At 59.8% G+C, this 57,671-nt stretch carries 50 protein-coding genes and 1 riboswitch (1 of these 51 running past the window's edge); of the genes, 23 read left to right on the top strand and 27 right to left on the bottom strand.

Annotated features, from left to right (window positions below; genetic code table 11):
- The 3 genes in view from AACR93_RS08815 to AACR93_RS08805 are tightly spaced (at most 7 nt apart) and all read left to right on the top strand, a layout consistent with a single transcriptional unit that may run on beyond the window.
- On the top strand, window positions 1-52 hold the end of the coding sequence (locus AACR93_RS08815; RefSeq protein WP_033112852.1) for a response regulator. Its footprint begins 671 nt before the window's first position; only the last 52 of its 723 coding nucleotides appear in the window; its start codon lies beyond the left edge, outside the window; its stop codon occupies window positions 50-52.
- The gene (locus AACR93_RS08810; RefSeq protein WP_041210601.1) at window positions 49-1,491 is read left to right on the top strand and encodes an ATP-binding protein; all 1,443 of its coding nucleotides are present in this window, start codon (window positions 49-51) and stop codon (window positions 1,489-1,491) included. Before AACR93_RS08815 ends, AACR93_RS08810 begins: the two co-directional genes overlap by 4 nt.
- Before the next feature lie 7 nt (window positions 1,492-1,498).
- Complete coding sequence (locus AACR93_RS08805) at window positions 1,499-2,737, top strand: ABC transporter substrate-binding protein (protein ID WP_043850521.1); 1,239 nt, start codon at window positions 1,499-1,501, stop codon at window positions 2,735-2,737.
- A gap of 73 nt (window positions 2,738-2,810) precedes the next feature.
- Here AACR93_RS08805 and AACR93_RS08800 read toward each other — a convergent pair whose 3' ends face one another.
- Window positions 2,811-3,002, bottom strand: coding sequence for a hypothetical protein (locus AACR93_RS08800; protein WP_005339471.1), 192 nt, complete (start codon window positions 3,000-3,002; stop codon window positions 2,811-2,813).
- A 169-nt stretch (window positions 3,003-3,171) separates the two neighbouring features.
- Here AACR93_RS08800 and tusA point away from each other — a divergent pair, with 169 nt between their 5' ends.
- Both tusA and AACR93_RS08790 read left to right on the top strand, forming a co-directional pair.
- Window positions 3,172-3,417, top strand: coding sequence for a sulfurtransferase TusA (gene tusA, locus AACR93_RS08795; RefSeq protein ID WP_005342448.1), 246 nt, complete (start codon window positions 3,172-3,174; stop codon window positions 3,415-3,417).
- Between the two features lie 22 nt (window positions 3,418-3,439).
- Complete coding sequence (locus AACR93_RS08790) at window positions 3,440-3,787, top strand: RidA family protein (RefSeq protein WP_033112855.1); 348 nt, start codon at window positions 3,440-3,442, stop codon at window positions 3,785-3,787.
- Window positions 3,788-3,931: 144 nt separating this feature from the next.
- Here AACR93_RS08790 and AACR93_RS08785 read toward each other — a convergent pair whose 3' ends face one another.
- On the bottom strand, window positions 3,932-4,588 hold the full coding sequence (locus AACR93_RS08785; protein ID WP_043850520.1) for an OmpA family lipoprotein: 657 nt from the start codon (window positions 4,586-4,588) through the stop codon (window positions 3,932-3,934).
- Window positions 4,589-4,840: 252 nt separating this feature from the next.
- Between AACR93_RS08785 and AACR93_RS08780 the strand changes: the two genes are divergently transcribed.
- Entirely contained in the window at window positions 4,841-6,877 is a 2,037-nt protein-coding gene (locus AACR93_RS08780; protein WP_043850519.1) for a bacteriohemerythrin, read from the top strand.
- An 81-nt stretch (window positions 6,878-6,958) separates the two neighbouring features.
- Here AACR93_RS08780 and AACR93_RS08775 read toward each other — a convergent pair whose 3' ends face one another.
- Window positions 6,959-7,546 carry a DNA-3-methyladenine glycosylase I gene (locus AACR93_RS08775; RefSeq protein WP_043850518.1) on the bottom strand — a complete coding sequence of 196 codons (588 nt, stop codon included), beginning with the start codon at window positions 7,544-7,546 and terminating at the stop codon, window positions 6,959-6,961.
- A 222-nt stretch (window positions 7,547-7,768) separates the two neighbouring features.
- Here AACR93_RS08775 and glyQ point away from each other — a divergent pair, with 222 nt between their 5' ends.
- On the top strand, window positions 7,769-8,692 hold the full coding sequence (gene glyQ / locus AACR93_RS08770; RefSeq protein ID WP_005339464.1) for a glycine--tRNA ligase subunit alpha: 924 nt from the start codon (window positions 7,769-7,771) through the stop codon (window positions 8,690-8,692).
- 9 nt (window positions 8,693-8,701) lie between these two features.
- Complete coding sequence (gene glyS, locus AACR93_RS08765) at window positions 8,702-10,771, top strand: glycine--tRNA ligase subunit beta (protein ID WP_043850517.1); 2,070 nt, start codon at window positions 8,702-8,704, stop codon at window positions 10,769-10,771.
- 125 nt (window positions 10,772-10,896) lie between these two features.
- Here glyS and AACR93_RS08760 read toward each other — a convergent pair whose 3' ends face one another.
- On the bottom strand, window positions 10,897-11,370 hold the full coding sequence (locus tag AACR93_RS08760; RefSeq protein WP_043850516.1) for a DUF2846 domain-containing protein: 474 nt from the start codon (window positions 11,368-11,370) through the stop codon (window positions 10,897-10,899).
- A 798-nt stretch (window positions 11,371-12,168) separates the two neighbouring features.
- Here AACR93_RS08760 and AACR93_RS08755 point away from each other — a divergent pair.
- Window positions 12,169-12,933 carry an EAL domain-containing protein gene (locus AACR93_RS08755; RefSeq protein WP_043850515.1) on the top strand — a complete coding sequence of 255 codons (765 nt, stop codon included), beginning with the start codon at window positions 12,169-12,171 and terminating at the stop codon, window positions 12,931-12,933.
- Window positions 12,934-13,039: 106 nt separating this feature from the next.
- Here the strand turns inward: AACR93_RS08755 and AACR93_RS08750 are convergent, their stop codons facing one another.
- The gene (locus AACR93_RS08750; protein ID WP_052497064.1) at window positions 13,040-15,079 is read right to left on the bottom strand and encodes a bacteriohemerythrin; all 2,040 of its coding nucleotides are present in this window, start codon (window positions 15,077-15,079) and stop codon (window positions 13,040-13,042) included.
- 320 nt (window positions 15,080-15,399) lie between these two features.
- Here AACR93_RS08750 and AACR93_RS08745 point away from each other — a divergent pair, with 320 nt between their 5' ends.
- Window positions 15,400-15,804 (top strand): hypothetical protein, encoded by a 405-nt coding sequence (locus AACR93_RS08745; RefSeq protein ID WP_043850514.1) that lies wholly within the window; start codon window positions 15,400-15,402, stop codon window positions 15,802-15,804.
- Between the two features lie 85 nt (window positions 15,805-15,889).
- Here the strand turns inward: AACR93_RS08745 and AACR93_RS08740 are convergent, their stop codons facing one another.
- Together AACR93_RS08740 and AACR93_RS08735 are read right to left on the bottom strand one after the other, a co-directional pair.
- The gene (locus AACR93_RS08740; RefSeq protein ID WP_043850513.1) at window positions 15,890-18,154 is read right to left on the bottom strand and encodes a methyl-accepting chemotaxis protein; all 2,265 of its coding nucleotides are present in this window, start codon (window positions 18,152-18,154) and stop codon (window positions 15,890-15,892) included.
- Between the two features lie 240 nt (window positions 18,155-18,394).
- A complete protein-coding gene (locus AACR93_RS08735; protein ID WP_033112863.1) occupies window positions 18,395-19,399 on the bottom strand; it encodes a substrate-binding domain-containing protein in 1,005 nt (334 codons plus the stop codon).
- Between the two features lie 434 nt (window positions 19,400-19,833).
- Between AACR93_RS08735 and AACR93_RS08730 the strand changes: the two genes are divergently transcribed.
- From AACR93_RS08730 to glpG, 7 genes are all read left to right on the top strand, one after another.
- Entirely contained in the window at window positions 19,834-20,955 is a 1,122-nt protein-coding gene (locus AACR93_RS08730; protein WP_033112864.1) for a branched-chain amino acid ABC transporter substrate-binding protein, read from the top strand.
- Window positions 20,956-21,021: 66 nt separating this feature from the next.
- Window positions 21,022-21,948 carry a high-affinity branched-chain amino acid ABC transporter permease LivH gene (gene livH, locus AACR93_RS08725; protein WP_033112865.1) on the top strand — a complete coding sequence of 309 codons (927 nt, stop codon included), beginning with the start codon at window positions 21,022-21,024 and terminating at the stop codon, window positions 21,946-21,948.
- Entirely contained in the window at window positions 21,948-23,216 is a 1,269-nt protein-coding gene (locus AACR93_RS08720; RefSeq protein ID WP_033112866.1) for a high-affinity branched-chain amino acid ABC transporter permease LivM, read from the top strand. The genes livH and AACR93_RS08720 overlap by 1 nt, the downstream gene beginning before the upstream one ends.
- A complete protein-coding gene (gene livG / locus AACR93_RS08715) occupies window positions 23,213-23,986 on the top strand; it encodes a high-affinity branched-chain amino acid ABC transporter ATP-binding protein LivG (protein ID WP_041210591.1) in 774 nt (257 codons plus the stop codon). The genes AACR93_RS08720 and livG overlap by 4 nt, the downstream gene beginning before the upstream one ends.
- Window positions 23,987-23,996: 10 nt before the next feature.
- A complete protein-coding gene (locus AACR93_RS08710; protein ID WP_041210590.1) occupies window positions 23,997-24,698 on the top strand; it encodes an ABC transporter ATP-binding protein in 702 nt (233 codons plus the stop codon).
- A gap of 122 nt (window positions 24,699-24,820) precedes the next feature.
- The gene (gene glpE / locus AACR93_RS08705; RefSeq protein ID WP_043850512.1) at window positions 24,821-25,144 is read left to right on the top strand and encodes a thiosulfate sulfurtransferase GlpE; all 324 of its coding nucleotides are present in this window, start codon (window positions 24,821-24,823) and stop codon (window positions 25,142-25,144) included.
- Window positions 25,141-25,974: a rhomboid family intramembrane serine protease GlpG gene (gene glpG, locus AACR93_RS08700; protein ID WP_043850511.1), complete on the top strand. Its 834-nt coding sequence runs from the start codon at window positions 25,141-25,143 to the stop codon at window positions 25,972-25,974. Before glpE ends, glpG begins: the two co-directional genes overlap by 4 nt.
- A 67-nt stretch (window positions 25,975-26,041) precedes the next feature.
- Here the strand turns inward: glpG and AACR93_RS08695 are convergent, their stop codons facing one another.
- Window positions 26,042-28,468: a VolA/Pla-1 family phospholipase gene (locus AACR93_RS08695; protein WP_043850510.1), complete on the bottom strand. Its 2,427-nt coding sequence runs from the start codon at window positions 28,466-28,468 to the stop codon at window positions 26,042-26,044.
- A gap of 297 nt (window positions 28,469-28,765) precedes the next feature.
- On the opposite strand from AACR93_RS08695, the gene ubiK reads away from it, so the two are divergent.
- Complete coding sequence (gene ubiK / locus AACR93_RS08690) at window positions 28,766-29,023, top strand: ubiquinone biosynthesis accessory factor UbiK (RefSeq protein WP_033112871.1); 258 nt, start codon at window positions 28,766-28,768, stop codon at window positions 29,021-29,023.
- A 51-nt stretch (window positions 29,024-29,074) separates the two neighbouring features.
- Here the strand turns inward: ubiK and AACR93_RS08685 are convergent, their stop codons facing one another.
- The 6 genes from AACR93_RS08685 to trxA form a co-directional block, all read right to left on the bottom strand.
- On the bottom strand, window positions 29,075-30,088 hold the full coding sequence (locus AACR93_RS08685; RefSeq protein ID WP_052497063.1) for a GGDEF domain-containing protein: 1,014 nt from the start codon (window positions 30,086-30,088) through the stop codon (window positions 29,075-29,077).
- 214 nt (window positions 30,089-30,302) lie between these two features.
- Complete coding sequence (fre, locus tag AACR93_RS08680; RefSeq protein ID WP_041210586.1) at window positions 30,303-31,001, bottom strand: NAD(P)H-flavin reductase; 699 nt, start codon at window positions 30,999-31,001, stop codon at window positions 30,303-30,305.
- A gap of 146 nt (window positions 31,002-31,147) precedes the next feature.
- The gene (ubiD, locus tag AACR93_RS08675) at window positions 31,148-32,617 is read right to left on the bottom strand and encodes a 4-hydroxy-3-polyprenylbenzoate decarboxylase (RefSeq protein WP_043850509.1); all 1,470 of its coding nucleotides are present in this window, start codon (window positions 32,615-32,617) and stop codon (window positions 31,148-31,150) included.
- A gap of 33 nt (window positions 32,618-32,650) precedes the next feature.
- On the bottom strand, window positions 32,651-33,649 hold the full coding sequence (locus AACR93_RS08670; RefSeq protein ID WP_043850508.1) for a hypothetical protein: 999 nt from the start codon (window positions 33,647-33,649) through the stop codon (window positions 32,651-32,653).
- 108 nt (window positions 33,650-33,757) lie between these two features.
- Window positions 33,758-35,023 (bottom strand): transcription termination factor Rho, encoded by a 1,266-nt coding sequence (gene rho, locus AACR93_RS08665; protein WP_005339417.1) that lies wholly within the window; start codon window positions 35,021-35,023, stop codon window positions 33,758-33,760.
- Window positions 35,024-35,223: 200 nt separating this feature from the next.
- Window positions 35,224-35,550: a thioredoxin TrxA gene (trxA, locus tag AACR93_RS08660; protein WP_005339416.1), complete on the bottom strand. Its 327-nt coding sequence runs from the start codon at window positions 35,548-35,550 to the stop codon at window positions 35,224-35,226.
- Window positions 35,551-35,663: 113 nt separating this feature from the next.
- Here trxA and rhlB point away from each other — a divergent pair, with 113 nt between their 5' ends.
- The 3 genes from rhlB to AACR93_RS08645 are packed head-to-tail and all read left to right on the top strand — an operon-like array spanning window position 35,664 to window position 38,753.
- Window positions 35,664-36,953 (top strand): ATP-dependent RNA helicase RhlB, encoded by a 1,290-nt coding sequence (gene rhlB / locus AACR93_RS08655; RefSeq protein ID WP_041210583.1) that lies wholly within the window; start codon window positions 35,664-35,666, stop codon window positions 36,951-36,953.
- Between the two features lie 12 nt (window positions 36,954-36,965).
- Entirely contained in the window at window positions 36,966-38,456 is a 1,491-nt protein-coding gene (gene gppA, locus AACR93_RS08650; protein ID WP_043850507.1) for a guanosine-5'-triphosphate,3'-diphosphate diphosphatase, read from the top strand.
- 27 nt (window positions 38,457-38,483) lie between these two features.
- Window positions 38,484-38,753, top strand: a complete 270-nt coding sequence (locus AACR93_RS08645; protein WP_043850506.1) for a Rho-binding antiterminator — start codon at window positions 38,484-38,486, stop codon at window positions 38,751-38,753.
- A 74-nt stretch (window positions 38,754-38,827) separates the two neighbouring features.
- On the opposite strand, the gene AACR93_RS08640 is transcribed toward AACR93_RS08645, so the two are convergent.
- The gene (locus tag AACR93_RS08640; RefSeq protein ID WP_043850505.1) at window positions 38,828-39,574 is read right to left on the bottom strand and encodes a class I SAM-dependent methyltransferase; all 747 of its coding nucleotides are present in this window, start codon (window positions 39,572-39,574) and stop codon (window positions 38,828-38,830) included.
- A gap of 76 nt (window positions 39,575-39,650) precedes the next feature.
- On the opposite strand from AACR93_RS08640, the gene AACR93_RS08635 reads away from it, so the two are divergent.
- Window positions 39,651-40,391: a substrate-binding periplasmic protein gene (locus tag AACR93_RS08635; RefSeq protein WP_041210579.1), complete on the top strand. Its 741-nt coding sequence runs from the start codon at window positions 39,651-39,653 to the stop codon at window positions 40,389-40,391.
- A 3-nt stretch (window positions 40,392-40,394) separates the two neighbouring features.
- Here AACR93_RS08635 and AACR93_RS08630 read toward each other — a convergent pair whose 3' ends face one another.
- Together AACR93_RS08630 and prlC are read right to left on the bottom strand one after the other, a co-directional pair.
- On the bottom strand, window positions 40,395-42,944 hold the full coding sequence (locus AACR93_RS08630; RefSeq protein WP_043850504.1) for a putative bifunctional diguanylate cyclase/phosphodiesterase: 2,550 nt from the start codon (window positions 42,942-42,944) through the stop codon (window positions 40,395-40,397).
- Between the two features lie 205 nt (window positions 42,945-43,149).
- On the bottom strand, window positions 43,150-45,192 hold the full coding sequence (gene prlC / locus AACR93_RS08625; RefSeq protein WP_043850503.1) for an oligopeptidase A: 2,043 nt from the start codon (window positions 45,190-45,192) through the stop codon (window positions 43,150-43,152).
- Between the two features lie 424 nt (window positions 45,193-45,616).
- Window positions 45,617-45,702: riboswitch (cyclic di-GMP riboswitch) on the top strand.
- Window positions 45,703-45,757: 55 nt separating this feature from the next.
- Here prlC and AACR93_RS08620 point away from each other — a divergent pair.
- A complete protein-coding gene (locus AACR93_RS08620; protein ID WP_043850502.1) occupies window positions 45,758-47,950 on the top strand; it encodes an immunoglobulin-like domain-containing protein in 2,193 nt (730 codons plus the stop codon).
- Between the two features lie 172 nt (window positions 47,951-48,122).
- On the opposite strand, the gene hemB is transcribed toward AACR93_RS08620, so the two are convergent.
- From hemB to codB, 10 genes are all read right to left on the bottom strand, one after another.
- Entirely contained in the window at window positions 48,123-49,139 is a 1,017-nt protein-coding gene (gene hemB, locus AACR93_RS08615) for a porphobilinogen synthase (RefSeq protein ID WP_005355877.1), read from the bottom strand.
- Window positions 49,140-49,142: 3 nt separating this feature from the next.
- The gene (locus tag AACR93_RS08610) at window positions 49,143-49,928 is read right to left on the bottom strand and encodes a TatD family hydrolase (protein ID WP_043850501.1); all 786 of its coding nucleotides are present in this window, start codon (window positions 49,926-49,928) and stop codon (window positions 49,143-49,145) included.
- Between the two features lie 111 nt (window positions 49,929-50,039).
- A complete protein-coding gene (tatC, locus tag AACR93_RS08605) occupies window positions 50,040-50,795 on the bottom strand; it encodes a twin-arginine translocase subunit TatC (protein ID WP_033112884.1) in 756 nt (251 codons plus the stop codon).
- Complete coding sequence (gene tatB / locus AACR93_RS08600) at window positions 50,792-51,241, bottom strand: Sec-independent protein translocase protein TatB (RefSeq protein ID WP_043850500.1); 450 nt, start codon at window positions 51,239-51,241, stop codon at window positions 50,792-50,794. Before tatB ends, tatC begins: the two co-directional genes overlap by 4 nt.
- Before the next feature lie 3 nt (window positions 51,242-51,244).
- A complete protein-coding gene (gene tatA / locus AACR93_RS08595) occupies window positions 51,245-51,493 on the bottom strand; it encodes a Sec-independent protein translocase subunit TatA (RefSeq protein WP_041210572.1) in 249 nt (82 codons plus the stop codon).
- A gap of 42 nt (window positions 51,494-51,535) precedes the next feature.
- Window positions 51,536-53,176, bottom strand: coding sequence for a ubiquinone biosynthesis regulatory protein kinase UbiB (ubiB, locus tag AACR93_RS08590; RefSeq protein ID WP_041210571.1), 1,641 nt, complete (start codon window positions 53,174-53,176; stop codon window positions 51,536-51,538).
- Window positions 53,176-53,784, bottom strand: a complete 609-nt coding sequence (locus AACR93_RS08585; protein ID WP_042032730.1) for a ubiquinone biosynthesis accessory factor UbiJ — start codon at window positions 53,782-53,784, stop codon at window positions 53,176-53,178. Before AACR93_RS08585 ends, ubiB begins: the two co-directional genes overlap by 1 nt.
- Before the next feature lie 8 nt (window positions 53,785-53,792).
- Window positions 53,793-54,545, bottom strand: a complete 753-nt coding sequence (ubiE, locus tag AACR93_RS08580) for a bifunctional demethylmenaquinone methyltransferase/2-methoxy-6-polyprenyl-1,4-benzoquinol methylase UbiE (protein ID WP_043850499.1) — start codon at window positions 54,543-54,545, stop codon at window positions 53,793-53,795.
- A 350-nt stretch (window positions 54,546-54,895) separates the two neighbouring features.
- Window positions 54,896-56,161, bottom strand: a complete 1,266-nt coding sequence (locus tag AACR93_RS08575) for a cytosine deaminase (protein WP_043850498.1) — start codon at window positions 56,159-56,161, stop codon at window positions 54,896-54,898.
- Window positions 56,155-57,399, bottom strand: a complete 1,245-nt coding sequence (codB, locus tag AACR93_RS08570; RefSeq protein WP_043850497.1) for a cytosine permease — start codon at window positions 57,397-57,399, stop codon at window positions 56,155-56,157. The genes AACR93_RS08575 and codB overlap by 7 nt, the downstream gene beginning before the upstream one ends.
- Window positions 57,400-57,671 lie beyond the last annotated feature (272 nt).

The following is a 57,671-nucleotide window of genomic DNA, read 5'->3' as shown; positions in this document are numbered from 1 at the left end:
CATCCGCGGCAGCGGCTACATGCTGATCGCCGAGGTGCACGAACTGCCATGAGCAACAAATGGTCCTGGGGGGCACTGGTGCCCCGCTCTCTGCTGTCGCGGATGATCCTGCTGCTGCTGCTGGCCATCCTGCTCTCCCAGACCATTCTGACCGGCATCTGGATGCAGCAGATCCAGAAGCGGGAGCTGGAGGGGATGCTCAGCACCACCCGCAACCTCGCCATGTCTGCCGCCTCCACCGTCAACTTCTTCAAATCCCTGCCGCTGCAATATCGCCACATCGCTCTCGATCAGCTGCGCAACATGGGGGGCAGCCGCTTCTTCGTCTCGCTGAACGAAGAGGAGATCCACATCAACGCCATCCCCGACAGCGAACGCAAGACGCAGGTGCTGGAGGAGGTGCAGGGAGTGCTGACCCGCAAGCTCTCCGATGCCATGGCGATCAAGGTGGATTTCTCGCGGCCCGAAGACCTCCACGTATTCAACAACGACACCCTGCTGGCGGACCTTCCCTCCTCCTGGGCGCGCTACACCCTGTCGCTTGAGCCCATCAACCCGCCGGTGCTGGTGACCCAGATCGAGATCGAAAAGGGCGAGTGGCTCTATCTGGCGGCCCTGCTGCCCGCCCCCTACATGACCTTGGATGACACCGTCATGCCGAGCAATCAGGTGCGCTTCATCGCCCTGATGACAGTGTTCCTCTGCTTCTTCACCTTTATGCTGGTGCGCTGGCAGACCCGGCCGCTGCGCCGGCTGGCCAAGGCGGCGGTCAACCTCGGTAAGGATATCGACCAGCCTTCGCTCAAGGAGGAGGGCGCCTCCGAGATCGTCGCGGCGACCCGCGCCTTCAACATCATGCAGCACCGCATCCGCCGCTATATCGATGATCGGGAGCGGCTGTTCAGCTCGATTTCTCACGACCTCAAGACCCCCATCACCCGGCTGCGGCTGCGGGTCGAACTGCTCGACGACGAGGTACAGATCGCCAAGTTCAACAAGGATCTCGACGAACTGGAGCTGATGGTGAAAGGGGCGCTGCAGACGGTCAAAGAGACCGACATCCACGAGAACATCGAGGAGATCGACATCAACGCCCTGCTGGAGCAGATGGCCGAGTCGCTCAACCTCCACGACGAACGTCTCACCATCGAAGGGCACTGCAAGTGGCCCTACCGTGGCAAGCTGCTGGCTCTCAAGCGCTGTATCGGCAATCTGGTGGACAACGGCATCAAATATGGCCAGCGGGTGCGCATCATCATCATGGATGACGAGGAGATGCTGATCCTCTTTATCATGGATGAGGGCCCCGGCCTGCCGGATGACCAGTTCGAGCGCATCTTCGAGCCCTATTACCGACTCAGCACGGATCAGGCCGGCACCGGCCTCGGGCTCGGCATCGCCCGTAACATCGCCCACGCCCACGGCGGCGATCTGGTGCTGGAAAATCGTCCGCAAGGTGGTCTGCAGGCCACCCTCTCACTGCCAAGGTAGTCTTCTCATGAAGTGGTTCCCTCTCCCCCTGCTCGCCCTGCTCTCCGGTTCTGTCTGTGCCTCCCAGGTGGAGGTGCTGCACTGGTGGACCTCCGGCGGCGAAGCGCAGGCGGTCGAAGTGCTCAAATCGGAGTGGATCGCCAAGGGCAACCAGTGGAATGACTTCGCGGTACAGGGCGGTGGTGGCAAGAGCGCCATGACGGTGCTGAAAAGCCGGGCGCTGGCAGCCAACCCGCCGGAGGCGGCCCATCTCAAGGGGTATGAGCTCAAGGAGTGGGCCGGGCTCGGTTTTTTGCGCGACCTCACCCCCATGGCGGAGCACCTCGGCTGGTACAGCCAGATGCCGCCTATGGTGCGGGCCACCCTCAGCCAGAACGGCGCCCTGATGGCGGTGCCTACCGGTATCCACCGGGTCAACTGGTTATGGCTCAACCGCAAGGTGTTCGAGCAACAGAAACTCACCCCTCCCACCAACTGGGCCCAGTTCGTGACGGTCGCCGACAAGCTTAAAAAACGGGGCATCACTCCGCTCGCCATCGGTAACGAGCCCTGGCAGCTGGCCGTCCTGTTTGAAACGGTGGCGCTCGGTGAAGGGGGCAAGCAGTTCTATCGCAAAGCCTTTGTGGAACAGGACAGCGCCACCCTGACCGGCCCTGACATGGTACGGGTCCTGACCCGCTTCCAGCAGCTGCGCGCCTACGTCCCGCAAAAGTACGCCGGACTGAAATGGCATCAGGCCACCAATCTGCTGGAAAGCGGCGGGGCAGCCATGCAGGTGATGGGTGACTGGGTGAAGGGGGAGCTGCTCGCCGGCAACTACCGGCCGGGCGAAGATATCGAATGCCTGCCAAGCCCCGGCAGCACCGGGCTATTCAGCTACAACCTCGACTCCATCGCCATGTTCAAACAGCGGGATCCGGCCCAGCTGCAGGCGCAGGGGGAACTGGCCCAGCTGCTGATGACGCCGAAGTTTCAGGAGGAGTTCAACCGGGTGAAGGGGTCGATCCCGGCGCTGACCAAACCCAACATGAGCAAGTTTGATCGCTGTGCCATCCGCTCCTATCAGGATTTCCTCCATGCCGAGCAGCAGGACAATCTGCTGCCAAGCATGGCAGAGGGGATGGCCACTCCCACCAATATGCGTCAGGCGATTCTGGATGTGCTGAGCAACTTCTTCAACGACCCCAAAGCCAACCCGCAGCAGACAGCGCTGCATCTGGAGCGGGCGATGCGCTCGACCCGCTGATCCGGTCTACTAGCCAATCGACAGAAATGACAAAGGCGGATTGCTCCGCCTTTGTTGTTGAATCGTCATCAAGTCAGGATTGATCGTTTTCGTCCTCATCCTCGTCATAGTAATCGCTGAGCTCGATCCAGAGCCCCAGCCCGACCATCACCATGGAACCGAACCAGGTACCGGTATTCCCGATCGGGCTGCCCATCACTATCATGGCGAAGGACAAGAACCCCATGCCTGCATAGGCCTGCAATCTGCCGTAGGAGACCTGCATATTCACCTCCTTGTTGAATATGGTTCAATTTTTATATTACTCGTCCGGCAGGCGCTGGATAGTCCGCAATAACATTTTGGTTACATATGCTGTTAGACAGGCCAATGGTTTGCTTATTTTTTAGCCCTGAGTATCATTGGCAGCCGAATAGGTTGAAGGTTGATGATAGATGAGTGATTTATTCTGCGATGCAACTCACGAGTTGGACGCAATCGGGCTTCGCTGCCCGGAGCCTGTGATGATGGTGCGTAAAAAAGTACGGCTGATGGCTGACGGGGAGACCCTGCTGGTCAGTGCCGACGATCCCTCAACCACCCGCGACATCCCCAGTTTCTGCCGCTTTATGGATCACACTCTGGTCGCCAGCGAGACAGAGCAGGCCCCCTACCGTTATCTGATCCGCAAGGGTCAATAATTCCCCGTCTCCGGAGCACGCCATGACAACCATTACCCGAATCGGCACCACCCAGCGTTGGTCTGACGTCGTCATTCACAACGGCACCCTCTATGTGGTGGAAGTCCCCGTCAGCGAAGAGGCCGACATCCACCAGCAGACCCGTGAAGTGCTGACCAGCCTGCAACGCCTGCTGGAAGCCAACGGCTCCGGCGTCGACAAGATCCTGATGGCCAACATCTATCTGAAAGACATTGGCGATATCGCCGCTTTCAACGAGCAGTGGGATGCCTGGATCCCTGCCGGCACCGCACCGGTACGCGCCTGTGTACAAGCCCGTCTGGCCCACGAAGGCTACAAGGTGGAAGTGCAGCTGACTGCGGCTGTCTAAGAGGCGGTTTCCCCCTCATCCACCAGCCCTGCCACCGCAAGGGGAGCAGGGTGCAAATAACATGATGCTGTTACTCGCAACGGCACCAATAGAAAGGCCCCCCCATCACTGGCGGGGCCTTTTCGTTACCGAAACCCGAGCGACTTAGGCAGTCGGGGTCAGGGTAATGGTGACACGGCGGTTCTGGGCTTTGCCGGCTGCGGTGCTGTTGGTGGCAATCGGCTGATCCGGGCCAACGCCGGTAGTGGAGATACGGCTGCCAGCAACACCCTGACCGATCAGTTGAGCGGCAACGGCGTCGGCGCGCTCGCGGGAGAGCTTCATGTTCAGATCGCGGGAACCAGTGCTGTCGGTGTGACCGACTACGTTCAGGCGAGTCTTGTCGAACTCGGCAACCACCATGGCCACGCCGGACAGGGTGTTGGCACCGGCCGCTTTCAGCTGGGAGCTGGAGCTGTCGAAGGTGACGTTGTTCGGCATGTTGAGGATCAGATCGTTGCCATTGCGGGTAACGCTGACGCCAGTGCCCTGCAGCTTCTCGCGCAGCTTGGCCTCCTGCACATCCATGTAGTAACCGATACCGCCACCCAGCGCGGCACCGGCGGCCACGCCAGTCAGGATACCCTTCTTGCGGTCACCCTTGCTGGAGGAGAGCGCGCCTACTGCGGCACCGGCAGCGGCACCGGCCAGCGCGCCCCAGGCGCCCTTGGAGGTCTGGGATTCGCCAGTGTAGGGGTTGGTGGTACAGCCACTCAGAGCAACGGCGAGTGCAACAGCGGGAACCAGAGTCTTGAAATGCATGAAAAAACCTCAAAGAAACAACTCGATAAACTGAAGGGCGGCATTCTACCCCAGAGGTGTGCCAAGGTGTGACGTCAGCAGAAAGAGAGTGACACCGGGCAGAAAAGGGCAGTATCGGTCATTGAACTTGCTCTTCCCTGAACCAGAGGGGAAAACCTGATGAAGAGAATGGATCTGCGATTAAAGGCAGTCCGTTGGGTGGCTCCATTGACTACTATTGAAGGTACTGTCAATAGGGCATCCGAGGGTTCCATGTCTTCACTGCTTCGCAATATATCGATCCGGCGCCTGCTGCTGGGGGCAAGCCTCATCATCTTGCTGACCATGGTACTGAGCAACATCTGGCGCAGCACATTGACCAACCAGCTCGGACTGCTACCGGGCGAAGTGATCAAGATCACCAACGCCCAGATAGCGCTGCAGGAGCTGCGTTACCACACTACCCAGGTACAACAATTCCTCACCGATGCCGCCGTATCGGGGGAGCAGGACTCCATCGGCGAGGCGGAGCAGCATGCTCAGGCGGCTCGTCAGCTACTCGACACCCTGCCCCGGTTGCAGAGTGCCCTCACCCCCCTACTGACCCGTCAGCTGGATGTGGGCAAGCGGATGGTCGATGCCTATCTCAAAGAGGGACGTGAGGCGGGCAACCGCCTGATGAAAGAGCCGGATCAGGGCTTCGATGCGCTGACCGATAGCATATCCAGCGCTGTCGAACAGGCGCTCGAACAGCAGCGGCAACAACTGCAGCAGCAGGAGCTTGTCATTGAAAATCAGAACCAGACCCTGCAGAGCCAGGATATGATCCTGCTGGTCGTCAGCCTGGCCGTTATCATGCTGATGCTGCTGCTGATCCACTTCAAAACCGTCAAACCGTTACAACAACTGATGGCCCAGCTGGTCGAGCTGGCCAATCACAGCCACAACCTCACCTTCCGGCTGCGCATTCAGGGGCAGGACGAATTCGCCTATCTGGCCAAGGTGTTCAACCGCTTCCTCGACAATATCGACAGCCTGATCGGCTCGGTGCAGCAGGTTTCCCACAAGACTCATGACAAGATGGCTCTGCTGATGAACCACTCCGGCAGCACCTTCAACAGCATGCAGCAGGCTCAGCAAAACACCGACATGCTGGCGGCCGCCATCAACGAAATGACCGCCACCGTCCACAACATCGAGCACAACACCGAGCAGGCCAGTCAGGATACCCTGCTCACCCAACAGCAGGCCCACGATGGCCAGCAGCAGGTGAGCCAGACCATCGCCCTGATCCGCCAGGTCGCCGACCATATTGAGCAATCCGCCGGAGAAGTAACCCAGCTGGATCAGGAGAGCACCCAGATCGGCAACATCTTGCAGGTGATCCGCACCATCTCGGAACAGACCAACCTGCTGGCCCTCAACGCCGCCATCGAGGCGGCCCGGGCCGGCGAACAGGGGCGCGGCTTTGCGGTGGTGGCCGACGAGGTGCGCCAGCTGGCCATCCGTACCCAGGCGGCCACCGTCGATATCCAGCAGCGGATCGAAGCGTTGCAGAACAACACCCGCCATGCGGTCAACACCATGCACACCACCCGCAATGTCAGCGAGCAGGCGGTCAATCAGGCGGCCGGCACCGGCGAAACTCTGGGAGCCATCGTCGAGGCGATCACCCGGGTAGCCGACATGAACGGCCAGATCGCCACCGCCGCGGAGCAGCAGGCCAAGGTGACCGAAGAGACCAACCGCAACGTCATGCTGGTCGCCAACATCGCCCGCGAGTGTCTGGACCTTTCGCGCGAGAGCCGCACCCACACCCGGGATCTCAATCAGGCCAATGAGGAGATCCGTCTGGTCAGCGATCAGTTCGAGGTCAACTCAAAAGCGCTCAACGGCAACGAGCAAGATCTGCTGCACTGGAACGAATCCTTTATGGTCAACGTGCCGAGCGTGGACCGCCAGCATCAGGGGTTGTTCGAGGCGATGAACCGCTTCTACCACGCCGTCCGTGACAACAGTTCGCCCCAGCAGCGCAAACAGCGGCTGGACGAGCTGCTCAAGCTGGCGACCCAGCACTTTGCCGATGAAGAGAAGAGCATGGAGCTGGCCTGCTACCCCGACTTGCAACGCCACAAGCAGGAGCATGCCAAGCTGCTGGCCGAGCTGGGCGCCCTGATCCGCCGTGAAGGGGGAGACGAGCAGGAGCGCAATATGGAGATGATCATCTTCCTCAAGAATTGGCTGCTCAACCACATCTTCCGGGTGGACAAGCAGTACAGCGACTGCATGATCAAAGCGGGGGTGAAATAACCCTCCTTCAGCTTGCCAGCAACCGGACAATGCCAGTCAGCCATGACTGGCATTGTTGTTTTCGGGGCCGGTTTGACAGAACTATGTGCGGGGCTGGCGAGCGGCCTGCTGGCATTCGGCGTGGCAGGGGCAGCTGACCAGATGATCGTTCACCATCCCCACCGCCTGCATAAAGGCGTAGCAGATGGTGCTGCCGACGAAGGTAAAACCGCGTTTCTTGAGCGCTTTCGACATAGCATCCGACTCCGGCGAGGTCGCCGGAATGTCGCCGTTACCCTGGCGCTGGTGGACTATGGGGGCACCGCCGACAAAGCCCCACAGATAATCGACAAAGTCGATGCCCTCGGCTTCCAGCGCCAGATAGGCGCGGGCGTTTTTGATGATCGACTGCACCTTGAGCCGGTTTCGGATAATGCCGCTATCCTGCATCAGCCGCTCCACATCCTGCTCGGCGAACTGCACGATACGCTGCGGCTCAAAGTCGGCATAGGCGCGGTAATAGCTCTCGGTGCGCTTGAGGATGGTGATCCACGACAGTCCCGCCTGCTGGCCGTCGAGGCAGAGCTTGGCAAACAGCTCGCGGGCGTCATAGACCGGCCTGCCCCACTGTTTGTCATGGTATTCAATGTATTCCGGGTCTTTGGTCACCCAGGCGCAGCGCAGTTCCATTTCCTCTCCCTCGTTATTTCAGCGGTTTCCCCGACCCTGCCCACTCTACAGGCGGCACTGCTCACATCATATACCGGACAGCCCGCCCGACCAGCCAGAGCGCAGCACCATCCCGCGAATCCGCTGCAATTTCGCCTATTATCCGACCATGCCAGACGGTATACTCCCTCGGTTCACATTCAGCAAATCTTGCTCTGATTTTCATTTCGCGCGAAAAAAATTATGCAAAAATTCGATGTCAAAACCTTTCAGGGCCTGATCCTGCAGCTGCAGGACTATTGGTCCCGCCAGGGCTGTACCATCATTCAGCCGCTGGATATGGAAGTGGGTGCCGGTACTTCCCACCCCATGACCTGTCTGCGAGCCCTGGGCCCGGAGCCCATCGCCTGCGCTTACGTGCAACCGTCCCGCCGTCCGACTGACGGCCGCTACGGTGAAAACCCGAACCGCCTGCAGCACTACTACCAGTTCCAGGTGATCATCAAGCCTTCCCCCGACAACATTCAGGAACTCTATCTGGGCTCCCTGAAAGAGCTGGGCATGGATCCTGAAATCCACGACATCCGCTTCGTGGAAGACAACTGGGAAAACCCGACTCTGGGTGCCTGGGGTCTGGGTTGGGAAGTGTGGCTGAACGGCATGGAAGTGACCCAGTTCACCTACTTCCAGCAAGTTGGCGGCCTCGAGTGCAAACCGGTCACCGGCGAGATCACCTACGGTCTCGAGCGTCTGGCCATGTACATTCAGGGCGTGGACAGCGTCTACGATCTGGTCTGGTCTGACGGCCCGCTGGGCAAGACCACCTACGGCGACGTGTTCCACCAGAACGAAGTGGAGCAATCCACCTACAACTTCGAACACGCCGATGTGGAGTTCCTGTTCCACTGCTTCGAGCAGTACGAGAAGGAAGCCCAGAATCTGCTGGCACTGGAAAAACCGCTGCCGCTGCCTGCCTACGAGCGCATCCTGAAAGCCGCTCACTCCTTCAACCTGCTGGATGCCCGCAAGGCCATCTCGGTCACCGAGCGTCAGCGCTACATCCTGCGCATTCGCACCCTGACCAAGGCCGTGGCAGAGGCATACTACGCCTCCCGCGAAGCGCTGGGCTTCCCTATGTGTCAGCGCAGTGAGAACAAGCAAGGTTAAGGAACGGACATGGCACAACATACATTTCTGGTAGAGATCGGTACTGCTGAGCTGCCGCCCAAAGCCCTGCGCTCCCTGGCCGAAGCCTTTGCCGACAACTTCAAAGCCGAACTGACCAAGGCCGATCTGGCCTTTGGCGACGTTGAGTGGTTTGCTTCACCGCGCCGTCTGGCGCTGAAGGTAAGCGAGCTGGCCGGCGAACAGCCGAGCAAGAGCGTCGAGAAGCGCGGTCCGGCCGTGGCTCAGGCGTTCGATGCCGAAGGCAAGCCGACCAAGGCTGCCGAAGGCTGGGCCCGTGGCAACGGCATCACCGTTGAGCAGGCCGAGCGTCTGGTCACCGACAAGGGCGAGTGGCTGGTTCACACCGCCAAGATTGAAGGTCGTCCGGCCAAAGAATTGCTGGGCGAGCTGGTCGCCTCCGCACTGGCCAAGCTGCCGATCCCGAAAATGATGCGCTGGGGCGACAAGACCATCCAGTTCGTGCGTCCGGTCTTCACCGTGACCCTGCTGCTGGATGGCGAGCTGGTTCCCGCCCACATTCTGGGTATCGACTCTGCCCGTACCCTTCGCGGCCACCGCTTTATGGGCGAGAGCGAATTCACCATCGACAACGCCAGCCAGTACCCGCAGATCCTGCAGGAGCGCGGCATGGTGATTGCCGACTTCATGGCGCGCAAGGCCAAGATCAAGGCTGACGTCGAAGCGGCCGCTGCCGCCTTCGGTGGCGTAGCCGATCTGGACGACGCCCTGCTGGAAGAAGTGACCGCACTGGTCGAGTGGCCGGTGGTGCTGACTGCCAACTTCGAAGAGAAGTTCCTGGCCGTTCCAGCTGAAGCGCTGGTGCACACCATGAAGGGTGACCAGAAGTACTTCCCGGTCTACGACAAGAACGGCAAGCTGCTGCCGAAGTTCATCTTCGTCACCAACATCGAGTCCAAAGACCCGAGCCAGATCATCAGCGGCAACGAGAAGGTGGTTCGCCCCCGTCTCTCTGACGCCGAGTTCTTCTTCAAGACCGACCTCAAGCAGACCCTGGCCTCCCGCCTGCCGCGCCTTGAAACCGTGCTGTTCCAGCAACAGCTGGGCACCGTCAAGGCCAAGGTCGAGCGCATCGAGACCGTCGCCGGCTTTATCGCCGAGCGTATCGGCGCCGACGTGGCTCAGGCCAAGCGTGCCGGTCTGCTCTCCAAGTGTGACCTGATGACCAACATGGTCGGCGAGTTCACCGACACCCAGGGTGTCATGGGGATGCACTACGCCCGTCACGATGGCGAAGACGAAGCAGTGGCCGTGGCCCTCAACGAGCAGTACATGCCGCGCTTTGCCGGTGATGCCCTGCCGTCCGGTCTGGTTGCCTGCGCCGTCGCGCTGGCCGACAAGTTCGACACCCTGGCCGGTATCTTCGGCATCGGCATGCTGCCGAAGGGTGACAAGGACCCGTTCGCCCTGCGTCGCGCCGCCATCGGTGCCCTGCGCATCATGACCGAGAAGCAGCTGGATCTGGATCTGGTTGAACTGGTTGAAGAAGCGGTACGCGTCTACGGCGACAAGCTGACCAACAAAACCGTCGTCACCGACGTGGTCGACTTTATGCTGGGCCGCTTCCGTGCCGCCTATCAGGACGAAGGCATCGGTGCCGACGTGGTGCTGGCCGTACTGGCCCGCCGCCCGACCCGTCCGCTCGACTTCGATCGTCGCGTCAAGGCCGTCAGCCACTTCCGCACGCTGGATGCCGCACTGGCACTGGCTGCCGCCAACAAGCGCGTGAGCAACATTCTGGCCAAGGTTGAAGGCGAGTTGCCGACTGCCGTCAAACCGGAACTGCTGGTCGATGCCGCCGAGAAAGCGCTGGCCACCCAGGTTGCCGAACTGCAAGCCGAACTGGCCCCGCTGTTCGCTGCCGGCGACTATCAGGCTGCCCTCACCCGTCTGGCCGCCCTGCGCGAGCCGGTCGACACCTTCTTCAACGAAGTGATGGTGATGGCCGACGACGAAGCCCTCAAGGCCAACCGTCTGGCGCTGCTGAACAACCTGCGCAACCTGTTCCTGCAAGTCGCGGATATCTCCCTGCTGCAGTGATCTTGGTTGGGTTGAGTGATATTAAAAACGGCGCCGTTAAGGCGCCGTTTTTATTTTGAGAGATAGCTAAGCTATCCCCCCAAAAATGCCAACTGCATTTTAATTATATATTTTCCTTGTGATGATTAATTGCTGCACACCCCCGATTTCGCAAGCTGTACATCTACTTTGGAGATCACGCGCTTACCTTCACTCTCGGGAACAGCCTCAAGCTTGGCTCCACCGACAAAAACACCAATTTTTATAATTTGACGGAAAAAGTAGTTTTTACCTGGCTCAGTAAAAACAGAAATTTTGTTATCTGAAAATTCCGACTCGGTAGAGAGTTCGTGATTTTTACCACCCGCTACCTGCTTATAGAAAAAGGTATGGTTAGCTGACTCACCAAGGCATTCAGAATCGATATAGATGTCTTTCTTCTGCGCCTTCCCCATATAGCTATCTCGGTATACGTAAATACCTGCCATATTACTTTCCGGCGCAGGGAAGGCTTTTAACCGGACACTCTCCTGAGCACTTTCCATTGGAACACTGGCACAGCCAGCCAACAACAAGGTGCCCAATACAGTGGATGCCAGTGCCAGTTTTTTTAACATCATGGGAAATTCTCCGTGCAATATTTAGCCTGAAATTTATATTTTAATAAATAATGAGTTGTCTCTGACAACAATGAATTTAACCATATGAATCCCAGCGTCACCAGAAGACTTTATATTTCAACCTCAAGAACTAAACATGATGTGACAAACATCAAACTTAAATATTGATATATCATGCTTGCCTCATGATAACGGGCAACTCGTGGTGTAAATAAAACATCGATAAATTTCCAACTTGTCGGTTCGATTAGCCTTTAGGCGTAATCGGACGTTCGCGTAAATAGATTCTCCCGCCATAACGGCCAGCCAAATTTCCCCCTCCGACTGGCCGCCTCTGTTGCACGGCAACAACCAAAACCTCTCGTTCGTCCGATGATGCTGCGCTAATCGAACCTGCAGGGCGGTGGCTGGCGCTCTATGCCGGTTGATCAAGATCGGCCATTGCCCTTTGCGAGCCGTGAATGGGCCAATCAGCGGCATCAGGGCACACTGTAAACATGCATAAGTAAAAATTGGGTCATTATCCGAAAACCCATAAATTTTGTTTATACCTACTGCCTTGGCGGAGTTGGCGGCCACCAGCGGCGATAACGGGTGCCTGCGGGGCATCGCCCGATCTCTGGCAAACAAGCGAGGCCATCCGCGCCCGCCCTTGCCGCATATCTTGCAGAAAACGGGGTAACGTTTGGTACCTCAGGAGGAGTCGCAGCGTATTACCGGGAAATTACCGTGCTGGCGGAGCCAAGCTGTTATCATTTGAGTCAGTCCCCAGCGCCGCCACGCCCCGAGAGGAGAGTCATGGATATACCTGCCGCCCCGTCCCCCGCCATCTGCCAGCTGTGTCAGGAGAAAGCAGATCTCGACTTCGACTTCACCATGGCCTTTCAGCCCATCGTCGATTGCAGCAAGCGCACCATTTTCGGCTATGAGGCGCTGGTGCGGGGGCTCAACAACGAGCCGGCGCAGAGCGTGATTGCCCGGGTCAACGATGGCAATCGCTACCGCTTCGATCAGTTGTGCCGGATCAAGGCCATCGCACTGGCCGCCCGGCTCGATATGCGGGGCATGCTGAGCATCAACTTTCTGCCCAACGCGGTCTACCGCCCGGAGCGCTGCATCCGCACCACCCTGCAGGCGGCTCGCGAGCATCTCTTTCCCATCGAGCAGATCATGTTCGAGTTCACCGAGGTGGAGCAGGTGCTGGATAACCGCCATATTCGCGGCATCGTCGATCACTATCAGGCGCTCGGCTTCAAGACGGCGATCGATGATTTTGGCGCCGGTTACTCGGGCCTCAGCCTGCTGGCCGATTTTCGCCCCGATATCGTCAAGCTCGATATGCACCTGCTGCGCGGCATCGACCATGACCCGACCCGGCAAGCCATAGTGCGCCACTCTCTGGCCCTGCTTGCCGAGTTGCAGATCACTCCGCTGGCGGAGGGGGTCGAGACCCGCGAAGAGATGGCCTGCCTGCGGGGGATGGGCGTCAGCCTGATGCAGGGCTATCTGTTTGCCCGCCCCGGCTTTGAAACCCTGCCCGAGGTGGATTTCGCCAGCCTGTAAGCTGTAAGCGGCTATCGCGATTCCTGCTTTGCTATCAGGGGTAAGCGATATGAATCGAGGCGCCATGGGCGCCTCGATTCATTTGGTTGTTGGACAAGCGGCGGGATCAGTGGATCCCGGCGGCGTTGAGCTCGGTGACATACTGCTTGTCGACCCGGAAGATATGGTCGATCAGCCAGCTCTTGAGGAACATGACGATATTGAGGTCGGCATCGGGCCCGCCGCGGGCAAAGCTGCCGAGGTGGCGCTCCAGATCCTGCAGCAACTTGACGTGAACCCCCTTGTGGGGAGTGAGCTGGCTGTAACCGGCCCGCTCCATCAGCTTCTCTTCGTCCAGCAAGTGTTGTTTGGCCAGCCCCACCAGCCGATCGAGCCGCTGTTTTACCTGATCGCTGCCGCTGCCATCCTGAATGGAGCGGTAGAGCTGGTTCATGGCATCGAACAGGCCGATATGCTGGCGATCTATCTCAGCCACCTGCACGCTGAAGGCCTCGCTCCAGTGGACGATATCCTCGTTATTGGCGTGCTCGGTGCTATGGCTCACTTCAAACTGGTTGCCGAGCAGGCGGATCTCTTCGCTGCCAAACCCCACCTCCCTGGCACTGCGGGCACTTTGCAGGGTAAGCGCCAACGTCTGGTGGGCGATGTCGGCCACCTGTACCACGCTGCGGTTGGTCTCTTCAGCCACCTGTGACTGCTGCTCGGCGGCAGTGGCAATCTGGGTGTTGAGCCCGGTGATGCGCTCGACCGCCGAGACGATGGCATGCAGGGTCTGCCCCGCTTCGCCCGCCTGCACCACCGCCTGTTCGCTCTGACGGGTGGTCTCGTGCATGGTGCTGACCGCTTCACTGGTGCGCCGCTGCAGCTGCTCAATCTTCTGCTGGATCTCGACGGTGGCGTTCTGGGTACGGCTCGCCAGAGTGCGCACCTCATCGGCCACCACCGCAAAGCCGCGCCCCTGTTCGCCAGCGCGGGCCGCTTCGATGGCGGCGTTGAGGGCCAGCAGGTTGGTCTGCTCGGAGATGGCGCGGATGGCGTTGACGATCTCGCCGATCTGGTTGCTCTCCTGCTCCAGCCGGTTGATGGTGCCAGCCGCCTGCTCCATGCCGCTGGCGACCTTGTGGATCATCTCCATCGCCTCTTCGACCCGACCCTGCCCGGTAAGCGCCTCGCGCTGGGTCTGCTCGGTCTCCAGCCGCGCCTCTTCGGTGTTGCGGGCGATCTCCTGCACCGTGCTGGCCATCTCGTTGATGGCAGTGGCCAGCATGTCGGTATTGGTCTGCACCTGAACCATCCCCTGTCGGGTGAGATCAGTCTGCTCTTTCAGGCCACCAATCTTGCGGTTGTTCTGCTCCGCCACCCCTTGCACGGTGGCGATGATGTGGTCCACATCGCCGATAAAGTGGTTGAACGTGAGCGCCAGCTTGGCAAATTCATCCCGCCCGATCACCGGCAGGCGAAAGGTGAGGTTCTTGCTGCCATGAGCCAGGTTCTCGAGGTTGCGATCGAGCAGCTTGAGCGGCACCAGTACCTTGAGCAGCAGAACGCCCAGAATGGCGAGCACCAGCAGGCAGGTGAGCAGACGCAGCGCCACCATCTGGGTTTCGAAACTCTCTTGCAGCGCGAGGTTGGATTCGCGATTGTCGGTCAGCTCCAGCCCATGGCGCTGCAACGCCCCGCCAACCTGTTCGGCGATGGCAGCGGAGATCACGTCAAACCCACTCCCCTCTGCTTTCATCACCCGGTTACCCGCCTCGGCACCCTGCTGCTGATAGGCAGTGACCATCTGCTGCCCCACCGCCATCTGCTGTTGTAGCAGTTGCTGCAGATCAAGCTTGTCCTCCGTCAGTGAAGGCAACAGTGCCTGCGCAGCGTCAGAGTGGCTGCGTGCCTCGGCCATCGAGCCGGCATCGCCGGTCAGGGAGGCATCGGTCAGAAATTGCTGGATCTGGGTGGTGTGGTAGCGCAGCTCCTGCAGCAGGTTCTGGGTGCTATTGAGGTGGGCGGTCTCTTCATCCATGGCGGCCATCTGTCGGCTCAAGCGCTGATCCAGCGCGCTGGTTGCAAACAGGGTGAGCACTATCAGGGCAACGCACCAAAGGGTGAAGGTTCGCAGGGAGTAGAGGGCAAGCCAGCGATACAGCATACAACGTCCTCGTCAGATTGAGTCCATGTCCATGTTCAGTGTCAGTGTTGAGTTTAGAGGGTTAATTTCCCATTTTTCCTCTTCACATCATCTTAGCGGCCAAATGCCCTCTTTGCGGATCGGCCTGTATCAGGAGCACGGCCCTGATCACATATCCGTTTGCCTCCATGGGATAACTGGCCGCATAAAGATCGCGCCCCGTTGACCATAAACGACCACACTTGGTGATGTTACCGGGTCATGACGCAGCATCTGGTAAGCTACCGGCGTAAAACCGCAGGCTTTGTTGATTAAAAAGTTAATAAACAGGGAGTTGAGAGATGAAGAGATCCATAATGGCCGTCTTGCTGACTCTGGCCATGGCAACCAGTGCTCAGGCGGCCGACAAGGTGACGACCGTGCCGGTGCAGTTCGCCAAGGGAGCCCACAGTGCCCAGATCAAGGGCACCTTCGCAGGCTATGACACCATCAACTACACGCTGGTCGCCAAAGCGGGTCAGACCATGACGGTCGGCATCTCCGGCAGCAGCAATGCCAACTTCAACGTCTTTGCCCCCGGCGCGGTGCCCGGTCAGGCCGAAGCGCTCAGCTCGGGCGCAGTCGGCGAGCAGTGGCAGGGCAAGCTGCCTGCCTCCGGCAAGTATCTGATCCAGGTCTATCAGATGCGCGCCTCCGCCCGCCGTGGCGAGCAGGTGCCCCATACCCTGTCAGTCTCCATCCAGTAATTCTTTCCGGCTCAGCCATGACCGAGTAACCACGCAATGAAAAAGGGCTGACATCGCTGTCAGCCCTTTTCTATCTGCGCCGTCGCTAGCGCTCCGCCTTGGTCATCTCCAGCAACAACTGATCGATATAACCCACCACCTGTTCGGAGTTATGTTCGATCTCGCGGTAAAGCGCCTCCGCCTCCGCGTGCTTGTGCTGGTTTTTCAGCTCGATAACCTGCTGGATCACCTGATGCAATCTGGCGTGAGGCGTGGCGATCGCCTTGAAGGCTGGCTGATTGCAACAACATGCCGCCCCTTCACTGAAATACCAGCGACCAAGACGGCACTCCTTGTCACTCACCGCCTCGCTGCGTGACAACCCCTCCTGCCCATCCAGATAGGCCCGCACCCGGGTCTTCCAGCCCATGTGGGCGGCACGGGCCCGACTCAATACCATCCGCACGTTGGAGCCATCCTGGAACTGACCGGCCAGATCCCCCAGTTTGTCCACCAGCGTCGCCACGTGAGTAGCAATCTGGGCAGTATCCCGCGCCACCAGCGTGGTCGCCTGCGAGATCTCGTGCACGCTGACGATATTGCGGGTGATTTCGTCGCTCACCGAGGATTGCTCCTCCGAGGCGGCGGCGATCTGGGTGTTCATGTCGCGAATGCTATTTACCGCTCCCTTGATATTGCCGAGCGCATCGCCCGCCCGGTTGGCTCGCTCTACCGTCTCGCCCGCCCGCTGTACGCTGTGCTCTATCATTCCCACGGTCGCACCGACCGCCCTTTGCAGCTGATCGATGGTGCTGTTGATTTCGGCGGTGGAGTGCTGGGTGCGCCCTGCCAGCGAGCGAACCTCGTCCGCCACCACGGCAAAACCGCGTCCCTGCTCACCGGCCCGTGCCGCCTCGATGGCGGCATTGAGCGCCAGCAGGTTGGTCTGCTCGGCAATGGACTGGATCACCGCCAGCACCGAGCCGATCTGCTCGCTCGCCCGCGCGACCTCCTTGACGGTCTGGCCAGCGCTGGCTATCTCGTCGGCAAGCTGCTCAATCATGGTGACGCTCTCTTGCACCACCGCATCACCGGTGATCGCCTGATTGTCCGCCTCGTTGGCCGCTTCGGCAGCCTGCGCCGTGTTGTTGGCCACTTCATGCACCGTGCTGGTCATCTCGGTCATGGCGGTGGCGAGCTGAGTGGTCTGCTCCTGCTGGCGCGTCATGCTGCCGAGGTTGCCAGCCGCGCTGCGCGACAGCCGCTCGCTCTCGCCAGCCAGCTCGCCGAGGGTGGCAGTCAGCTGGCTGATGGTGTCGCGGATCTTGCCGACAAAAGCATTGAACGCCGCGCCGAGGCGGCGGGTCTCCTCCGGCCCGGCAACCGGCAGCTTGCTACCCAGATCGCCGGAACCGTTGGCCAACGCCTCCAGCGCCCTGACACTCTCCTGCAGCGGACGGTTGAGACGGCCCAGCAGCCACACCAGCGCCAGCGCAATCAGGACGGTGCCGAGCAGGGCGATCATCACCATCTGCCAGCTCTGGCGCGCCAATGCAGCGGCGACCACGCTGTGATCCCGCGCCAGCTCAATGATGCCAACCGCCTTGCCGGAGAAGTCGAGCAGCGGCGCCGTCATCACCAGAAAATCGCTCCCCTGCTGTTTGATGGTGGTGAAACGGCTCTCGCCCGCCAACACTCCCTGATACCAGTCCGCCGACTCGCCGAGCATGGATGTGCCGGTCAGCATTACCGGCTTGCCCTGATCAAACAGATAGATGGCGAGCCGACTCCCCTGACCCAGCAGATCGGCAAAGAGCGAATCATCGAGGGCACGGCCAAACTCCACCGAGCCGACCGGCTGACCGTTGAAAGTAACCGGCACCACACCACGGATCCCGGTGCCGCCCTGACCGGTCTCCAGCCCGCCCACCGGTTGATGGTTGCGGTTTACCTCGACGACTGCCAACCGGGTAGTCGAGAGGTCGTCGCCATGGTTGGCAGGCTTGTGCACCCGATAAAGGGAAGTGGCCGGGGGAATGTGAAAGTGGAACTGCTGGATCCCCTGCGCCTTCAGGGCTGGCCAAACCGGGTCGAACAGTCTGGCGAGGGTCTGCCAGTCCTGGTCTGCCACCGCCTTGGCGGCGTCGGGCCGCTGCGCAATCAGGGTTGCCGCCAGCATGGTTTCATGGCTGGCATTGCGGATCACCGATTCGATATTTTGCAGCTCGGTTTGCAGTGCGCCCTGTTCGGCCGTCAGTGCTCGCTGGCGATTTTCAAACAGGTTGAAGGTGAGCAGCACCACGGCCAACAATACGATTCCACTGATCGCCAGCAGCGTGATCTGGTGGCCCAATTTGCGAGGGGGGAACATAAGACACCATCCTTGACAGTCATACCCAACTTACAGGATGGAGCGGTTAAGGAGGGAGTCCATCAGAACTTAACCCTTTGTTGATAGTGATCAAACCATCAACAAAGAAACTGCGAGCCGGGTCAAACTGTTGCAAAAAACAGCTGAGACCCCGCGTCCCTGCTCCCGTTCAGCCCAAACAGGCCATAAACAAAAACCCCCTCGCGATGGAGGGGGTTTCTCGTTGCAAACAGGGTTAGATCAACGCAGTGGCTTGACCGAGCGGCGGACGATCAGCTCCGGCTGTACCGTCATCGACTCCACTTCCAGCTCCTTGTTGCGGATCCGGCTGACCAGATGCTTCACCGCCAGCTGGCCCAGTTCGGCCTTCGGATGGCGGATGGTGGTCAGCGGCGGGCTGGAGAAGCGCGCCATCTCCACATCGTCGTAACCGATGATGGAGATATCGTCCGGCACCTTGATCCCGGCTTCCCAGGCAGCGCAGATGGCGCCGATCGCCATGGGATCGTCGAAGGCAAACACCGCGGTCGGGCGAGGCTGCAGGGTCAGGATGCGCTGCATGGCATCGAAACCGCTCTGGCTCTCGTAATCCCCTTCAAAGATCTGCTCCTCTTTCAGGGTCAGACCATGTTCGCCCAGCGCATCGCGCACCCCGTCCAGTCGCTGCTGGGTGGTCGGCTTGGAGAGCTGACCTGTGATGCAGACGATGTCGCGGTGGCCCTGCTCCATCAGATAGCGCATGGCCATGCGCGCACCGGTGCGGGCGTTGTCATTGATAACGTTGGCGAAATCGCACTCGGTGCCCCAATCCAGCACCACCTGCGGCACGTTCTTGTGGATGCGCAGCATGTCGCGCAGCTGAGCGTCGATATCGGTACCAAGCACCAGCAGGCCGTCCACCCGCTTCTCCATCAGCATGCGCAGATAGTGCTGCTGACGGGGCGGCTGGTTTTCGGTGTTGCAGAGGATCAGGCTGTAGCCCTGCTCGAAGCAGTAGGCTTCCACCCCTTGCACCACTTCCGCAAAGAAGGGGTTCACGCTGGTGGTGACCAGCATGCCGATGGTTTTGGTCGAATTTATTTTAAGACTGCGCGCTACCGAGTTGGGCGCGTAGTTGAGTTCTGCCACCGCCTCAATCACTTTCTGGGTCGCGTCTTCGCTGACCCGGCGAGTGTGGTTGAGCACATGTGAGACGGTGGAGATGGATACGCCTGCACGGGAGGCGACATCCTTGATTGTTGCCATCTCTGTCTCCTGACTTTCAAAGGCGGAACATTAGCAGATTTCCCGAATAAAGGCTTGGTTTTAACGAGCTCTGCCACGGAATTGTCAATGCTGGCTAATTTAGGCGCTCATTTTTGTTTGCGCAAACGGATTGTGGTCAAAATGGGAGCAGCATCAGGGTAAAATATCGTCAGATTAATCCTCTGGCGTTTATCCAGACCGCCTCTGGTTATCGAGATGTTAACATCAACTTTCGAAATTAAACTCTAAATTGAGTTTTAAAACAGGTCATTTGTTTCGAAATACCCGCTCACGACCCCCTCTGGTTAGTATCTTTAACATCTTGTTATTGCCCCGTGAGGAATGATAGAACCTTATCTACTGCCGGACATGCAGGATCTGGATCCGGAAAGGCACACGGGAATGAAACAATCCACTGATTAAAGGATGAATCAATGAATAATTTTGGAAGAATGGCAGTAAAGGCAGCGGTTTCTTTGGCTCTGTTTGGATCAGTTTCCATGGCCCATGCCGCCGATACCATCAAGATCGGCATCGCCGGTCCGGTCACCGGCCCGGTCGCCCAGTACGGTGACATGCAGTTCACCGGCGGCAAGATGGCGGTCGAGCAGATCAACAAGGCAGGCGGCATCAAGGGCAAGCAGATCGAAGCGATCGTCTATGACGATGCCTGCGATCCCAAGCAGGCCGTCGCGGTCGCCAACAAGGTAGTGAACGACGGCGTCAAATTCGTGGTCGGCCACCTCTGCTCCGACAACACCCTGCCCGCCTCCGACATCTATGAAGACGAGGGGATCCTGATGATCACCCCCGCCTCTACCAACCCCAAGATCACCGAGCGCGGCTACCAGCTGACCCTGCGTACCATCGGTCTGGATAGCGATCAGGGCCCGACTGCTGCCAAATACATCATCGAGCAGGTCAAACCCAAGCGCGTCGCCGTTATCCACGACAAGAAGCAGTATGGTGAAGGCATCGCTTCCAGCGTGAAAGCTGCGCTGGACAAGGCTGGCGTCAAGGTGGTGGCGTTTGAAGGCATCACTGCCGGCGACAAGGACTTCTCCGCCCTGATCGCCAAGCTGCAGAAAGAGAACGTCGATTTCGTCTACTACGGCGGCTATCACCCGGAGCTGGGTCTGATCCTGCGTCAGGCTGGCGAGAAGGGTCTGAAGGCCAAGTTCATGGGCCCGGAAGGGGTAGGCAACAAGGACATCTCCGCCATCGGTGGCCCGGCTTCCGAAGGTCTGCTGGTAACCCTGCCGAACAAGTATGATCTGGTGCCGGCCAACGCCCCGCTGGTTGCGGCATTCAAGGCCAAGGGTCAGGACTCCTCCGGCCCGTTCGTCTGGACTACCTATGCCGCGGTGCAAACCCTGGCGGCCGGTATCGCCAAGGCGGGTGACGAGGATCCGGCTGCCGTTGCTGCCGCCATCAAGGCTGCGCCGGTCGATACCGTGATGGGCCAGCTCAACTGGGCACCGAACGGCGACCTGAAAGGCTTCGAATTCGGTGTGTTCCAGTGGCACGCTGACGGTACCTCTACCCAACTCAAATAATCTGCCGATCGGGGGCGAGCCGACTCGCCCCCTCCTCTCTTTGCGGGCAAGTACAGGGAACGCAGTATGTCCGAACACCTCCTTTATCTCGTTCAGCAGTTGCTGAACGGGTTAACCATAGGCAGCACCTATGCGTTGATCGCCATCGGCTACACCATGGTCTATGGCATCATCGGCATGATCAACTTCGCCCACGGCGAGGTTTACATGATCGGCTCCTATGTCGCTTTCATGGTGATGGCGGGGCTCATGATGATGGGCATCGACAGCACCGTTTTGCTGCTGGGCGGCGCCTTTCTGGTCAGCATCGTCATCACCGGCACCTATGGCTGGACCATAGAGCGGGTCGCCTACCGGCCGCTGCGCGGTGGCAACCGGCTGATCCCCCTCATCTCCGCCATCGGCATGTCGATCTTCCTGCAGAACATGATGCGAATGGCGCAGGGCTCGCGGGATATCGCCATGCCCAGCCTCATCTCCGGCGGCTGGACTCTGGGCGAGGCTGACGGCTTTCAGGCCAGCCTCTCCTATATGCAGCTCATCATCTTCGTCATCACTTTCGTCACCATGCTGGCGCTGACCCAGTTCATCGGCCGCTCCCGCATGGGCCGCGCCTGCCGCGCCTGCTCGGAAGATATCAAGATGGCCAACCTGTTAGGGATAGACACCCACGTGGTCATCTCCATCACCTTCGTGCTGGGGGCCGCGCTGGCCGCCGTTGCCGGGGTGCTGCTCGGCATGTACTACGGCGTCATCAACCCCTATCTCGGCTTTATGGCCGGGCTGAAAGCCTTCACTGCCGCGGTATTGGGCGGCATCGGCAGCATTCCCGGCGCCGTGCTGGGCGGTCTGCTGCTCGGCGTGGTGGAAGCGCTCACTGCCGGCTACCTCAGCACCGAATACAAGGATGTGATGGCGTTCGCCCTGCTCATCTTTGTGCTGCTCTTTATGCCGACCGGCATTCTGGGCCGCCCGGAAGTGGAGAAAGTATGATGAAACGCCAATTCATCCATGCCTGCATCGCCAGCCTAGTGCTGCTGGTGCTCTCCTTCTGGCTGCTCGGCTTCAAGCTGGAGACCGATGGCTCCCGTCTGCTGGTAGTGAGTCGCCTCGATGTGTCGCTGGCCTGGTTGCTGGGGGGTGCCACCCTCGTATTCTGGTTCCAGCTGCTGCGCGGCCAGATTGCCAAGCTGTTTCAGGCCTCCATCAGCGGCTTCTCGGTCGGCTTCGGCAAGCTGGTGCTGCCGAGTCAGGAAGAAGCGCCACGCCTCTACAACACCACAGCCATTCTGGTACTGTTGTTTGCGGTGAGCTGGCCCTTTATGGCCTCTCGCGGCGCCATCGATCTGGCCACCCTCACCCTGATTTACATCATGCTGGGGCTGGGTCTGAACGTGGTAGTCGGCCTCGCCGGTCTGCTCGATCTCGGCTATGTCGGCTTCTATGCGGTCGGCGCCTACAGCTACGCCCTGCTCAACAACTACTTCGGGCTGAGTTTCTGGGAGTGTCTGCCCATTGCCGGTGGGCTGGCGGCCCTGTTCGGCTTCCTGCTCGGCTTCCCGGTGCTGCGGCTGCGGGGGGACTATCTGGCCATCGTCACCCTCGGCTTTGGCGAGATCATCCGGATTCTGCTCAACAACATGACCAGCCTGACCGGCGGCCCCAACGGTATCTCCGGCATTCCCAAACCGACCCTGGGCGGTCTGGAATTCAACCGCACCGTCAAGGATGGCGGCTTCGAGACCTTCCACGAGTTTTTCGGCATCGCCTACAACGCCAACCACAAGGTGATCTTCCTCTACCTGATGGCGCTGGTGCTGGTGATCGCCACCCTGTTCGTCATCAACCGCCTGCTGCGCATGCCGCTGGGCCGCGCTTGGGAAGCGCTGCGAGAAGACGAGATCGCCTGCAAATCGCTGGGGCTCAACCCCACCATCATCAAGCTGACCGCCTTCACCATAGGCGCCACCTTTGCCGGTTTTGCGGGGAGTTTCTTTGCCTCCCGGCAGGGCTTTATCAGCCCGGAATCCTTCGTCTTTATCGAGTCGGCCATCGTACTCGCCATCGTGGTGCTGGGCGGCATGGGCTCGCAAATCGGGGTAGTGCTGGCGGCCATCGTGATGACCGTGCTGCCCGAGCTGGCCCGCGAGTTCAACGAGTACCGCATGCTGATGTTCGGCCTCTTGATGGTGTTCATGATGATCTGGCGGCCACAGGGATTGCTGCCGATGACCCGTCCGCATCTGGAGTTGAAGAAATGAGTACTCATCAGAAGTTAATGGAAGTCTCTGATCTGTCGATGCGCTTCGGAGGGTTGCTGGCAGTCAACGGGGTCAAGTTGGATATAGACAAGGGTGAGGTGATCTCTATCATCGGCCCCAACGGCGCAGGCAAGACCACCATTTTCAACTGCCTGACCGGCTTCTACCGCCCGAGCGGCGGCACCATCCGCTATAAGGGTGAGGAGATCCAGGGGCTGCCCGGTCACCTCATCGCCCGCAAGGGGATAGTGCGTACCTTCCAGCACGTGCGGCTGTTCAAGGAGATGACGGCGGTGGAGAACCTGCTGGTGGCCCAGCACAGGCACCTCAACACCGGCTTTCTGGCCGGGTTGTTCAAGACCCCTTCGTTCCGCCGTGCCGAAGAGGAGGGGCTGGAGCAGGCCGCCTTCTGGCTGGATAAGGTGGGGCTCAAGGATCTCTCCAACCGCGCCGCCGGCAACCTGGCCTACGGTCAGCAGCGCCGGCTCGAGATCGCCCGCTGCATGGCGACCCGCCCCGAGCTGCTGATGCTGGATGAACCGGCTGCCGGTCTCAACCCGAAGGAGACCGACGAGCTGGATGAGCTCATTATGAGCCTGCGGGATGAATTCGGGGTCTCGGTGCTGCTGATCGAACACGATATGAAGCTGGTGATGGGTATCTCCAACCGCATCTTCGTGGTCAGTCAGGGCACCCCGCTGGCCCACGGCAAGCCGGACGAAATCCGCAACAATCCGGCAGTGATCAAGGCCTATCTGGGCGAGTCGTAAGGAACACAAGATGTTAGAACTTCGCAACGTATCGACCCACTACGGCAAAATTCAGGCACTGCACGACGTCAGCGTCGAGGTGAAAGAGGGGGAAATCGTCACCCTGATCGGTGCCAATGGCGCCGGCAAGACCACCCTGCTGATGACCCTCTGCGGCGAGCCCAAGCCCAGCAGCGGCTCCATCTGGTTCGAGGGGGAGCAGATCAGCGACCTCTCCACCGCCCGCATCATGCGCAAGGATATTGCCGTGGTGCCGGAGGGGCGCCGCATCTTTGCCCGTCTGACGGTGGAGGAGAACCTGCTGATGGGCGCCTTCTTCGTCGACAAGGCCGAGCAGCATGGCCTGCTGGATCAGGTGTTTACCCTGTTCCCGCGCCTGCATGAGCGACTGGAGCAGCGCGCCGGCACCATGTCCGGCGGCGAGCAGCAGATGCTGGCCATCGGCCGTGCCCTGATGAGCAAGCCGCGCCTGCTGCTGCTGGACGAGCCTTCGCTGGGTCTGGCCCCTATCGTCATCCAGCAGATCTTCGACACCATAGAGCAGCTGCGCCAGAAGGGGATGACCATCTTTCTGGTGGAACAGAACGCCAATCAGGCGCTCAAGCTGGCCGACCGCGGCTATGTGCTGGAGAACGGCCGCGTGGTGCTGCAGGATACGGGAGCGGCACTGCTCGCCAACCCGGCGGTGCGACAGGCTTATCTCGGCGGTTAACCCACTGACCCGCATGCCATATCGACAAGGGAGCCACAGGCTCCCTTATCTTTTGTGGGGTTAGTTTGTGCCCAAGCTTGCGGTACACTGACCGGCAATCAACCTATTCTCAGGACATCCAGATGGACCAGTTTGCCCATATCAATGCCCATGATGCCCACCAGAAACTGAGTGCAGGCGAAGCCCGCCTGGTGGACATTCGCGACCCGCAATCCTTCGCGGCAGCCCACGCGGTCGGCGCCTTCCACCTTACCAACGGCACTCTGGTGCGCTTCATGAACGAGGTGGAGTTCGACACCCCGGTCATCGTGATGTGCTACCACGGCAACAGCAGTCAGGGAGCGGCCCAGTACCTGCTGCAACAGGGGTACGACGAAGTTTACAGTCTGGATGGCGGCTTCGAGGCGTGGCGCCGCGAGTTTCCCATCGAGGCAGGCGAAGCATGATCCAGCTGCTGGTGCTCGACAACGCCCGCATGGCGCAGGCGCTGGTGGACTATCTGGCGACGCTGGGCATCTCCTGCGAGCTGACCCAGTCCGAGCTGGGGGTCACCATCTGGCTGGCTGACGAGCAGCGCCTCGCCCAGGCCCAGCTGGAGGTGAAACGCTTCCTCACCGAGCCGAACCACCCTCGCTATATGGAGGCCTCCTGGCAGTCCGGCCGGGCCGATGCCCGCATCGACTACAGCAAGGGGATGACGGATCCCGTCACTGATTTCCTCCATCAGGCGGGGCCACTGACCTTGGTGGTCATCATCGCCTGTCTCGCCGTCTACGGGATCGATGCCATCGGCCTGCCCATCTACGACGAACTGGCTTTCCACCCGACCCTGGCCCAGTTCACCGACTGGCAGGCATGGCGCTACTTTACCCCGGCCTTCATCCACTTTTCGGTGCTCCATCTGGTGTTCAACTTGCTGTGGTGGTGGTATCTCGGTGGTCAGATCGAGCAGCGTCTTGGCAGCGGCAAGCTGCTGATCCTGCTGCTGGTGGGCGCCGCCCTGCCCAACATCGCCGAGTTCTTCGCCAGCGGCCCGCTGTTTGGCGGCCTCTCCGGCGTGGTCTATGCCCTGCTCGGCTACTGCTGGCTGCGCAGCAAGCTGCAACCGGCCTGTGGCCTGACTCTGCCACCGGCGCTGATGGGCTTTATGCTGTTCTGGATGGTGCTCGGCTTCTTCGACATGCTCGGCACCAGCACCGCCAATATCGCCCACCTGACCGGTCTGCTGGTCGGCCTGCTGCAAGGCTGGCTGGATCGGCATCACCAGCCGAGCTGAATTTTTCAGCTGCTGCAGAAACGAGAACGCCGCCCCGAAGGGCGGCGTTTGTTTATGGTCTGTGCAGTTACTGCTTGAGCAGGGTATTGTCGTTCACCTGCACTGCCGCGCCACCGCTCATAAAGAAGCTGGCAAACTCGGTCTGCATCTCGCTGGTCACCAGCGCGTTGCTGTCATTGCCATCAGGCGCCAGCAGCGAGCTGTGGCCACCGGCCACAAAGCGGGCTGCATGGTGGCTGGCAGGGATCACACCCGGCCCGCCTTGCAACGCCTGCAAACCCAACACCTTGAACAGCGGCTCGGTGCCACCAAGTGGTGCAGAGGCAATGCGGTTCGGGATCACCTGATCCGGCAGATTGAGTGCACCATTGCCAACGATTTCGGTGGCAAACAGCGGGAAGTTGCTCTTGATGCCGCGACCCAGGTTGATCGGGTCGGCAGAATCGAGCACTGTCTGGGCAGCAAAGCTGTAGCTCTGCAACGTGCTCGCCGCGGCCGCCTGAGTGGTCGCATTCAGACTGGGCAGGAACTCGTTGACGAAGCAGGTTGCCTTGACTGTCTTGCAGTTGGGTTCATAGGCCGCAAAGCCCGCTTTCAACTCGGGGCTGCCTGCTGTCAGCACGCTCATCTTGATGGTCGGCCCAAAGCTCGGAGAATCGAGCAGCAGCGGAGCAATACCGCCACCCGGCATCGCCAGACCACCGGTATCGAACTTGAACAGAGCATCAGCCAGGGTACTGCCTGTGGTCTGGTTGGCGACCGCCAGCAGATTGGCCCCGGTAATGGCACCGAGTGAGTGACCGAGGAAGTGAACCTTGATATTGCCGGCACTGCCGATCACGTTGCCGCTGTTGGCCAGGCCCACCGCCAGACGCAGACCCAGCAGGTCGGCCACGCTCTGTTTCAGGTTGTCCCGCGCTACCGTCAGATAACCCAGATTCAGGTAGGGAGTCGGGTTTGCCGAGGTGGTCACGGTCGCCATACTGCCGCTAAGAGCGAAGCCGCGTTCACCATGCAGAGGATGATCGATCACCACTACCGCTACCTTTTTACCAGCCCCCATACCTGCGCCAATTTGGCTCAACGCCAGCGCATAGGCATTCTCCTTGATGGAGGTGACCCCGTGCTGATAGATGATCACATCGGTGATGGTATTAAGAGCATCTTTGGCAAAAATTCGCATCGGCACGGATTGTACTTCGGTCAATGCCGGCAGGGGATTGAAGCGGCCGATATTGTGCTCGCTATCCAGCGGCTTGCCACCGGAGGTGAGGGTCACCCCAATCAGTTTGCTCGCCTCGGTCAGCAGTTCGCTCTGACGGCTCGGGTCAGCGATCAGTGTTGCCAGCAGAGTCGGGTCAACACCGGCACCAACCAGTCCGCCGATTACTTCGCTATCACCGGCCTTCAGGGCGTTGGCTATGGCATAGAGGCTGGGGATGGCACCATGCCAGGACTGGGTCTTGGCCTTGTCCCATGACCCTGCTACTGACGGTGTAGAGAGGAAATAAGGAAGCTTGACGGTTCCGGTATATACCGTTGTCAGATTGGCAATATTTGTGAGCTGTGTGCTGTTGGCAATGGTGGTAGCCAGTAGATTTTTCTGATCCGACGGCAGGAACTGCTCATTAGCCATCTGGGTCAGGAAAGCACCGCTGCCTGTCACTGCCATGGTATAGGTGCTAGGCAGGCTGGTATTGCCCTTGGCATCCTGTTTCCATACCTTGGCGGCATCCAGACCGTTCTGTGCCACCTTGGCTGCAGCCCCTTTCACCGCCAGCAGCACATCTGCGCCGGACTGGGTGGCAAACCAGTCGGAGAAGATCACCCGATCACTGGTAATGCCGGTGGCAGATTTGAACAGCCCCTCTTGCAGCGCAACCAGATTGCTGATGCTCTGCTCCTGAGTCGTGGTGCCACTGTTTGTCTTGTAGGTGCTGTAGTCACTGCCAGCCTTGAGCGGTGTTCCGCGACTGTCTTTGAGCGAATCGGTGGCGACAATCATGTAATAGGAGGAGGTATTCAGCGGCTTGAGCGGTACCAGATTGAGAGTGCCACCGGCAGCACGAACAACAAAATCCGTACCATATACCAGCGGCTGATTATTCTTCACGCCATTTGGCTGTAGAGTCGTCGGATCCAGTGTCAGCTCCAGCAGATAGATGGGGGCGACAGAGGCGGCAAAGTCTGCGTCAGCAGGAGCAGGAACCGACACGCCACTCACGGTGGCCGGGTTCAGCTGAATGGGTTGGGTGGTAGACCAGCCATCCAGCGTGGAGAGAGCGGATACCGGGTTGGAGAGATCCTGAGTCTCGGTCGAAAATTTCAGGGTGCCATCGCTGGCACGGGGTGCCAGTACGCTGGGGCGCGCACCACTCATCCCACTCAGGGCGTAGTCGAGGGTACTGGTGGTATCCCCCATCTTGTCATTCTCACCACCACATCCGGCCAGCAAGGCACTGATGATGGCTGCATAAATTAGCTTCTTCTTCATTTTTTGTTCTCTTTATCAGGTTGTTATCCATCACAAACCAACGAAGCAATCATCACTTCGACCGCACAAAGTTAACATAAGAACAACAACACACAGACTCACACCGGTCATATTCCAATCAGGTTTGTGCTCTGCATCATGGTTTCAGGTCAACAAGGGGGCGCAAGGGTAGCAGCAGTTGGCGCATCACCAGACCCGACCAGCAATAACGGGCAGCGAGGTGTAAAAAGCTGCCGCGATCTCGGCAAAATGAGGGAATTGTCGGTAGAATGTCCACCAACGCTTAAGGAGGACATCATGATCGACCCGAAGAAACTGGAAGAGATCGCCAAACAGGTACACAACTCCCTGCCGCCCGGCATCCGCAGCATGGGCGAAGAGGCCGAGAAGAAGATCCGTCAGGTGTTGCAGGCACAGCTCAACAAGCTGGATCTGGTAAGCCGTGAAGAGTTCGACGTGCAGACCAAGGTTCTGCTGCGTACCCGGGAAAAACTGGCCGCCCTCGAAAGCAAGCTGGCTCAACTCGAAGAGCAACTCGGCGCCAAAGGCGAATAACGGAAACCCCAGCATGGCTGGGGTTTCTGCTTTACGGAGCTCGGGTTGTCGTCACACCCGCAGCAAGTGCCAGGCCCGTTTGCCGCGCGCCTTCGCCTCATACATCGCCTGATCGGCCACCTCCAGCGCCTGCCGAAACGACAGCGATGCCCCCTCCCACAAAGCGATGCCGATACTGAGCCCGACCCGTTGCGAACAACCGGGTCTGGGCACATAGCTTTGCATCCGGCCAATCAGGGCATCGGCCAGCTCGGCCAAGGTATGGCTTGAGACCCCCCGGCTGAGGTGCACCACAAATTCGTCGCCACCGTAGCGACCACACAGGGCCGAGCCCGGCATGATGAGACGCAACCACTCCGCCATCTGCTGCAAAACCTGATCGCCACAGGCATGACCTAGCTGGTCATTGATCCCCTTGAAATCGTCCAGATCGATAAAGAGCAGCGCTCCCGCCCCATCATGTTGCTGCTGAGCAAACGCCTTGCCAAAGCCCTGCCGGTTGAGCAGGCCGGTCAGGGCATCGCTGTTGGCACGCTCCGCCAGCCTCTGCTCATAGGCTTTGCGTTGGGTGATGTCGATATGGGAGCCCATGATCCGCAGTGGCTTGCCATCGGCGTCCCGATCGACCACCCGCCCCCGATCCCAGAGCCAGGTGACCTCCCCTTGCGGGTTGATAGTGCGGTATTCGACTTCGTAGAAAGGGGTTTTCCCCTCGAGATGATCGAAGTAGCTGCCCATGGCGTGAGCGCGATCGTCGGGGTGGAGCTTGGCGCTCCATTGGTCGAAATGGGGAGCCATGTCACCGACCTGAAAGTTCTGTAGGTTGAACACCCGCAGTTCGCCAGTCGGAATAATCCCCTGCCAGAGGCAGATGCCGGTACCATCGAGAGCGGCATTGAGCTTCTCCTGCAGCAGGCTGTTTTCATGCTTCAGAGCGGCAATTTCTGCCTGCAACCGGGCCAGTTCACCAATACGGGAGGAGGAGATCAGGGTCGCCGCCGGCTCCGCGGAGCCCTGCTCTCCCCTTGCATCTTCTGTCGATGATCTTCCCTCTTCGCTCAACACAGCGCCTCCTCGCCCCATCCCGGGATATCCTTATCCTGCCGCCGACAATCACGCACAAAGATGCCACCAGCTGCAGGGAATTAGTAGCCATTCATACCTGAAATTGCGAAAAAAACTGGACTTGAATGACGAACTCCACACTATCCCGATCTGGTCGCGCCACCATAGCAAAACCCCCGGCTTGACCGGGGGTTTTGGCAGCACAAACGGCTTGTCAGATAAACTCGTAGGCGTCGCCGAAGATGCGTTCCGGCTCGGCACCGAGGATCTTGAACTCCTCACGGGCCGCCCCCGCCATCTCGAAGCGACCGGCGACATAGATGTCGTACTCATGGAGGCTGACGAAATCATCCATGATAGCCTTGTGTACCAGACCGGTACGGCCACTCCAGTCGCTCTCCGGCTCCTGTACCACCGGGATGAAGGTGAGCGGCGCGTAGTCACGCTCCCACTGCTGCATCTGCTCCAGCTCGTAGAGCCAGTGTGCCTGACGCACCCCCCAGTAGAAGAAAACCGGACGCTTGCTGCCGCTGTCGATCAGGTACTCCAGAATCGATTTGGCATAGGAGAAACCGGTGCCGCCGGCCATCAGGATCAGCGGGCGGGGGGATTCGTTGCGCAGGAAGGCTTTGCCGGCGGGCAGCTCGACCTCGATCTCCCCCTGTTCGCGCATACGGGCCAGCACCTGACCGGCATAGGCGTTTTCGGGAGTCGCACCGATCTGCAGCTCCAGCACGCCCGGGCGGGTCGGCGAGTTGGCGATGGAGAAGGGACGCTTGTCCGAATCGCTCATCACCACCAGCAGATACTGGCCCGGCTTGAAGCTGACCTCTTGCTGCGGCGTCAGGGCCACATGCCAGATGGTGTCGACATATTCGCGCAGTTCCTCTACGCGGCATTTGATACGTTGCATTCTTGTCCTTGTGGCGGGTTCGCTCGACCCGCTTCGCTCATTGTTTCACTGTCAGGTGATAACCAGCACTGCTGGCCCCATTCGTCGAGGATACCCAAATCGCTGCGGATCTCATCCATTTTTGCAGCAAACGGGCCATTTTCGCCTCAACCGAGGATATTCAACTCATCCCAGATGGCATCGATCTTCTGCTTCACCGCCTCATCCTGCACGATGGGCTGACCCCACTCGCGGTTGGTCTCCCCCGGCCACTTGTTGGTGGCATCCAGCCCCATCTTGGAGCCAAGGCCGGAGATGGGCGAGGCGAAGTCCAGATAGTCGATCGGGGTGTGTTCGATCAGGGTGGTATCACGGGCCGGGTCCATCCGGGTGGTAATGGCCCAGATCACATCCTTCCAGTCGCGGGCGTTGACGTCGTCATCACACACCACCACGAACTTGGTATACATGAACTGGCGCAGGAAAGACCAGACCCCCAGCATCACCCGCTTGGCGTGGCCCGGGTAACGCTTCTTGATGGTGACCACTGCCATCCGGTAGGAGCACCCCTCCGGCGGCAGATAGAAGTCAACGATCTCGGGGAACTGCTTCTGCAACAGCGGCACGAACACCTCGTTCAGCGCCAGACCCAGCACCGCCGGCTCATCGGGCGGACGGCCGGTGTAGGTGCTGTGATAGATGGCATCCTTGCGCATCGTCATGTGGGTGATGGTAAAGACCGGGAACTCGTCCACCTCGTTGTAGTAGCCGGTGTGGTCGCCATAAGGGCCTTCCGGCGCCATCTCGCCCGGCTCCAGATAGCCTTCCAGCACGATCTCGGCGCTGGCGGGCACCTCCAGGTCACAGCTGATGGCTTTTACCACCTCGGTACGGCTGCCGCGCAGCAGACCGGCAAAGGCGTATTCGGAGAGGGTATCCGGCACCGGCGTCACGGCGCCAAGAATGGTCGCCGGATCGGCGCCGAGCGCCACCACCACCGGGAAGCGCTCGCCCGGATGGGCCTCCTGCCACTCGCGAAAATCGATGGCTCCGCCGCGATGATCCAGCCAGCGCATGATCAGCTTGTTCTTGGCGATCTTCTGCTGGCGGTAGATGCCGAGGTTCTGCCGCTTCTTGTAGGGGCCGCGGGTGATGGTGAGACCCCAGGTGACCAGCGGCGCCACATCGCCCGGCCAGCAGTGCTGGATCGGGATCTGGTCGAGATCGACCGCATCTCCCTCCTGCACCACCTGCTGGCAGGGGGCGGAAGAGAGCCGCTTGGTCGGCATGTTGAGCACCTGCTTGAATATCGGCAGCTTCTCCATCAGCTCCTTGAAGCCACGGGGCGGTTCAGGCTCCTTCAGATAGGAGAGCCATACCCCGACCTGACGCAAGGCGTTCACATCGGGCTGGCCCATCCCCATAGCGACCCGATCCGGGGTACCAAACAGGTTGGTCAACACCGGCATGGTGTAGCCTTTGGGATTTTCAAACAGCAGAGCCGGGCCGCCCGCACGCAGGGTGCGGTCGCTGATTTCGGTCATCTCCAGATAGGGGTCTATCTCGCGGGTAATCCGCTTGAGTTGTCCGTTCTGTTCCAACTGCGCGACAAAATCACGCAAGTCCTTGTATTTCATGCAGGTTCCCAACCAGATTCAGGAGGTGAGGCATTATAACCCTGGCCGCCTCTCCGGTGTACCCGAATCGGGGAAGAGAGTCGGAGTCATGGGATTCTGATCATGCTGCCCAAGGCGTTTGGCCAGCGCCGACAACAGCAATGGCTCATCCACCTCCATCAACAGATCGGCCACCAGAGATCCATACTGCCGATTGGCCAGCTCACCAAGCAGGTAGCTTCTTGCCTGTTGCGGCAGGGGGGAAAGCGCGCTCAGCTGGCGCAGGGCCGGCTCTTTCAGATGGGGATTGGTGCTCGCGGCAATCAGCAACTCGCTGGCCTCATTACCCTGATGAAAGCGGTTGATGGTGGCCAGCGCAGCCAGAGCATCCTGATCCACCGGTTGGCGCCAGAGGCGGCTGTAGAGTGCCGGCTCGCCGGTACGCTGCAGCAGGTAGCTCAGTAGACGGTTGTCAGGCAGATAGATGTTCTGGGCAGCCAGCGTCCGGCTCTCGCGCTGCAGCAGGGAAACCGGCAGCTGCTCGAGGGCCTGCAGCAGCGCCTGTTGCTGACGAGCCAGCTCGGGGTTGCCGCGGTAGTAGATCGACTTGAAACCGAAAGTGCCCTGCTCCAGTTGCTGGCGATAATCAGCCTGCCACGCCAGTTGCTGCCACTGACCCAGCAGCAGCCGTGCCTGAGCGGCAAAATCGTAGGCGGGTTGCTGGACCAGAAAGCCATCCACCCGCTGCTCGACCAGCCACCGGGGGGCCTTGTCTGCCTGGGCTGCCACCCAGGCGTGCAGTTCGGGTGACGCCGGCAGGGTCACGTTGATATTGCGCAACAGTTGCAGCAGCAGATACTCCCGCTGCTCGCGGCTCTGGGTCGCCAGCAGGGAATCGACAGCGGCAAACTGCCCCCGTTGCAGGCAATTCGACAGATAGCGCAGATCGGTGCCCAGCTCGGCAGCCTCCACCGAAGGAGGCTCTGGCACGCTCTGCGCAAAGGCCGGGATACCGAACAGCAATCCCGGCAGTAACCAGTAAACGGGTTTCATGACGTCTCTATCCTTGTGACATCGAAGCTTCATACTACCCAGTCGGCCGAAATTTAGATAAACAAAAACCGCGACCTTGGCCGCGGTTTCGTCATTTTCTGACCTGACTTACTTCTGTTGGCGCCGCATGGCGTCGAAGAACTCGTCGTTGGTCTTGGTCATCGCCAGTTTGTCGATGAGGAATTCGATACCGTCGATCTCGCCCATCGGGTGGACAATCTTGCGCAGGATCCACATCTTCTGCAGCTCGTCACCGGAGGTGAGCAGCTCTTCCTTACGGGTGCCTGAGCGGGTGATGTCGATAGCCGGGTAGACGCGCTTCTCGGCAATCTTGCGCGAGAGGTGCAGTTCCATGTTGCCGGTACCCTTGAACTCTTCGTAGATAACCTCATCCATCTTGGAGCCGGTATCGATCAGCGCGGTAGCGATGATGGTCAGGCTGCCGCCCTCCTCAACATTACGCGCGGCGCCGAAGAAGCGCTTGGGACGGTGCAGGGCGTTGGCGTCCACACCACCGGTCAGTACCTTGCCGGATGACGGGATAACGGTGTTGTAGGCACGAGCCAGACGGGTGATGGAGTCCAGCAGGATCACCACATCCTTCTTGTGCTCGACCAGACGCTTGGCCTTCTCGATCACCATTTCGGCAACCTGAACGTGACGGGATGCCGGCTCGTCGAAGGTGGAAGCGATCACTTCACCTTTAACCATACGCTGCATCTCGGTCACTTCTTCCGGACGCTCGTCGATCAGCAGAACGATCAGTTCACAGTCGGGATGGTTGTAGGCGATGCTCTGGGCGATGTTCTGCAGCAGCATGGTCTTACCGGCCTTGGGCGGTGCGACGATGAGGCCGCGCTGACCTTTACCGATCGGGGAGGCCAGATCCAGTACGCGAGCAGTGATGTCTTCGGTAGAACCGTTGCCACGCTCCATGCGCAGACGCTCGTTGGCGTGCAGCGGAGTGAGGTTTTCAAACAGGATCTTGTTGCGGGAGTTTTCCGGACGGTCGTAGTTGACCTCGTTGACCTTGAGCAGCGCGAAGTAGCGTTCGCCCTCTTTCGGCGGTCGGATCTTGCCGGAGATGGTATCGCCGGTACGCAGGTTGAAGCGGCGGATCTGGCTCGGGGAGACGTAGATATCGTCAGGGCCCGCCAGGTAAGAACCGTCAGCACTGCGCAGGAACCCGAAACCGTCGGTCAGGATTTCCAGCACACCGTCGCCAAAGATATCCTCGCCACCCTTGGCGTGCGCCTTGAGGATCGCGAAAATAATGTCTTTCTTGTGCGCCCGAGCCAGATTTTCCAACCCCATGGATTCGCCGAGCTTGACCAGCTCAGACACAGGAGTGTTCTTTAATTCAGTCAGATTCATAGTGGTGAAAGTCTGTAAGCAAGGATTGAAATGAGGAGACAGTCTGCTGGATTGATGCTGATCGGATTTGACTTGCCAGGCTAGCAATGGAGTCAGGCAAAAAGGTTAGCAAACGAGCGATAAACTAGCACCAATCGGGATGAGCGTCTAGGTGATAAAACAGAAGGAGCGCATTATTGCAATGCGCTCCTCTTCGATTATTACAGGTTGCCGTCCAGGAACTCTTTCAGCTGAGTCTTGGACAGTGCACCGACCTTGGTCGCTGCCACTTCGCCATTCTTGAACAGCAAGAGGGTCGGGATACCACGAATGCCGTACTTGGGCGGAGTATCAGAGTTATGGTCGATGTTCAGTTTGGCTACGGTCACGCGACCTTCGTACTCTTGGGCAACTTCTTCCAGGATCGGGGCAATCATCTTGCACGGACCACACCACTCGGCCCAGAAGTCGACCAGAACGGCGCCATCGGCTTTGATTACATCTGCCTCGAAGCTGGCATCGCTCAGCTGAACAATCTTGTCACTCATCTCCAACTCCAGTCAGTAAATAAGGCTTTATTGACACGTCAATAAAGGCAATAGTTGCCCTATTTGAAATGATCCTGTTTATTATTGCAAGCCTAACCTGATAACCTACCGCCATGAGCAAAACACACTTAACGACCGACAAATTCGCCCAAATGGGCCTCGAACCCGAAGTTCTGGCTGGTCTGGAAGCAAAGGGATTTCACTATTGTACGCCCATCCAGGCACTGTCCCTGCCACTGCTGGTAGAGGGCCATGACCTCGCCGGGCAAGCACAGACAGGCACCGGCAAAACCATCGCCTTTCTGGCCGCCACCTTCAACTATCTTCTTACCCACCCGCTGACCAAACCCCGTCTGGTAAATCAACCCAGAGCCATCATCATGGCACCCACCCGGGAGCTGGCAGTACAGATCTATAACGATGCCGACAGCATCGCCGCCTCTACCGGCCTGAAACTCGGCCTCGCCTACGGTGGTGAAGGTTACGACAAGCAGCTGGCCGTGCTGGAGCAGGGCGTCGACATCCTGATCGGCACCACTGGCCGCATCATCGACTACTTCAAGTCCAAGGTGATCGACCTGAGCAACATCCAGGTCGTGGTGCTGGACGAAGCGGATCGCATGTTCGATTTGGGCTTCATCAAGGATATCCGCTTCCTGTTCCGCCGCATGCCGCCCGCCACCGAGCGTCTGAGCATGCTGTTCTCCGCCACCCTCTCCCTGCGCGTGCAGGAGCTGGCCTACGAACACATGAACCACCCGGAACATGTGCAGGTAGAGCCGGAGCAGATGACCGGCGTGCGGATCAAGGAGGAGCTGTTCTACCCCTCCAACGAAGACAAGATGTTGCTGCTGCTCTCCCTGATGGAAGAGGAGTGGCCGGAGAAAGCCATCGTCTTCGCCAACACCAAGCATGTCTGTGAAGACGTTCATGCCTGGCTGGAGAACGACGGCCACCGCGTTGGTCTGCTGACCGGCGACGTGCCGCAGAAGAAGCGGATGAAGATCCTGGAAGAGTTCACCAAGGGTTCGCTGGACATTCTGGTCGCCACCGACGTGGCCGCCCGTGGTCTGCACATCCCCGACGTGACCCACGTCTTCAACTACGACCTGCCCGACGATGCCGAGGACTATGTTCACCGTATCGGTCGTACCGGCCGTGCCGGCAAGAGCGGTCACTCCATCAGCCTGGCCTGTGAAGACTATGCCTTCAACCTGCCGGCCATCGAGGAGTACATCCACCACCCGATCCCGGTCAGCAAGTATGATCGCGAAGCACTGCTGGATGATGTCACCGCGCCGAAACGGGTGTTCCGCAACCGCCAACCGGTGAACCGCAACATGCGGGATCGCCAGGGCGGTGGCAACAGCAACAACCGCCGTCGTCCGCCGCGCAAAAGCTAAAGGATAGGCCCGTTGCACAACTCGCCTCTCTATGCCGCCATAGACCTCGGCTCCAACAGCTTTCACATGCTGGTGGTGCGCGAGGTCGCCGGTGCCCTGCGCACCGTTGCCAAGGTCAAACGCAAGGTTCGCCTCGCCGCCGGGCTTGATGCCGACTTCCGTCTCAGCCGTACCGCCATGGAGCGGGGCTGGGACTGTCTGCGCCTGTTCGCCGAACAGCTGCAAGACATCCCGGCCGACAACATCCGGGTAGTGGGTACCGCCACTCTGCGGCTGGCTACCAACGTCGACGAGTTCATCAGCGAAGCGGAACGGGTGCTCAACCACAGCATCGAGATCATCTCGGGCGAGGAAGAGGCCAAGACCATCTATGAGGGGGTCTCCTGGACCTCTGCCGGTGAAGGCAACCGACTGGTTATCGACATCGGCGGTGCCAGTACCGAACTGGTGATCGGCGAGCATAGCGAAGCGAAACTGCTCAATAGCCTGCACATGGGATGCGTCACCTGGCTCAACAATCACTTCGGTGATGGCGAGCTCTCCGAAGCCCGTTTCGAGCAGGCGATTGCCGCCGCCAAGGCGGTGCTGGAGAAGGTGGCGGATGATTACCGTGCCCTTGGCTGGCGCACTTGCGTCGGTGCCTCCGGTACGGTACAGGCGCTGCAGGAGATCATGCTGGCGCAGGGGAAGAGCGAGCGGGTCACCCTGCCGAAACTGCAGGAGCTGATGGGTCAGGCCATCGCCTGCGGCAAGCTCGACCAGCTGCAACTGGAAGGGCTGGCAGCCGAACGGCTGACCGTGTTCCCCTCCGGCCTCGCCATCCTGATCGCCATCTTTGAAACCCTGAACATCGAGAGCATGACGCTGGCGGGTGGTGCCCTGCGCGAAGGCTTGATCTACGGCCTGCTCGGCAACAATCACGACTGCGATGCCCGTGACCGCACCGCCGACAGCCTGATCAACCGCTACCAGCTGGACAAGGAGCACGCCGAGCGGGTGCGTGACACCGCCATTGAGGCGTTCACCCAGTTGCAGCCGGCCTGGCGCCTCTCCAAGCGCTATGGTCGCCCGATCCTGCGCTACGCAGCACTGCTGCACGAAATCGGTCTCTGCATCGAGTACAAGAAGGCGCCGCAACACGCCGCCTACATCATCGACAACATCGATATGCCGGGCTTCACTCCCGCGCAGAAGAAGCTGTTGTCGGCCCTGCTGTTCAACCAGCGGGATGAATTCAAGCTGGAACCGCTGGAGAAGCAGGGGGCGGTAACCGCTCGTCAGGCGATCCGGCTGGCCCGCATCCTGCGTATCGCCCTGATCCTCTGCATGCGCCGCACCCAGGGAACCGTGCCCGGCTTCACGCTGGAAGCGGACGAGGATGCGCTCACCCTGACCCTGCCCAAAGGGTGGCTCGAAGAGCACTACCTGCGCGCCAGCGAACTGCGCTTTGAAGTGGAGCGCCAGCAGAAGATGGGCTGGCCGACCCGTTTGCAGGAAGCCTGATCCCTCTGCCTTCTCAAGGAGCAGACCATGCCCGATTACCAACCCATCAGCTGTGACCTTTACGACTGGCTGGAGATTGCCGCCAGCTGGCAGTTGCAGGTCGCGCTGACCAGTCGGGACGGACGTCAGTGGGCGGATCGGATCCGCACCATAGAGGCCCGCGATGGGGTGGAGTATCTCCAGCTGCACAGCGGCGAGCAGCTCAGTCTGGCAGATCTGGCGACCATGAGATTCAGCTGGCAGGGAGAGGAGAAGCAGATCCGCTTCGCCCCACCAGCCCTGTCAGACAGCCAATAAATAGCAAGAGGGCCAACCCGATCAGGTTGGCCCTCTTTTTTGTTTGGTCGCCCGGGCGATATGCCAGTCGTCGCTTAACTCGCCAGTGCCGCCATTACGTAGACATCGAAGCGGTTGCTCTTGGTCTCGATGGCCATGCTCGGCTTCTGTTCGTTGAGCCAGCCGGCGTAGTCGGGGCGCTTCACCACCACCCGCTTCTCTGCCATCTGGAGCGCTGCTGGCAGCAGGGCATCGGCATCGAGATCCGGCCCCACCAGCGACTGGAACACTCGCATCTCTTTTTTCACCAGCGCCGACTTCTGCTTGTGCGGGAACATGGGGTCGAGGTAGATCACCTCGGGCCGTTCGGTCAGCCCCAGCAGAGTATCCACCGCAGGGCCGTGCATCAGCTGCATCCGCTCGCGTACCCATGGGCCGATCTCGGAGTCTTCTGCGGCGCGTGCCAGACCATCCTGCAGCAGGGCGGCCACCACGGGGCTGCGCTCAATCATGGTCACCCGGCAACCGAGAGAGGCCAGTACGAAGGCATCGCGTCCCAGCCCGGCCGTGGCATCGACCACGGTCGGAGTCGCCCCCGACTTGAGCCCCACCGCCTTGGCGATGGACTGACCGCGACCGCCGCCAAACTTGCGGCGATGGGCGACGGCTCCTTCGACGAAATCCACGTAGACAGCCCCCAGCTTGGGCTCATCCAGCTTGCGCAGCTCCAGCCGCTCCGGGGTAAATACCAGAGCAAACTGGGGGAGGTCTATCTGGGCAAGCTGGCTGGCCAGCGCGTCTGCCAGCGCTGCCTTGGCGGGGTCTTCGAGGAGGATTTGCATGGTCTCTGGATGCGTTCTAAGTTCAGTGAACCGAGTGTACCACAGCCCCTTCGCGTCGCTGTAGGGAGGAAACCCCATGAACCTGCTCATCGCCTTGCTGCTCGCCGCCCAGAGCAGCCCCAATCTCAAGGTCTGTGGCGTGGACTGGCCCCCCTTCTCCTATGCCGAACAGGGCAACCTGAAAGAGGGGATATCGGTCGAGATCCATCAGGAGGTGGCGCACCGCCTCGGCATGAGCCTCACCCTGCTCGAACTGCCGTGGGGACGCTGCGAACAGTACGTCAACACCGAGCTGGCGGACGGCATTCTCGACAATGCTCCCCTGCCCGGCTGCTACCACTCTGACCTTGCTACTGCTTTCTACCCGCTGGCCGCCTATGTGCGCACCGACAGCCCGCTGCAGACTTTCTCATGGGAGATGGCCAAGGGACTGAAAGTGGGGATGGTCAGGGGCTATGATTACACGGACAAGATCAAGAACTTCACCGGCTGGGAACCCATCAAGGCCCACTCCGACAAACAGTTGCTGCTGATGCTGGAGAAGAGCCGGGTCGACATGATAGTGCTGGATTACTTCTCGGCCCCCATCCTCTCCAAGGAGCAGGACGTCAAGATCCGCGCCCTCACCCCCTTTATCGATTCAACCCCGCTCTATCTCTGCTTTGGCAAACAGAGAGCAGAGCTGCTGCCCGCCTACAACAAGGCGCTGCAGCAGATGCTGGATGAGGGGGTGCTGGATCGCATCTATATGCGCTATCTCGGGGAGGATTACCGGACGCTGCGGGGCAAGCAGGAGAAATTGAAACCGGCGCAGTGACGGTCAGCTGGAACGGGCCTGCAAAAACATGTTCTTGTCGTTGAGCTGCAGATATTCGGTGAGATCGTCGTAGGCGAGCGGACGACTGAGCAGATAACCCTGAGTAAAGGCACACCCCTTCTGGCAGAGGAAGTTGAGCTGCTCGCGAGTCTCCACCCCTTCTATCACCACCTGCATCCCGAGGTTGTGCACTATGTTGATGATGCCGTCCAGCAGCATCCGATCCTGTTCGTTGAAGGGGATATGGCGCACGAAAGATCGGTCGATCTTGACCAGATCTACCGGGAATGTGCGCAGATAGTTGAGCGCCGAGTAGCCGGTGCCGAAGTCATCGATGGCCAGCTTGCAGCCCGCCTCGCGCAGGGCATCGATCCGCACCCTATGCTGATCGCTGCTCTCCATCAGCAGAGATTCGGTAATTTCGATGACGATGTCGGCAGGATCGAGCTCAAAATGGTGGATAACCTTGAGCCACTCGCTCGCTTCCGGATCTATAGTCTGGAACTCCATGGTGGAGCGGTTGATCGACATCTGCAGATCCGGAAAACCGGAGCGCTGCAAACGCGCCAGATCCCGACACGACTGCCACAGCACCAATGAACCCAGCCCCTGGATCAGCCCCGCCTCCTCCGCCAGTGGGATGAACTCGGCCGGTGAAACCTGTCCCCACTGGGGGTGATACCAGCGTACCAGCGCCTCCAGCTTGGCCACCCGCCCGCTGCGGTTGTCCCAGATGGGCTGGTAGGCCATGGTCAGCTGCTCCTGCTTGATCGCTTCCGCCAGATCCTGCTGCATCTGATGGCGCTGGCGCACCTCTTCACGCATGGAGGAGCAGTAGGTGCCGATCAGCCGTCCCTGCCGTTTGGCGGCAAACAGCGCCTGCTCGGCGTTACGCAGCAGCTCGTCGCTCTCGCTGCCATCGATGGGGCAGAGGGTCATCCCCACCGTTGCTGTCACGTAGAGGTGCTGGTTCGCCAGCATGAAGGGGCGGGCAAAGCTGCCGATCACCTGCTTGGCAAACACCTCTGCCTGACGGCGGGTCACTATGCCCGGCACCAGAAAGGCGAACTCGTCACCACCGATGCGGGCCACCAGATCCTCGGTGCGCACCCGGCTCACCAATCGATCCGACACCTCCCGCAGCAGGGCGTCACCGGCATGGTGATCCATACTGTTGTTGACCGCCTTGAAGTTGTTGAGGTCGAGCACCATCAGGGCGAAGCGTTCGCCCCGCTCGCAGAAACGACCTAGGCAGCGGCCAAACAGCCAGCGGTTGGGCAGGCTGGTGAGGTTGTCATAGTTGGCCTGTGCCGCGATCTTCTGTTCGGCGAGCTTGGTCTGGGAAAGGTCGCTGAAAATGGCGATATATTGCTGAATCTTACCCCCTTCACGCAGGGTGCTGATCATCAGCTGCTGCGGATAGAGCTTGCCGTTCTTGCGCTTGTTCCACACCTCGCCGCGCCATACTCCCACCCGCTCCAGCGCGTGGTACATGTCGGCATAGAAGGTCTGATCGTGCAGGCCGGACTTGAGGATACTGGGGCGCAGGCCACACACCTCCTCGCTGCTGTAGCCGGTGATCTGCTCGAACGCCGGGTTGACCGAGATGATGCGACTGTCGTCATCACACACCAGGATCGCCTCGGAGAGGTTGTCATAGACCCGGTGAGAGAGCTTGAGCTGCTCGGCGTGGCGCTTGAGGGGATCGATATTCTCCAGCAGCACCATCAGATAATCCGGCTGCTGCAGAGCATCGCGAATAAGGGTCACCGTTACCCGCCCCCACAGCACTTCCCCGCCCTTGCAGAAGTAGCGCTTCTCCTGAGTGAAGCTGCTGCGCTCGCCACGATAGAGTTGCTCGTAGTATTCGGCGCTGCGCATCCAGTCTTCGGGATGGTTGATGTCGGAGATGGTGCGATGGAGCAGCTCGTCGAGCGGGTATCCCAGCATCTTCTCGATGGCCGGGTTGGCCCAGAGGATGCGGCCGGCAAGGTCCAGCTTGCCGATCCCGACCGGCGCATGGGAGAGCATGCTCTGCAGCATATGAGGCGAATCGGGCAGCGGCTGCTGCGCGCGCTGCAGCAGGAGGGCCAGCTCGCGGCCAGCCAGCGGCCCCAGCAGCTTGAGCAACCCCATTACCTTGCCCATGTTGGCCTGTGGCTGGCGATAGAGCAGGCTGCAGATACCGATGGGTTCGCCATCGGCGTTCTTGAGCACAATGCCGGCATAAGCCTGCGGCTGCCACTCCTGCGCAAGGGGCACATGGGGGAAGAGCTGGAGCAAACGGTCGCTGAACCAGGCTTCCCCCTCATGCCAGGTGATGGCATCGGGCGAGCCGGTTAGCGGCAGTTGCAGGGATTCGGGTTCAAGGCAGGAAGGATAAGCGGCCTGCGCCCTGAATTGGGCAGCGTTTGGTTCCCATGTTGTGATCAGGACGACATCAGCCATCACAACCGCGGCGATTTCACTCACAAAGGTATCGAAATATCCCTGACCACTCGAATGAGCCAGACTGGAGATGATTTGATAGACGGAATCGAGTGCTCGCCTCATGGCAAGGGGCTTTCTCTCCTTGAAGATGTAGAACACGACTCTACTTAAGAGGCGCGGGCAGTGCAAACATGCATTCAGCAAGATATTAAAAAGGCATGAGAAAAGGGACCAAAAGGTCCCTTTTTATGGCAAAAATCACGCCTTGATCCCACTATGCCGCAAAAGCGTATCTGCTTGAAGCTCACCGCTACGGCGGGGATAAAGGTTATGCAGCAATCCCGCTATGGCGCAGCAGCGCATCGACCTTTGGCTCCCGGCCGCGGAAGGCACGGAACAGCTCCATCGGCTCCTTCGAGCCCCCTTTCTCCAGAATGTTCTGCAGGAAGGATTGGCCGGTCTCCGGGTTGAAGATCCCCTCCTCCTCAAAGCGGGAGAAGGCATCGGCAGAGAGCACTTCCGCCCACTTGTAGCTGTAGTAGCCCGCCGCATAACCGCCCGCGAAGATGTGGGAGAAGCTGTGTTGGAAGCGATTGAACGCCGGCGGCGTCATCACGGCTACCTGACTGCGCACCTCATCCAGCAGTGCCGGGATCTGCTCCGGTTTGGCCGGGTCAAACTCCTGATGCAGACGGAAGTCGAACAGAGCGAACTCCAGCTGGCGCAGCATCTGCATCGCCGCCTGGAAGTTGCGGGCGGTCAGCATCTTCTCCAGCAGATCGGCAGGCAGCGGCTCGCCGGTCTCGTAATGGCCGGAGATAAAGGCCAGCGCCTCCGACTCCCAGCACCAGTTCTCGAGGAACTGGCTCGGCAGCTCGACCGCATCCCAGGCCACGCCGTTGATACCGGCCACGCCAGCCACATCGATCCGGGTCAGCATATGGTGAATGCCGTGGCCGAATTCGTGGAACAGAGTGACCACTTCGTCATGGGTAAAGAGCGCAGGCTTGCCATCCACCGGGCCGTTGAAGTTGCAGGTCAGGTAGGCGACCGGCTTTTGCAGCGACCCATCCTGACGGTAGCGACGACCCAGGCAGACATCCATCCAGGCACCGCCCCGCTTGTGCTCGCGAGCATAGAGGTCGAGATAGAAGCTGCCGCGCAGCTCATCCTCGCTATCGAAGATGTCGTAGAAGCGCACATCCGGATGCCAGGTGTCGATGCCGAGGCGCTCGCGCACCTTCATGCCGAACACCCGCTTGACCACTTCGAACAACCCTTTCACCACCTTGTTGGCGGGGAAGTAGGGGCGCAGTTGCTCGTCGGAGATGGAGAATTTGTGCTGCTTGAGCTTCTCGGCGTAGTAGGCAATATCCCAGGCCGCCAGCTCGCTCTGGCCGTGTTGTTCGGCGGCAAAAGCGCTGATCTCTTCCAGCTCGGCTTTGCCTTGCGGCAGGGATTTGGCCGCCAGATCGGTGAGGAAGTTCACCACCTGGCTGGTCTTGTCGGCCATCTTGGTCGCCAGCGACAGCTCGGCATAGTTGGCAAAGCCCAGCAACCTGGCGAGCTCGCTGCGCAGGGTGAGCAGCTCGGTCATGATGGCGGAGTTGTCCCACTTGCCAGCATTGGGCCCCTGATCGGAGGCGCGAGTGGTGAAGGCCTCATACATCTCGGCGCGCAGTTCGCGGTTGTCGGCATACATCATCACCGGCAGGTAGGAGGGAATATCCAGCGTGAACAGCCACCCCTCCTTGCCCTTGAGTTCGGCCATCTGACGAGCCGCCGCCAGCACGCTCTCCGGCAGACCGGCCAGCTCGGCGTCATCGGCCACCAGCTTGTGCCAGCCTTGGGTCGCATCCAGCACGTTATTGCTGAAGCGGGAAGCCAGCTCGGAGAGGCGGGCCTGAATTTCGCCGTAGCGCTGCTGCGCCTCGGCGGGCAGACCGATACCGGAGAGACGGAAATCGCGCAGGGTGTTCTGGATCTCCTTGCGCTGGGCGCCGCCAAGCCGCGGGAAATCATCGCTCTCGGAGAGCGCCAGATAGGCTTGATAGAGCCCTTCATGTTGACCGACATAGGTCTGGAATTCGGAGAGCAGCGGCAGACAGGCATCGTGGGCCGCGCGCAGTGGTTCGCTGTTGAGCACGGAGTTGAGGTGGCTGACCGGTGACCAGATCCGCGCCAGACGGTCGTTGACCTCTTCCAGCGGGGCGATCAGGCTGTCCCAGGTGTGGGGCTCGGTGTGCGCCAGCACATCCTTGATCTTCTGTTTGCAATCGGCGATGGCCTGCGTCACGGCGGGCTGTACATGATCAGGCTGGATCTGGCTGAAAGGGGGCAGCGAATCCATTGACAGCAAAGGGTTATTCATCCCGGTTACCTCTTGTTTGGTCTTGAACAGACCGCTTTAGCAGCTCTTCATGGTTCTCTAACATGTGGCCAAGTCACGCAATAATCAAGCTTCAATCCGCCTGTCAGCACTGTTTTCCCCTCTTTGTGAGCTCAAACACCTCTCTGCCAGATACTGGACGGCAACAGCATGAATAATCGGTACTTTTTTGCTCTTTTTGCGGCTTTTTCAACTCTCGAACCACAAGGAAGCAGAGCAAATCCAATCGACAAAAGAGTAGGTCACAGCAGCGTATCACCGGCCCTTTCCATGCTTGGAAAATAACTAATCAACAAGTTAATAACCAAAACAAATCATGCACATACGTTGATTAATTTGTTTTTAAGTGCATATCATAAGCAGCCTGTTACTCAGGTCACTTGATTCTCCGTGCCACACGGAGAACGGGTGAAAAAGGCAAAGTGACCCGAAAGGGCACGACGCAAAGCCACCGGTCTAAGGGAGATGTCCTATGACAGCGGGGCTGCCCCCCGGGAGCGTTCGGCCATAGCTGGACGCTCCGTTTGTACTGTATGGAGATATCAAGATGAACAAATTGAAGTTATCCCTGCTGGGCTGCCTGCTCGGCATGGGCGCCCCCATGGCGCAGGCCGCCTCGGCCGGTCAGGCCATGGTCAATCCCCAATCCGGTGTCGTAGTGGGTTACTGGCACAACTGGTGCGGTGGCGCTGGCTATCAGGGCGGTACCGCCCCCTGCGTCAAGCTCGACCAGGTCAATCCGCAATACAACGTGGTCGATGTCTCCTTCATGAAGGTGTATGGCAGCGATCCCATCCCCACCTTCAAGCTCGACCCGGCTACCGGCATGAGCGAGAGCCAATTTATCGAGCAGATCGCAGAGCTCAACCGCCAGGGCCGCTCCGTGCTGCTGGCGCTGGGCGGTGCCGATGCCCACATCGAGCTGCGTACCGGTCAGGAGCAGGCCTTCGCCGACGAGATCATCCGTCTGGTAGAGACCTATGGCTTCGACGGTCTGGACATCGATCTGGAACAGTCCGCCATCACTGCCGCCAACAACCAGACCGTGATCCCGGCCGCCCTGCGGCTGGTCAAGGATCACTATCGCGCCCAGGGGAAAAACTTCCTCATCACCATGGCGCCCGAGTTCCCCTACCTGAATGCCAACGGCCTCTACACCCCCTATCTGCGGGCGCTGGAAGGCTACTACGACTGGATCAACCCCCAGTTCTACAACCAGGGTGGCGACGGTATCTGGATCGATGGCATTGGCTGGATTGCCCAGAACAACGATGCCCTGAAAGAAGAGTTCATCTACTACATGGCTGACTCGCTGATCAACGGCACCCGCGGCTATTACAAGATCCCCCACGACAAGCTGGTATTCGGTATCCCGACCAATATCGATGCGGCCGCCACCGGTTACGTCAAGAATCCGCAGGATCTGTTCGATGCTTTCAACAAGCTGAAGAGCCAGGGTCAGCCCCTGCGCGGCGTGATGACCTGGTCCATCAACTGGGACATGGGTCGCAACGCGGCCGGTCAGGCCTACAACGAAGCCTTCATCAAGAGCTACGGCCCCTTCATCCACGACCAGAACATCACCCCGCCGGACGAGAACGGCAAGCCGGTGTTCAGCGGCCTGAGCGATGCCCGCGTCAAGCACGGCACCCGCTTTGACCCGCTGGCCGGCGTCAGCGCCAGTGACAAGGAAGATGGCGATCTGACCGGTCAGATCCAGGTGGAAGGGAGCGTTGATACCCAGCGCATCGGCCTCTATCCCCTCACCTACAAGGTGAGCGACAGCGACAACCAGACCACCGAGCAGGTTCGCACCGTCGAGGTCTACAGCATGAAGCCGGTCTTTACCGGTATTGCGGACACCACTATCGAACTCGGCACCCCGTTTGATCCGATGGCTGGCGTCAGCGCCCACGATGAGGAAGATGGCGATCTGACCGCCAACATTCAGGTCAGCGGCAACGTCGACAGCAGCAAGGTTGGCCGCTACACCCTCACCTATCAGGTGAGCGACAGTGCCAACCAGCAGGTGACCCAGCTGCGCAACGTGACCGTCAAGGAGCAGGGTGCCATCTGTCAAAACAGCTGGGATGCCAAAAAGACCTACGTCAGCGGCGACATCGTCAGCCATAACGGCAAGAGCTGGCGCGCCGAGTGGTGGACCCAGAACGATGAGCCGGGCACAACCGGTGAGTGGGGCGTCTGGCGTCCGCAGGGAGACAGTGACTGCGATGGTGGTGAGAAGCCGCCGGTGATCGGCAGCAGCGACTTCACTGTCAGTGCTATGGGTTCCGACTACACCATAGTTAACGGTCAGGTCTCCATCCGCTTCAATGTCACCACCGCCAACCCGGTGCAGATCTCTGCCACGCTGGAGCAGAACGGCCGCAGCTATGGCAACACCACCAGTCTGGTGAACGGCACCAGCGCACTGGTTTTGCAGGGCAGCAATGTGACCGATGGCAGCTATGAAGTGGTGATCAACGGTCTGGCTGATGGCCAGCAGCCGGTGGTACAGCGCTTCCCGGTTGCACTGACCGAGCAGAGCAGCGGCGGTGGTGAGGGTGACTACCCGGCCTACGCCCCCAACACCAGCTATCAGGCCGGTGATCGGGTCAGCAATGCCGGTGGCAACTATGAGTGCAAACCCTGGCCCTACAGCGGCTGGTGTGGCGGCTCCAGCAGCCACTATGCACCTGGTACTGGCTCTGCCTGGAGCGATGCTTGGATCAAGCTGTAATTAGCCGATCATAAAAAAGGGAGCCGTTGGCTCCCTCAGCCACTATGCATCAACCGCGACCGGCACTGCCTGGAGCGATGCCTAGATAAAGCAGTAATCAGCTATCAGTAACGAAAGAGGGGAGCCATCGGCTCCCCTCTTTTCTATCCGTTACACACTCGGTCACGTCAGCTTAACGGGCATCTTCCTTCAGCCACTGCGCCACGCGCTTGGCGAAGTAGGTAAGGATGCCGTCGGCCCCGGCCCGCTTGAAGCAGAGCAGGGACTCCATGATGCACTCCTTCTCTTTCAGCCAGCCGTTCTGGATCGCCGCCATGTGCATGGCGTACTCGCCACTCACCTGATAGGCAAAGGTCGGCACGCCGAACTGATCCTTCACCTGACGGATCACGTCCAGATAGGGCATGCCCGGCTTGACCATCACGCTGTCGGCCCCTTCCTGAATATCCAGCGCCACTTCGTGCAGGGCTTCGTTACTGTTGGCCGGATCCATCTGGTAGGTGGCCTTGTTGCTCTTGCCGAGGTTGCCGGCAGAACCGACCGCATCGCGGAACGGGCCGTAGTAGCAGGAGGCGTACTTGGCGGAGTAGGCCATGATCTGGGTGTTGATGAAGCCGTTCTCTTCCAGCGCGGCGCGGATGGCACCGATGCGGCCATCCATCATGTCAGACGGCGCCACGATATCGACCCCGGCCTCGGCATGGGAGAGCGCCTGCTTGATCAGGATCTCGGTGGTGATGTCGTTCAGCACATAGCCTTCGTCATCGATGATGCCGTCCTGCCCGTGGGTGGTGAACGGATCGAGCGCCACATCGGTGATGACCCCCAGCTCCGGGAAGCGGGCCTTGAGGGCACGCACGGTGCGCTGGGCCAGTCCGTTCGGGTTGTAGGCCTCTTCCGCCATCAGGCTCTTGCTCTCCAGCGGGGTCACCGGGAACAGGGCAATGGCAGGCACGCCCAGCTCCACCAGCTCGGCAGCCTCGATCAGCAGCAGATCGATGGAGAGACGCTCCACCCCCGGCATAGAGGGAACGGCTTCCCGGCGGTTCTCCCCCTCCAGCACGAACACCGGATAGATGAGATCGTTGACGGTCAGTACGTTCTCGCGCACCAGACGACGGCTGAAATCATGTTTGCGCAGACGGCGCAGGCGGCGGCCCGGAAAGGCGCCCGGAAGAGTTGTAGCCATGAATCACTCCTGGAGAGGAAGTTGGAAGAACGCGGCGGAGGTGGCCCGGGTGTGGGCCAGCAAGGCCTCGGGCGCTTCACCACGACAGGCCGCCACCACCTGGGCGATGTGCGGCAAAAAAGCGGGTTCGTTGCGTTTCGGGCGCGGTTTCAGATCGCGCGGCACCAGATAGGGGGCGTCGGTCTCGATCATCAGGCGGCCAGCCGGAATGCGGGCCACTTGCTCGCGCAGCAGCTGGCCGCGGCGTTCGTCGCAGAGCCAGCCGGTCACCCCGATATGCAGCCCCAGCGCCAGACACTCGTCCAGCTCCTCGTCGGAGCCGGTGAAGCAGTGCAGCACGGCTCCCGGCAGCCTCGGCAACCAGGGAAGCAAGATCTCGATGAAACGGGCGTGGGCATCGCGGCAGTGGAGAAACACCGGCATCCCGAGCTCGGCGGCCAGCGCCAGCTGGGCGTCGAACACCGCATCCTGCACCGGGCGGGGAGAGAAGTCGCGGTTGTAGTCGAGACCGCACTCGCCGATGGCCACCACCTGCGGCAGTGCTGCCAGCTCGCGCAAGGCGGGCAGGGTCGCCTCATCGACACTCTTGGCATCGTGGGGATGGACCCCGGCGGTGGAGAAGCAGTAGCCCGGCCAGCGGGCGGCCAACCCGGCGCTCTCGCGGCTGCAGTCCAGATCGGTACCGGTCAGGATCAGCGCTTCCACTCCGGCGGCACGGGCGCGGGCCACCAGCTCAGCCTGCTCGCCGGCAAACTGGCTGCTGGTCAGGTTTAAACCGATATCGATCATGGGATGAGGAGTTCCAGACAAAAGGAATACATATCAGGTATTTGAAAACCATCTACCGAATTGGGCCTTACCATACGCCTCGAACGGGAGCATGAAAAGAGGAAGGGAGCCTTAGCTCCCCTCTTCAGTCTGTTCCTGCTTCTCTTCGCTCTCTTCTTTCACGTAGAAACGGGCGAAGAAGAGACCCAGCTCCCACAAGCCCCACATGGGGATCGCGAGCAGCGTCTGGGAGAAGACATCGGGCGGCGTCAGCAACATGCCGACCACAAACACCCCGACGATAACGTAGGGACGCTTCTCCCGCAGGCTCTTGGGACTGGTTACCCCGGTCCAGCAGAGCAGGATGGTGGCTACCGGAATTTCGAACGCCACCCCGAACGCGAAGAACAGGGTCAGTACAAAGTCCAGATAGCTGGCGATGTCGGTCGCCACCGTCACCCCGGCGGGGGCGGTACTGGTGAAGAAGCCGAATACCAGCGGGAACACCACGTAGTAGGCAAACGCCATCCCCGCGTAGAACAGCAATGCACTGGAGACCACCAGCGGCATGATGAGCCGGCGTTCATGCTGGTACAGACCGGGGGCGATAAAGGCCCAGGCCTGATAGAGCAGATAGGGGATCGCCACGAAGAAGGAGACCACCAGCGTCAACTTGATTGGCGTCAGGAAGGGGGTCGCCACATCCGTCGCTATCATGCTGGTGCCTGCCGGCAGCTGGCTCAGCAGCGGCTGCGCCACGAAGTCGTAGATGTTGTTGGAGAAGTAGATCAGCGCCAGAAAGACCAGCAGGATGGCCGTCACCGACCGCAACAGGCGGGTTCTCAGCTCCACCAGATGGCTGATCAGGGGTTGTTCTGCCTGACTCATGGCTTGACCTCCCCTTTGCTGACCGGCTCATTCACGACTTCATGCTCCTGCTGGCTGTTGACCGGCGGCACCTCGTCATTTACCTGGACAACCTGAGCCACTGGCTCGACGGGGGCCACAGGCTCTGCGACGGGGGGGCGGATCTCGTTCTCGACCTGATAGGGGCGGTTAACCGACTGGGCCGCCGCCTTGAGCTGTTCGATGGACTCCTGCAACTCGGGGCTCAGGTTATTCATCTGCAGCTGTTCGGCCTTCTTCAGGTCGTTGTGCAGCTCTTGCAGCTTGAGCTCCTGCTCCAGCTCGGCCTTGACCGAGTTGGCGGTGGAGCGGATGAGGCGGATCCAGTGCGTCGTCGTGCGGATAGCGCTGGGCAGCCGTTCCGGCCCCAGCACCACCAACGCTACAACGGCGATAACCACCAGCTCCCAAAAACCGATATCGAACATGGCTTAGGCCTGATCTTTGTCTTTCTGCTTGGCGGTCTCGGCGTTCTGGTTAGCCGTTTCGTTCAGCTGCTTCGGCGGAAACTCGGCATCGTTCTGCTGCTTGGTATCGTTTGGTTCATCGGCCAGCGCCTTTTTGAACCCCTTGACCGCCGCACCCAGATCGCCGCCGATCCCGCGCAGTTTCTTGGTACCGAACAGCAGCACGACGATGACTGCGATGATCAACAATTGCCAAATACTGATACCACCCATGACTTTCTCTCCAGAGCAGGCGCCTGATGGCGCGGTTTTTGTTTAATGGGAACGGGTTCGCAGCCAGCCAAGCAGCCAGCAGATCCCGGCACCGGTGAGGCTGATTTGTCCCCACTCGATGTGTTGTTTTTGGGTCAGCAAGAATACACCCGCCAATAGCAGGCTGGCTCCCACCCCTAAGAGGTATCGTGCCTGCCCCTGACGACGGCTGTGGCGCCGAAATTCGGCAAACATCTGGTCGAAGTGATGCTGCTGATGGCGGGTCTGACGCAGGGTCTCGTAGACCAGCTCGGGCAGTTCCGGCAGCTTCTCCGCCCAGAATGGCGCCTTCTCCTTGATGGCATTCAATACCGACTTGGGCCCAACCTGCTCGTGCATCCAGTTTTCGAGGAACGGCTTGGCGGTCTGCCACAAATCCAGCTGGGGATAGAGCTGACGGCCCAGTCCCTCGACATAGAGCAGGGTCTTCTGCAGCAGCACCAGCTGCGGCTGCACCGCCATATGGAAGCGGCGCGCGGTGTTGAACAAATTGAGCAGCACGTGACCGAACGAGATCTCGGAGAGCGGCTTCTCGAAAATGGGCTCCAGCACGGTGCGGATGGCGAACTCGAACTCGTCCACCTTGGTATCTGCCGGCACCCAGCCCGACTCCACGTGCAGCTCCGCCACCCGGCGATAGTCACGGTTGAAGAAGGCGAGGAAGTTCTCCGCCAGATAGCGCTTGTCTTCCCGGTTGAGGGTACCGACGATGCCGCAGTCGATACCGATCCAGAGCGGGTTCTCCGGGTGTTCGTAAGAGACGAAGATGTTGCCCGGGTGCATGTCGGCGTGGAAGAAGCTGTCGCGGAACACCTGGGTGAAGAAGACCTCCACCCCGCGCTCGGCCAGCAGCTTCATGTTGGTGCCGTTGGCTTCCAGCGCAGCGATATCGGAGACCGGTATGCCGTAGATGCGCTCCATCACCAACACCTGCTCGCGGCAGAGATCGGTGATGATTTCAGGCACATAGAGCGCCTCGGAGCCGGTGAAGTTGCGCCGCAGCTGGATGGCGTTGGCCGCTTCGCGCATCAGGTTGAGCTCGTCGAGGATGGTCTTGCGATACTCCTCCACCACCTCGATGGGGCGCAGCCGCGCACTCTGGGGCACAAAGCGCGCCACCAGACGGGCCAGTGCCCGCATCAGGCGCAGATCGGCATCGATGACCGGCTCGATGTCGGGACGGATCACCTTGATGACGATCTCGCGGCCACTCTCCTTCAGCCGGGCGGTATGCACCTGGGCGATGGAGGCGGAGGCCAGCGGCGTCTCGTCGAAGTCGTCAAACAGGGTCTCGATAGGGCAACCCAGACTGCGCTCAATCTGCTGACGCGCTGCCTGACCGCAGAAGGGGGGCACTCTGTCCTGCAGCAGGGCCAGCTCCTCGGCGATATCTGGCGGCAGCAAGTCACGCCGGGTCGAGAGCATCTGACCAAACTTGATGAAGATGGGGCCGAGCGCCTCGAAGGCGAGGCGGATACGGGCACCGCGGCTGAGATCGGGTTGCTTGTTCTTGAGCCAGAACAGGGAGCGACGAGCCAGACGACCCGGCCAGGGTTGATAGCGAGCGGGCACCAACTCGTCGATGCCCCGCTCCAGCAGGATGGTGATGATGCGATAGAGGCGTTTGAACTCTTTCGGAGTCATCAGGCCACCTGCTGTTCGAGTCGAGCCAGCCGCAGTTCAACGGCCTTGAGCTGCTGGGCCAGCACCTCGACATCATCGTTGAAGCTCGCCACTTCCAGCGGGCCGGGGGCGAGGCGGATCTCTTCGGTCAGATATTCCGCCAGCTGACGCTGGCTGCGGCACAGTTCGCGGCCGACCAGACGACGCGCCTGACGGGCACCACTGAACAGGGTGTGAGCCACGACATCGCCGGTATAGCGGGAGAGCTCCTCCTCCCAGTCGATATCCAGCTCACCCAGCAGCACGCTGAACGCCTGCACCAGCTGGGGGTCACCGCTCAGATCCAGCTTCTCCTCGCGGATATAACGGGTCAGGGCGGAGGGTTCCTTGAGCAGACCGAGCGCGGTCAGGGAGAGGCTCAGCACTGCATCCGCCTCACCTTCATAGCTGGCCAGCACATCCAGCCGGCGCTCGGAGAAGACAAACCAGAGTGGCTTGAGCTCACGCAGCTCCAGCTTGAGGACCTTGCCTGCCAGCTTGCGCAGCCGCTCCGGGCTCTCTTTGTCCAGCCCCAGCAACTGGTTGAGGCTGGTTTCGATCACCGCGGTGACCATGGCATCCATCGGCATAGGCAACCTTAAAACTTGTAACCGCGGTGCAGGGCAACCACGCCCTGGGTCAGGTTGAAGTACTCAACCTGCTCGAAACCGACATTCTCCATCATGCCGGCCAGGGTCTGCTGATCCGGGTGCATGCGAATAGATTCAGCCAGATACTGGTAGCTTTCGCCGTCATTCGCGACGATTTCGCCCATTTTCGGCAGCAGTTTGAAGGAGTAGAGATCATACAGCTTGGCTATCACTTCGCTGACCGGCTTGGAGAACTCCAGCACCAGCAGGCGGCCACCCGGCTTGAGCACCCGGAACATGGAGGCAAGCGCCTTGTCCTTGTCGGTGACGTTACGCAGGCCGAAGCCGATGGTGATGATGTCGAAGTGGTTATCCGGGAACGGGAGCGCCTCGGCGTTGGCCTGGACGTAGGAAACGTTGTTGGCCACTCCCAGATTGCGCAGCTTGTCGCGGCCAACCTTGAGCATGGAGTCGTTGATATCCGCCAGCACCACCTGACCGGTTTCGCCAACGATGCGGGAGAACTTGGCGGTCAGATCGCCGGTACCACCGGCCAGATCCAGCACCTTCTGTCCCTTGCGCACGCCGGAGCAGTCGATAGTGAAGCGCTTCCACAGGCGGTGGATGCCGAACGACATCAGATCGTTCATCAGATCATACTTGGCTGCCACCGAATGGAAGACGCCTGCCACCAGAGTCTCTTTCTCGGTCGCGGCCACGGTTTTAAAGCCGAAATGCGTTGTCGTAGCTTGTTCTGACATCCCTTAAACACCCATAGAACAAAGAATGGCCGCCAGTTTACCAGAGCCAATGGCGTGCGGACACCTTAAACCCGGCTCGCAACCATCTGCATGCCGAGCATGACCATGGCCAGACAAAGGCACAGATTGAGACCGATATTGAGCTGCGCCTTCAGATCGGCACCGTGTTGGGCCAGTACCACTGGTATCGAGGGACAAGGAGGATAAGCTGGTCAAGACGCCCAAGCGCCCCCAATCGCAACATAGCACCAGGCATGCATGGCATCACTCCCTCAAGGCCGCCATTATGTCGTAATGGCGGCCCTTGTGCCCAGCGAGGGAACTAATCGCCATCCGGCCTGATTGAAAACTCAGCGGCGAAAATCGATGGGCTCAGGCTGACCCAACACAATTTCGGTCTGGGCTGGCCGGGTCTGGGCAATCACCTTGCCGTGGCGGATCGAGTAACGCACCGGCACCTGACGGCGCACCGCATCGAAGCCGTTCTCGGCGGGCAGGATCAACAGGTTGGCCGGTTTGCCTACCTCGATACCGTAGCGATCCTGCACGTTCAGGGTGCGGGCGCTGTGGCTGCTGATCAGCTTCAGCCCATCGTTGATCTGCTCGTAACCCATGATCTGGCAGACATGCAGCCCCATGTGCAGCACCTGCAACATGTTGGCGGTGCCCATGGGATACCAGGGATCGAGCACGTCATCGTGACCGAAGCAGACGTTGATGTTCGCCTCCAGCATCTCCTTCACTCGGGTAATGCCGCGGCGTTTGGGATAGGTATCGAACCGCCCCTGCAGGTGAATGTTCACCAGCGGATTGGCCACGAAGTTGATATCCGCCATCTTCAGCAACCGGAACAGACGGGAAGCATAAGCACCGTTGTAGGAGTGCATGGCGGTAGTGTGACTGGCGGTGACCCGATGCCCGATACCGCGCTCGTAGGCCAGAGTTGCCAGCGTCTCGATGAAACGAGACTGCTCGTCATCGATTTCATCACAGTGCACATCGACCAGAACCTGATACTTCTCGGCAAGATCGAAGATGTAGTGCAGACTTTCGACCCCATATTCCCGGGTAAACTCGAAATGAGGAATAGCACCGATCACATCGGCCCCCAGCTTGAGCGCCTCCTCCAACAGTGCCTTGCCATTCGGGTAGGAGAGGATCCCCTCCTGCGGGAAGGCGACGATCTGCAGCTCCACCCACTCCTTCATCTCCTCCCGCACTTCCAGCATCGCCTTGAGCGCAACCAGATTTGGATCGGAGACATCGACGTGAGTACGCACAAACTGGATGCCGTTGGCGATCTGCCACTTCAGCGTCTGGATAGCACGCTGTTTCACATCCTCATAGGTCAGCAGCGCCTTGCGCTCGGCCCAACGCTCGATCCCCTCGAACAGGGTGCCGGAGAGGTTCCAGCTCGGCTCGCCCGCCGTCTGGGTGGTATCGAGGTGAATGTGGGGTTCGATAAAGGGAGCGATCGCCAGACCGCCCTCCCCGTCCAACACCCGACCGGCGACGGCATGCTCGTCATGGGGTTCGATGGCGGTGATGACCCCATCCTGACAGCGGATCTGCCACAACCCTTCCCGATCGGCCAAACGAATATGTTGAATCAGCATTTGCTAGCTTCCTGTACCAGAACCGGCCGCTGGGTGAGGCGAACCAGAATGAAATAGGTGAAGGCGGCGCCCAATACCGCGTTGAGTGGCACTATGCCCGGTAGCCACTTGCCGACAGCTACCCCGACTGCCGTTGCTACCAGTGCCTGCCAGCGCACAGTCTCGAACTGCTGATCGGCAAACTGACGGTAACGCTCACGATTGAGCAGGAAATCCATGATGATAATGCCACCAATCGGGGGAATTGCCGTACTCAAAAAGGCCAGCCAGCCGACAAAGTTGTTGTAGAGCCAGAGGGCACAGGCGGTACCGACGAGGCCGTTGATCACGCTGAGCGGCTTGCTCTTGAGACCGGTAATGTTGGCAAAACCGAGGCCGGAGGCGTAGAGGGCGTTGTCGTTGGTGGTCCAGATATTGAGGCCCAGCACCAGAATGGCGGGGATCAACAGCCCCTGCATCAACATCACTTCCGAGATATCGGCCTGCCCTGTCACGGCCGCGCCGGCTGCACCGAAGACGAACATCAGAGTGTTGCCCAAAAAAAACGCCACCATGGTAATCATGACGGCGCCCCAGGGTTTGCGGCCAAATCGAACAAAGTCGGCGGTCAGGGTTCCTGCACTGATAAAGGAACCGACCACCATGGTCAATGCCGTGGTGAACTCGATGGGATTGCTTGGTTGCACCTGCTGCAAGGCAGTCATGCCACCGGTCGAGGTCACCGCCAGCCAGACCGAGTAGCCGCCAAGCAGTGCAATGGCCGGTACTGCCACAAAGCTCAGCACCATCAGGGCGGAGATCCCGAAGTAGACGGTCACTGTCATCAGAATGCCCGAAATGGCGATCAGCCAGTTCACATCGATGCCGGTCGCCTTCTGCACCGGCAGCGCAAACATGGCGACGCCGACGCCGAACCAGCCGACCTGAGTGCCGCCCAGCAACAAGGATGGCAGCCAGGAACCTTTCACCCCAAACGAGTAACGCGCCAGCAGATGGGTAGAGAGACCGGTTGAAGCACCGATATAGCCGAGACAGGCGGTGTAGATACCCAGCAGCAAATTGCCGAGCAGTACCGCCTTGATGAAGTCATCGAACACCAGACCGGTGCCCAGCGCACCGCCGGTCCACATGCTGGCAGAGAAGAAGGTCAGGCCGAGCATCACCAGCATCAGCGACAGCACACCTTTACGCCCTTTGGCGGGAACCGCCCCCAAACAGTATTCGTTATCCTGCGCCATGTTCTTTCTCCACGTAATAGGCAAAACGCGCCGGATTTTACATGTAAAACGTTTTACGTCAATCAATCATGGTTAAATATCTGGATAAAACCATCAATAGCAGTCAAATGAGTAACACCTTGGGACTCAGATCAGCATAAAAACAGGGCAGGCCACAAACAGAGGGAAACATTGAAGATAAGGAATATGAGGGGATTTTTTGGAAAGCAACAGATGCAAAAAAGCCTCCCTTTTCAGGGAGGCTTTCTCTTTAATGGTGCTGATACCCAGAA

The organism is Aeromonas sp. L_1B5_3 (assembly GCF_963866575.1).
GTDB lineage: Bacteria > Pseudomonadota > Gammaproteobacteria > Enterobacterales > Aeromonadaceae > Aeromonas > Aeromonas jandaei.
The sequence above is the reverse complement of the archived record's forward strand: the minus strand, read 5'-3'. Positions and strand labels throughout refer to the sequence as shown.

Coding starts and splice junctions, on each gene's coding strand:
- AACR93_RS08810 (WP_041210601.1), top strand. CDS start 49: ATGAGCAACAAATGGTCCTGGGGGGCACTGGTGCCCCGCTCTCTGCTG.
- AACR93_RS08805 (WP_043850521.1), top strand. CDS start 1,499: ATGAAGTGGTTCCCTCTCCCCCTGCTCGCCCTGCTCTCCGGTTCTGTC.
- AACR93_RS08800 (WP_005339471.1), bottom strand. CDS start 3,002: ATGCAGGTCTCCTACGGCAGATTGCAGGCCTATGCAGGCATGGGGTTC.
- tusA (WP_005342448.1), top strand. CDS start 3,172: ATGAGTGATTTATTCTGCGATGCAACTCACGAGTTGGACGCAATCGGG.
- AACR93_RS08790 (WP_033112855.1), top strand. CDS start 3,440: ATGACAACCATTACCCGAATCGGCACCACCCAGCGTTGGTCTGACGTC.
- AACR93_RS08785 (WP_043850520.1), bottom strand. CDS start 4,588: ATGCATTTCAAGACTCTGGTTCCCGCTGTTGCACTCGCCGTTGCTCTG.
- AACR93_RS08780 (WP_043850519.1), top strand. CDS start 4,841: ATGTCTTCACTGCTTCGCAATATATCGATCCGGCGCCTGCTGCTGGGG.
- AACR93_RS08775 (WP_043850518.1), bottom strand. CDS start 7,546: ATGGAACTGCGCTGCGCCTGGGTGACCAAAGACCCGGAATACATTGAA.
- glyQ (WP_005339464.1), top strand. CDS start 7,769: ATGCAAAAATTCGATGTCAAAACCTTTCAGGGCCTGATCCTGCAGCTG.
- glyS (WP_043850517.1), top strand. CDS start 8,702: ATGGCACAACATACATTTCTGGTAGAGATCGGTACTGCTGAGCTGCCG.
- AACR93_RS08760 (WP_043850516.1), bottom strand. CDS start 11,370: ATGATGTTAAAAAAACTGGCACTGGCATCCACTGTATTGGGCACCTTG.
- AACR93_RS08755 (WP_043850515.1), top strand. CDS start 12,169: ATGGATATACCTGCCGCCCCGTCCCCCGCCATCTGCCAGCTGTGTCAG.
- AACR93_RS08750 (WP_052497064.1), bottom strand. CDS start 15,079: ATGCTGTATCGCTGGCTTGCCCTCTACTCCCTGCGAACCTTCACCCTT.
- AACR93_RS08745 (WP_043850514.1), top strand. CDS start 15,400: ATGAAGAGATCCATAATGGCCGTCTTGCTGACTCTGGCCATGGCAACC.
- AACR93_RS08740 (WP_043850513.1), bottom strand. CDS start 18,154: ATGTTCCCCCCTCGCAAATTGGGCCACCAGATCACGCTGCTGGCGATC.
- AACR93_RS08735 (WP_033112863.1), bottom strand. CDS start 19,399: ATGGCAACAATCAAGGATGTCGCCTCCCGTGCAGGCGTATCCATCTCC.
- AACR93_RS08730 (WP_033112864.1), top strand. CDS start 19,834: ATGAATAATTTTGGAAGAATGGCAGTAAAGGCAGCGGTTTCTTTGGCT.
- livH (WP_033112865.1), top strand. CDS start 21,022: ATGTCCGAACACCTCCTTTATCTCGTTCAGCAGTTGCTGAACGGGTTA.
- AACR93_RS08720 (WP_033112866.1), top strand. CDS start 21,948: ATGAAACGCCAATTCATCCATGCCTGCATCGCCAGCCTAGTGCTGCTG.
- livG (WP_041210591.1), top strand. CDS start 23,213: ATGAGTACTCATCAGAAGTTAATGGAAGTCTCTGATCTGTCGATGCGC.
- AACR93_RS08710 (WP_041210590.1), top strand. CDS start 23,997: ATGTTAGAACTTCGCAACGTATCGACCCACTACGGCAAAATTCAGGCA.
- glpE (WP_043850512.1), top strand. CDS start 24,821: ATGGACCAGTTTGCCCATATCAATGCCCATGATGCCCACCAGAAACTG.
- glpG (WP_043850511.1), top strand. CDS start 25,141: ATGATCCAGCTGCTGGTGCTCGACAACGCCCGCATGGCGCAGGCGCTG.
- AACR93_RS08695 (WP_043850510.1), bottom strand. CDS start 28,468: ATGAAGAAGAAGCTAATTTATGCAGCCATCATCAGTGCCTTGCTGGCC.
- ubiK (WP_033112871.1), top strand. CDS start 28,766: ATGATCGACCCGAAGAAACTGGAAGAGATCGCCAAACAGGTACACAAC.
- fre (WP_041210586.1), bottom strand. CDS start 31,001: ATGCAACGTATCAAATGCCGCGTAGAGGAACTGCGCGAATATGTCGAC.
- ubiD (WP_043850509.1), bottom strand. CDS start 32,617: ATGAAATACAAGGACTTGCGTGATTTTGTCGCGCAGTTGGAACAGAAC.
- AACR93_RS08670 (WP_043850508.1), bottom strand. CDS start 33,649: ATGAAACCCGTTTACTGGTTACTGCCGGGATTGCTGTTCGGTATCCCG.
- rho (WP_005339417.1), bottom strand. CDS start 35,023: ATGAATCTGACTGAATTAAAGAACACTCCTGTGTCTGAGCTGGTCAAG.
- trxA (WP_005339416.1), bottom strand. CDS start 35,550: ATGAGTGACAAGATTGTTCAGCTGAGCGATGCCAGCTTCGAGGCAGAT.
- rhlB (WP_041210583.1), top strand. CDS start 35,664: ATGAGCAAAACACACTTAACGACCGACAAATTCGCCCAAATGGGCCTC.
- AACR93_RS08645 (WP_043850506.1), top strand. CDS start 38,484: ATGCCCGATTACCAACCCATCAGCTGTGACCTTTACGACTGGCTGGAG.
- AACR93_RS08640 (WP_043850505.1), bottom strand. CDS start 39,574: ATGCAAATCCTCCTCGAAGACCCCGCCAAGGCAGCGCTGGCAGACGCG.
- AACR93_RS08635 (WP_041210579.1), top strand. CDS start 39,651: ATGAACCTGCTCATCGCCTTGCTGCTCGCCGCCCAGAGCAGCCCCAAT.
- AACR93_RS08630 (WP_043850504.1), bottom strand. CDS start 42,944: ATGAGGCGAGCACTCGATTCCGTCTATCAAATCATCTCCAGTCTGGCT.
- prlC (WP_043850503.1), bottom strand. CDS start 45,192: ATGAATAACCCTTTGCTGTCAATGGATTCGCTGCCCCCTTTCAGCCAG.
- AACR93_RS08620 (WP_043850502.1), top strand. CDS start 45,758: ATGAACAAATTGAAGTTATCCCTGCTGGGCTGCCTGCTCGGCATGGGC.
- hemB (WP_005355877.1), bottom strand. CDS start 49,139: ATGGCTACAACTCTTCCGGGCGCCTTTCCGGGCCGCCGCCTGCGCCGT.
- AACR93_RS08610 (WP_043850501.1), bottom strand. CDS start 49,928: ATGATCGATATCGGTTTAAACCTGACCAGCAGCCAGTTTGCCGGCGAG.
- tatC (WP_033112884.1), bottom strand. CDS start 50,795: ATGAGTCAGGCAGAACAACCCCTGATCAGCCATCTGGTGGAGCTGAGA.
- tatB (WP_043850500.1), bottom strand. CDS start 51,241: ATGTTCGATATCGGTTTTTGGGAGCTGGTGGTTATCGCCGTTGTAGCG.
- tatA (WP_041210572.1), bottom strand. CDS start 51,493: ATGGGTGGTATCAGTATTTGGCAATTGTTGATCATCGCAGTCATCGTC.
- ubiB (WP_041210571.1), bottom strand. CDS start 53,176: ATGACTCCGAAAGAGTTCAAACGCCTCTATCGCATCATCACCATCCTG.
- AACR93_RS08585 (WP_042032730.1), bottom strand. CDS start 53,784: ATGCCGATGGATGCCATGGTCACCGCGGTGATCGAAACCAGCCTCAAC.
- ubiE (WP_043850499.1), bottom strand. CDS start 54,545: ATGTCAGAACAAGCTACGACAACGCATTTCGGCTTTAAAACCGTGGCC.
- AACR93_RS08575 (WP_043850498.1), bottom strand. CDS start 56,161: ATGCTGATTCAACATATTCGTTTGGCCGATCGGGAAGGGTTGTGGCAG.
- codB (WP_043850497.1), bottom strand. CDS start 57,399: ATGGCGCAGGATAACGAATACTGTTTGGGGGCGGTTCCCGCCAAAGGG.